Annotated in this window: 51 protein-coding genes (2 of these 51 cut by a window edge); 22 read left to right on the top strand and 29 right to left on the bottom strand. The window is 52.3% G+C overall.

Annotation, left to right across the window (positions count from 1 at the left end; genetic code table 11):
* The 3 genes from polB to rluA form a co-directional block, all read left to right on the top strand.
* Positions 1–2,103, top strand: partial view of a DNA polymerase II gene (gene polB / locus D9738_RS04155; RefSeq protein ID WP_130259621.1) — the 3' portion only. It extends 249 nt beyond the left edge of the window; 2,103 of the gene's 2,352 nt are visible here — the last part of the coding sequence; the start codon falls outside the window, past its left edge; its stop codon occupies positions 2,101–2,103.
* Positions 2,104–2,266: 163 nt separating this feature from the next.
* A complete protein-coding gene (gene rapA / locus D9738_RS04150) occupies positions 2,267–5,173 on the top strand; it encodes an RNA polymerase-associated protein RapA (RefSeq protein ID WP_001117011.1) in 2,907 nt (968 codons plus the stop codon).
* Positions 5,174–5,184: 11 nt separating this feature from the next.
* On the top strand, positions 5,185–5,844 hold the full coding sequence (gene rluA, locus D9738_RS04145; RefSeq protein ID WP_130259620.1) for a bifunctional tRNA pseudouridine(32) synthase/23S rRNA pseudouridine(746) synthase RluA: 660 nt from the start codon (positions 5,185–5,187) through the stop codon (positions 5,842–5,844).
* A 117-nt stretch (positions 5,845–5,961) separates the two neighbouring features.
* On the opposite strand, the gene djlA is transcribed toward rluA, so the two are convergent.
* Positions 5,962–6,777 carry a co-chaperone DjlA gene (gene djlA / locus D9738_RS04140; protein WP_130204881.1) on the bottom strand — a complete coding sequence of 272 codons (816 nt, stop codon included), beginning with the start codon at positions 6,775–6,777 and terminating at the stop codon, positions 5,962–5,964.
* A gap of 254 nt (positions 6,778–7,031) precedes the next feature.
* Between djlA and lptD the strand changes: the two genes are divergently transcribed.
* From lptD to apaH, 6 genes are read left to right on the top strand one after another with little or no spacing between them, the layout of a single operon-like run.
* The gene (lptD, locus tag D9738_RS04135) at positions 7,032–9,389 is read left to right on the top strand and encodes an LPS assembly protein LptD (RefSeq protein ID WP_130204879.1); all 2,358 of its coding nucleotides are present in this window, start codon (positions 7,032–7,034) and stop codon (positions 9,387–9,389) included.
* 52 nt (positions 9,390–9,441) lie between these two features.
* Positions 9,442–10,728, top strand: a complete 1,287-nt coding sequence (gene surA / locus D9738_RS04130) for a peptidylprolyl isomerase SurA (RefSeq protein ID WP_105289210.1) — start codon at positions 9,442–9,444, stop codon at positions 10,726–10,728.
* Complete coding sequence (gene pdxA / locus D9738_RS04125; protein ID WP_130259619.1) at positions 10,728–11,717, top strand: 4-hydroxythreonine-4-phosphate dehydrogenase PdxA; 990 nt, start codon at positions 10,728–10,730, stop codon at positions 11,715–11,717. The genes surA and pdxA overlap by 1 nt, the downstream gene beginning before the upstream one ends.
* Positions 11,714–12,535 (top strand): 16S rRNA (adenine(1518)-N(6)/adenine(1519)-N(6))-dimethyltransferase RsmA, encoded by an 822-nt coding sequence (rsmA, locus tag D9738_RS04120; protein ID WP_130204875.1) that lies wholly within the window; start codon positions 11,714–11,716, stop codon positions 12,533–12,535. Before pdxA ends, rsmA begins: the two co-directional genes overlap by 4 nt.
* Positions 12,536–12,537: 2 nt before the next feature.
* Positions 12,538–12,915, top strand: coding sequence for a Co2+/Mg2+ efflux protein ApaG (gene apaG, locus D9738_RS04115; RefSeq protein WP_130204873.1), 378 nt, complete (start codon positions 12,538–12,540; stop codon positions 12,913–12,915).
* A 6-nt stretch (positions 12,916–12,921) separates the two neighbouring features.
* Positions 12,922–13,764 carry a bis(5'-nucleosyl)-tetraphosphatase (symmetrical) ApaH gene (apaH, locus tag D9738_RS04110; protein ID WP_130204871.1) on the top strand — a complete coding sequence of 281 codons (843 nt, stop codon included), beginning with the start codon at positions 12,922–12,924 and terminating at the stop codon, positions 13,762–13,764.
* Between the two features lie 77 nt (positions 13,765–13,841).
* On the opposite strand, the gene folA is transcribed toward apaH, so the two are convergent.
* From folA to D9738_RS04070, 8 genes are all read right to left on the bottom strand, one after another.
* Complete coding sequence (folA, locus tag D9738_RS04105; RefSeq protein WP_130204869.1) at positions 13,842–14,321, bottom strand: type 3 dihydrofolate reductase; 480 nt, start codon at positions 14,319–14,321, stop codon at positions 13,842–13,844.
* A 190-nt stretch (positions 14,322–14,511) separates the two neighbouring features.
* Positions 14,512–16,374, bottom strand: coding sequence for a glutathione-regulated potassium-efflux system protein KefC (kefC, locus tag D9738_RS04100; protein ID WP_130259618.1), 1,863 nt, complete (start codon positions 16,372–16,374; stop codon positions 14,512–14,514).
* Entirely contained in the window at positions 16,367–16,897 is a 531-nt protein-coding gene (kefF, locus tag D9738_RS04095) for a glutathione-regulated potassium-efflux system oxidoreductase KefF (protein WP_000600725.1), read from the bottom strand. Before kefF ends, kefC begins: the two co-directional genes overlap by 8 nt.
* Before the next feature lie 110 nt (positions 16,898–17,007).
* Entirely contained in the window at positions 17,008–18,339 is a 1,332-nt protein-coding gene (locus tag D9738_RS04090) for an MFS transporter (protein ID WP_130204863.1), read from the bottom strand.
* A 58-nt stretch (positions 18,340–18,397) separates the two neighbouring features.
* Positions 18,398–18,685, bottom strand: coding sequence for a ferredoxin-like protein FixX (fixX, locus tag D9738_RS04085; RefSeq protein WP_000203747.1), 288 nt, complete (start codon positions 18,683–18,685; stop codon positions 18,398–18,400).
* On the bottom strand, positions 18,682–19,968 hold the full coding sequence (locus tag D9738_RS04080) for an FAD-dependent oxidoreductase (protein ID WP_130259617.1): 1,287 nt from the start codon (positions 19,966–19,968) through the stop codon (positions 18,682–18,684). Before D9738_RS04080 ends, fixX begins: the two co-directional genes overlap by 4 nt.
* Positions 19,969–20,018: 50 nt before the next feature.
* Positions 20,019–20,960 (bottom strand): electron transfer flavoprotein subunit alpha/FixB family protein, encoded by a 942-nt coding sequence (locus D9738_RS04075; protein WP_130259616.1) that lies wholly within the window; start codon positions 20,958–20,960, stop codon positions 20,019–20,021.
* 14 nt (positions 20,961–20,974) lie between these two features.
* Positions 20,975–21,745: an electron transfer flavoprotein FixA gene (locus D9738_RS04070; protein ID WP_130259615.1), complete on the bottom strand. Its 771-nt coding sequence runs from the start codon at positions 21,743–21,745 to the stop codon at positions 20,975–20,977.
* A 472-nt stretch (positions 21,746–22,217) separates the two neighbouring features.
* On the opposite strand from D9738_RS04070, the gene caiT reads away from it, so the two are divergent.
* The 6 genes from caiT (at position 22,218) to caiE (ending at position 29,368) form a co-directional block, all read left to right on the top strand.
* A complete protein-coding gene (gene caiT / locus D9738_RS04065) occupies positions 22,218–23,732 on the top strand; it encodes an L-carnitine/gamma-butyrobetaine antiporter (protein ID WP_130221654.1) in 1,515 nt (504 codons plus the stop codon).
* Positions 23,733–23,762: 30 nt separating this feature from the next.
* Positions 23,763–24,905: a crotonobetainyl-CoA dehydrogenase gene (gene caiA / locus D9738_RS04060; RefSeq protein ID WP_130217474.1), complete on the top strand. Its 1,143-nt coding sequence runs from the start codon at positions 23,763–23,765 to the stop codon at positions 24,903–24,905.
* A gap of 128 nt (positions 24,906–25,033) precedes the next feature.
* Positions 25,034–26,251, top strand: a complete 1,218-nt coding sequence (gene caiB, locus D9738_RS04055) for an L-carnitine CoA-transferase (RefSeq protein ID WP_130204851.1) — start codon at positions 25,034–25,036, stop codon at positions 26,249–26,251.
* A 72-nt stretch (positions 26,252–26,323) separates the two neighbouring features.
* Entirely contained in the window at positions 26,324–27,877 is a 1,554-nt protein-coding gene (gene caiC / locus D9738_RS04050) for a crotonobetaine/carnitine-CoA ligase (RefSeq protein WP_130259643.1), read from the top strand.
* Between the two features lie 109 nt (positions 27,878–27,986).
* Positions 27,987–28,772 carry a crotonobetainyl-CoA hydratase gene (gene caiD, locus D9738_RS04045; RefSeq protein ID WP_130259614.1) on the top strand — a complete coding sequence of 262 codons (786 nt, stop codon included), beginning with the start codon at positions 27,987–27,989 and terminating at the stop codon, positions 28,770–28,772.
* A gap of 5 nt (positions 28,773–28,777) precedes the next feature.
* Entirely contained in the window at positions 28,778–29,368 is a 591-nt protein-coding gene (gene caiE, locus D9738_RS04040) for a carnitine operon protein CaiE (RefSeq protein ID WP_130259613.1), read from the top strand.
* Positions 29,369–29,576: 208 nt separating this feature from the next.
* Here caiE and caiF read toward each other — a convergent pair whose 3' ends face one another.
* The 12 genes from caiF to D9738_RS03980 all read right to left on the bottom strand — a co-directional run bounded on the left by caiF (position 29,577) and on the right by D9738_RS03980 (position 43,454).
* Positions 29,577–29,972 (bottom strand): carnitine metabolism transcriptional regulator CaiF, encoded by a 396-nt coding sequence (gene caiF, locus D9738_RS04035; protein ID WP_130204845.1) that lies wholly within the window; start codon positions 29,970–29,972, stop codon positions 29,577–29,579.
* 259 nt (positions 29,973–30,231) lie between these two features.
* Positions 30,232–33,453: a carbamoyl-phosphate synthase large subunit gene (gene carB / locus D9738_RS04030; RefSeq protein ID WP_130259612.1), complete on the bottom strand. Its 3,222-nt coding sequence runs from the start codon at positions 33,451–33,453 to the stop codon at positions 30,232–30,234.
* A gap of 17 nt (positions 33,454–33,470) precedes the next feature.
* Complete coding sequence (gene carA, locus D9738_RS04025; protein WP_130259611.1) at positions 33,471–34,619, bottom strand: glutamine-hydrolyzing carbamoyl-phosphate synthase small subunit; 1,149 nt, start codon at positions 34,617–34,619, stop codon at positions 33,471–33,473.
* 455 nt (positions 34,620–35,074) lie between these two features.
* On the bottom strand, positions 35,075–35,896 hold the full coding sequence (gene dapB, locus D9738_RS04020) for a 4-hydroxy-tetrahydrodipicolinate reductase (protein WP_130259610.1): 822 nt from the start codon (positions 35,894–35,896) through the stop codon (positions 35,075–35,077).
* Between the two features lie 160 nt (positions 35,897–36,056).
* Positions 36,057–36,422 carry a DUF805 domain-containing protein gene (locus D9738_RS04015; RefSeq protein WP_130259609.1) on the bottom strand — a complete coding sequence of 122 codons (366 nt, stop codon included), beginning with the start codon at positions 36,420–36,422 and terminating at the stop codon, positions 36,057–36,059.
* Between the two features lie 22 nt (positions 36,423–36,444).
* Positions 36,445–37,359: a ribonucleoside hydrolase RihC gene (rihC, locus tag D9738_RS04010; protein ID WP_130259608.1), complete on the bottom strand. Its 915-nt coding sequence runs from the start codon at positions 37,357–37,359 to the stop codon at positions 36,445–36,447.
* 65 nt (positions 37,360–37,424) lie between these two features.
* Positions 37,425–38,375 carry a 4-hydroxy-3-methylbut-2-enyl diphosphate reductase gene (gene ispH / locus D9738_RS04005; RefSeq protein ID WP_130204835.1) on the bottom strand — a complete coding sequence of 317 codons (951 nt, stop codon included), beginning with the start codon at positions 38,373–38,375 and terminating at the stop codon, positions 37,425–37,427.
* A gap of 1 nt (position 38,376) precedes the next feature.
* Positions 38,377–38,826 carry an FKBP-type peptidyl-prolyl cis-trans isomerase gene (fkpB, locus tag D9738_RS04000; protein ID WP_130259607.1) on the bottom strand — a complete coding sequence of 150 codons (450 nt, stop codon included), beginning with the start codon at positions 38,824–38,826 and terminating at the stop codon, positions 38,377–38,379.
* Between the two features lie 107 nt (positions 38,827–38,933).
* Positions 38,934–39,428, bottom strand: a complete 495-nt coding sequence (gene lspA / locus D9738_RS03995) for a signal peptidase II (protein WP_000083385.1) — start codon at positions 39,426–39,428, stop codon at positions 38,934–38,936.
* Positions 39,428–42,244 carry an isoleucine--tRNA ligase gene (gene ileS / locus D9738_RS03990; protein WP_130259606.1) on the bottom strand — a complete coding sequence of 939 codons (2,817 nt, stop codon included), beginning with the start codon at positions 42,242–42,244 and terminating at the stop codon, positions 39,428–39,430. The genes lspA and ileS overlap by 1 nt, the downstream gene beginning before the upstream one ends.
* A gap of 42 nt (positions 42,245–42,286) precedes the next feature.
* Entirely contained in the window at positions 42,287–43,228 is a 942-nt protein-coding gene (gene ribF / locus D9738_RS03985; protein WP_130204831.1) for a bifunctional riboflavin kinase/FAD synthetase, read from the bottom strand.
* 7 nt (positions 43,229–43,235) lie between these two features.
* Complete coding sequence (locus D9738_RS03980; protein WP_064525381.1) at positions 43,236–43,454, bottom strand: DUF2575 family protein; 219 nt, start codon at positions 43,452–43,454, stop codon at positions 43,236–43,238.
* A gap of 102 nt (positions 43,455–43,556) precedes the next feature.
* Here D9738_RS03980 and rpsT point away from each other — a divergent pair, with 102 nt between their 5' ends.
* A complete protein-coding gene (gene rpsT / locus D9738_RS03975; protein ID WP_001274019.1) occupies positions 43,557–43,820 on the top strand; it encodes a 30S ribosomal protein S20 in 264 nt (87 codons plus the stop codon).
* Between the two features lie 96 nt (positions 43,821–43,916).
* Here rpsT and nhaR read toward each other — a convergent pair whose 3' ends face one another.
* Together nhaR and nhaA are read right to left on the bottom strand one after the other, a co-directional pair.
* Positions 43,917–44,822 carry a transcriptional activator NhaR gene (nhaR, locus tag D9738_RS03970; protein WP_130204829.1) on the bottom strand — a complete coding sequence of 302 codons (906 nt, stop codon included), beginning with the start codon at positions 44,820–44,822 and terminating at the stop codon, positions 43,917–43,919.
* 59 nt (positions 44,823–44,881) lie between these two features.
* The gene (gene nhaA, locus D9738_RS03965; RefSeq protein ID WP_130259605.1) at positions 44,882–46,048 is read right to left on the bottom strand and encodes a Na+/H+ antiporter NhaA; all 1,167 of its coding nucleotides are present in this window, start codon (positions 46,046–46,048) and stop codon (positions 44,882–44,884) included.
* Between the two features lie 584 nt (positions 46,049–46,632).
* On the opposite strand from nhaA, the gene mokC reads away from it, so the two are divergent.
* Complete coding sequence (mokC, locus tag D9738_RS03960) at positions 46,633–46,785, top strand: type I toxin-antitoxin system toxin MokC (protein ID WP_000809168.1); 153 nt, start codon at positions 46,633–46,635, stop codon at positions 46,783–46,785.
* A 104-nt stretch (positions 46,786–46,889) separates the two neighbouring features.
* Here mokC and dnaJ read toward each other — a convergent pair whose 3' ends face one another.
* Both dnaJ and dnaK read right to left on the bottom strand, forming a co-directional pair.
* Positions 46,890–48,020, bottom strand: coding sequence for a molecular chaperone DnaJ (dnaJ, locus tag D9738_RS03955; RefSeq protein ID WP_001118464.1), 1,131 nt, complete (start codon positions 48,018–48,020; stop codon positions 46,890–46,892).
* An 88-nt stretch (positions 48,021–48,108) separates the two neighbouring features.
* Complete coding sequence (gene dnaK, locus D9738_RS03950; RefSeq protein ID WP_000516137.1) at positions 48,109–50,025, bottom strand: molecular chaperone DnaK; 1,917 nt, start codon at positions 50,023–50,025, stop codon at positions 48,109–48,111.
* A 375-nt stretch (positions 50,026–50,400) separates the two neighbouring features.
* On the opposite strand from dnaK, the gene D9738_RS03945 reads away from it, so the two are divergent.
* The 3 genes from D9738_RS03945 to satP all read left to right on the top strand — a co-directional run bounded on the left by D9738_RS03945 (position 50,401) and on the right by satP (position 52,259).
* Positions 50,401–50,805, top strand: coding sequence for a DUF2541 family protein (locus D9738_RS03945; RefSeq protein ID WP_130259604.1), 405 nt, complete (start codon positions 50,401–50,403; stop codon positions 50,803–50,805).
* 25 nt (positions 50,806–50,830) lie between these two features.
* Positions 50,831–51,544 carry an acidic protein MsyB gene (msyB, locus tag D9738_RS03940; RefSeq protein WP_130259603.1) on the top strand — a complete coding sequence of 238 codons (714 nt, stop codon included), beginning with the start codon at positions 50,831–50,833 and terminating at the stop codon, positions 51,542–51,544.
* 148 nt (positions 51,545–51,692) lie between these two features.
* Positions 51,693–52,259: an acetate uptake transporter gene (satP, locus tag D9738_RS03935; protein WP_130259602.1), complete on the top strand. Its 567-nt coding sequence runs from the start codon at positions 51,693–51,695 to the stop codon at positions 52,257–52,259.
* A 204-nt stretch (positions 52,260–52,463) separates the two neighbouring features.
* On the opposite strand, the gene mog is transcribed toward satP, so the two are convergent.
* Positions 52,464–53,051 (bottom strand): molybdopterin adenylyltransferase, encoded by a 588-nt coding sequence (mog, locus tag D9738_RS03930; RefSeq protein ID WP_130204821.1) that lies wholly within the window; start codon positions 53,049–53,051, stop codon positions 52,464–52,466.
* Between the two features lie 114 nt (positions 53,052–53,165).
* Positions 53,166–54,119: a transaldolase gene (gene tal / locus D9738_RS03925; protein WP_000130187.1), complete on the bottom strand. Its 954-nt coding sequence runs from the start codon at positions 54,117–54,119 to the stop codon at positions 53,166–53,168.
* Positions 54,120–54,398: 279 nt separating this feature from the next.
* Here tal and D9738_RS03920 point away from each other — a divergent pair, with 279 nt between their 5' ends.
* A complete protein-coding gene (locus D9738_RS03920; protein WP_130259601.1) occupies positions 54,399–55,829 on the top strand; it encodes a sodium:alanine symporter family protein in 1,431 nt (476 codons plus the stop codon).
* A gap of 69 nt (positions 55,830–55,898) precedes the next feature.
* The gene (yaaA, locus tag D9738_RS03915) at positions 55,899–56,675 is read left to right on the top strand and encodes a peroxide stress protein YaaA (protein ID WP_130204817.1); all 777 of its coding nucleotides are present in this window, start codon (positions 55,899–55,901) and stop codon (positions 56,673–56,675) included.
* Positions 56,676–56,713: 38 nt separating this feature from the next.
* Here yaaA and D9738_RS03910 read toward each other — a convergent pair whose 3' ends face one another.
* Together D9738_RS03910 and thrC are read right to left on the bottom strand one after the other, a co-directional pair.
* The gene (locus D9738_RS03910) at positions 56,714–57,028 is read right to left on the bottom strand and encodes a DUF2502 domain-containing protein (RefSeq protein ID WP_130259600.1); all 315 of its coding nucleotides are present in this window, start codon (positions 57,026–57,028) and stop codon (positions 56,714–56,716) included.
* 205 nt (positions 57,029–57,233) lie between these two features.
* Positions 57,234–57,671 carry the 3' end of a threonine synthase gene (gene thrC / locus D9738_RS03905; RefSeq protein ID WP_130259599.1) on the bottom strand. The gene runs 849 nt beyond the window's last position, so the window shows 438 of its 1,287 coding nt (coding positions 850–1,287); the start codon falls outside the window, past its right edge; its stop codon occupies positions 57,234–57,236.

Genomic DNA, 57,671 nt, shown 5'->3' with positions numbered 1-57,671 from the left:
CGCGCCCATCGCCAGTTGATGAGTTACGAAAAGCGCCTGCGTGAAGGTGGCGTTACCGTCTACGAGGCCGATGTGCGCCCGCCAGAACGCTATCTGATGGAGCGCTTCATCACCGCTCCGGTGTGGGTTGAGGGAGATATGCGCAATGGCGCTATCGTTAATGCCCGTCTGAAACCGAATCCCGACTATCGTCCGCCACTCAAGTGGGTTTCTATTGATATTGAAACCACTCGCCACGGTGAGCTGTACTGCATCGGCCTGGAAGGTTGCGGGCAGCGCATCGTTTATATGCTGGGGCCAGAGAATGGCGATGCCTCCGCGCTCGATTTCGAACTGGAATACGTCGCCAGCCGCCCGCAGCTGCTGGAAAAACTTAACGCCTGGTTTGCAAATCACGCTCCCGATGTGCTCATCGGCTGGAACGTGGTGCAGTTCGATCTGCGAATGCTGCAAAAACATGCCGAGCGTTACCGTATTCCGCTGCGTCTGGGGCGCGATAACAGCGAGCTGGAGTGGCGCGAGCACGGCTTTAAAGACGGCGTCTTTTTCGCCCAGGCCAAAGGTCGGCTAATTATCGACGGTATCGAGGCGCTGAAATCCGCGTTCTGGAATTTCTCTTCATTCTCGCTGGAAACTGTCGCTCAGGAGCTATTAGGCGAAGGAAAATCTATCGATAACCCGTGGGATCGAATGGACGAAATTGACCGCCGTTTCGCCGAAGATAAACCCGCGCTGGCGACTTATAACCTGAAAGATTGCGAACTGGTGACGCAGATTTTCCATAAAACAGAAATCATGCCGTTTTTGCTCGAACGAGCAACGGTGAACGGCCTGCCGGTAGATCGGCACGGGGGATCGGTGGCGGCGTTTGGTCATCTCTATTTTCCCCGTATGCACCGCGCGGGTTATGTCGCGCCTAATCTCGGCGAAGTGCCGCCGCACGCCAGCCCTGGTGGCTACGTGATGGATTCGCGGCCAGGGCTTTATGATTCGGTGCTGGTACTGGACTACAAAAGCCTGTACCCGTCGATCATCCGCACCTTTCTGATTGATCCCGTCGGGCTGGTAGAAGGCATGGCGCAGCCTGATCCAGAGCACAGCACCGAAGGTTTTCTCGATGCCTGGTTCTCGCGGGAAAAACATTGCCTGCCGGAGATTGTGACTAACATCTGGCACGGGCGCGATGAAGCCAAACGTCAGGGCAACAAGCCGCTGTCGCAGGCGCTGAAGATCATTATGAATGCCTTTTATGGCGTGCTTGGCACCACTGCCTGCCGCTTCTTCGATCCGCGCCTGGCGTCGTCGATCACCATGCGTGGTCATCAGATCATGCGGCAAACCAAAGCATTGATTGAAGCGCAGGGCTACGACGTGATCTACGGCGATACCGACTCAACGTTTGTTTGGCTGAAAGGCGCACATTCGGAAGAAGAGGCGGCGAAAATCGGTCGCGCACTGGTGCAGCACGTTAACGCCTGGTGGGCGGAAACGCTGCAAAAACAACGGCTGACCAGCGCGCTGGAACTGGAGTATGAAACCCATTACTGCCGTTTTCTGATGCCGACCATTCGTGGAGCCGATACCGGCAGTAAAAAACGCTACGCCGGGCTGATTCAGGAGGGCGACAAACAGCGGATGGTATTTAAAGGGCTGGAAACCGTGCGTACTGACTGGACGCCGCTGGCCCAGCAGTTTCAGCAGGAACTGTACTTGCGCATCTTTCGCAACGAGCCATATCAGGAGTACGTGCGTGAAACTATCGACAAACTGATGGCGGGCGAACTGGATGCGCAACTGGTTTACCGTAAACGGCTTCGCCGTCCGCTGAGCGAATATCAGCGTAATGTACCGCCACATGTACGCGCTGCACGCCTTGCCGATGAAGAAAACCAAAAACGCGGTCGCCCCTTGCAATACCAGAACCGTGGCACCATTAAGTACGTATGGACCACCAACGGCCCGGAGCCGCTGGACTATCGACGTTCGCCGCTGGATTACGAACACTATCTGACCCGCCAGCTTCAACCTGTGGCGGAAGGAATACTCCCCTTTATTGAGGATAATTTTGCTACACTTATGACCGGGCAACTTGGGCTATTTTGAGCAAAAAAAGAGTTCGTCAGATACCATTTTGATGCGTGACGAATGCCTTGCCATCCAGTACCATAGCGCCCTTTCCATTCCTGGACCTGAATAACACCACTACCACATTAGCCTGGTAGCGGGTAGTTATTGCCTGCAATTAAAGATATAGAGCCAAACACATATGCCTTTTACACTTGGTCAACGCTGGATCAGCGATACAGAAAGCGAATTAGGACTTGGAACCGTTGTCGCGGTGGATGCGCGAACTGTCACATTACTTTTCCCATCTACTGGTGAAAACCGTCTGTACGCACGCAGTGATTCCCCCGTGACCCGCGTGATGTTCAACCCTGGTGATACCATTACCAGCCATGACGGCTGGCAGATGCAAGTCGAAGAAGTAAAAGAAGAAAATGGCTTGCTGACCTATATCGGTACTCGCCTGGATACTGAAGAGTCCGGCGTGGCCCTGCGTGAAGTTTTCCTTGATAGCAAACTGGTGTTCAGCAAACCGCAGGACCGTCTGTTTGCCGGGCAGATTGACCGTATGGACCGCTTTGCGCTGCGTTATCGCGCGCGTAAGTATTCCAGCGAACAGTTCCGTATGCCGTACAGCGGCCTGCGCGGTCAGCGTACCAGTCTGATCCCGCACCAGCTCAACATCGCTCATGATGTTGGTCGCCGCCACGCGCCGCGCGTTCTGCTGGCTGACGAAGTGGGTTTAGGGAAAACCATTGAAGCCGGGATGATCCTGCATCAGCAGTTGCTCTCTGGCGCTGCTGAACGTGTGCTGATTATCGTACCGGAAACTTTACAGCATCAGTGGCTGGTGGAAATGCTGCGCCGTTTCAACCTGCGCTTTGCGCTATTTGATGATGAGCGTTATGCCGAAGCTCAGCACGATGCTTACAACCCGTTCGACACCGAACAGCTGGTGATTTGCTCGCTGGATTTTGCCCGTCGTAGCAAACAGCGTCTGGAACACCTCTGTGAAGCCGAATGGGACCTGCTGGTGGTCGATGAAGCGCATCACCTGGTGTGGAGCGAAGACGCGCCGAGCCGCGAATATCAGGCTATTGAACAACTGGCAGAGCACGTGCCGGGCGTTCTGCTGCTGACCGCAACCCCGGAACAGCTGGGAATGGAAAGCCACTTCGCCCGTCTGCGTCTGCTGGACCCGAACCGTTTCCACGATTTCGCGCAGTTCGTTGAAGAGCAGAAAAATTATCGTCCGGTTGCAGACGCCGTTGCCATGCTGCTGGCAGGTAACAAACTGAGCAATGACGAACTGAACATGCTTGGCGAGATGATCGGCGAGCAGGATATCGAGCCGCTGTTGCAAGCGGCAAACAGCGACAGCGAAGATGCACAGAGCGCCCGTCAGGAACTGGTTTCGATGCTGATGGATCGCCACGGCACCAGCCGCGTGCTGTTCCGTAACACGCGTAACGGTGTGAAAGGCTTCCCGAAACGCGAGCTGCACACTATTAAGCTGCCGCTGCCGACGCAGTATCAGACGGCTATTAAAGTCTCCGGCATTATGGGCGCACGTAAAAGTGCAGAAGATCGCGCTCGCGATATGCTCTACCCGGAGCGTATTTATCAGGAATTTGAAGGTGATAACGCCACCTGGTGGAACTTCGATCCGCGCGTTGAGTGGCTGATGGGCTACCTGACCAGCCATCGCTCTCAGAAAGTGCTGGTGATCTGCGCCAAAGCGGCCACTGCGCTGCAACTGGAGCAGGTACTGCGCGAACGTGAAGGTATTCGCGCCGCGGTGTTCCACGAAGGCATGTCGATTATCGAACGTGACCGCGCTGCCGCCTGGTTTGCCGAAGAAGACACCGGCGCGCAGGTACTGCTGTGCTCGGAAATCGGTTCTGAAGGGCGTAACTTCCAGTTCGCCAGCCACATGGTAATGTTCGATCTGCCGTTCAACCCAGATCTGCTGGAGCAGCGTATTGGTCGTCTGGATCGTATCGGCCAGGCGCACGATATTCAGATCCATGTGCCTTATCTGGAAAAAACCGCTCAGTCAGTGCTGGTGCGCTGGTATCACGAAGGTCTGGATGCGTTCGAGCACACCTGCCCGACCGGACGCACTATTTACGATAGCGTATACAACGATCTGATTAACTATCTGGCTTCACCGGATCAAACCGAAGGCTTTGACGATCTGATCAAAAACTGCCGCGAGCAGCATGAAGCGCTGAAAGCACAGCTGGAACAGGGTCGTGACCGCCTGCTGGAAATCCATTCCAACGGTGGCGAAAAAGCCCAGGCACTGGCAGAAAGCATTGAAGAGCAGGATGACGATACTAACCTGATCGCCTTCGCCATGAACCTGTTCGATATCATCGGTATCAATCAGGACGATCGCGGCGACAACATGATCGTGCTGACGCCGTCCGATCATATGCTGGTGCCGGACTTCCCTGGTCTGTCGGAAGATGGCATCACCATCACCTTTGATCGTGAAGTGGCGCTGGCGCGTGAAGATGCGCAGTTTATTACCTGGGAGCATCCGCTGATCCGCAACGGTCTGGATCTGATCCTCTCTGGCGATACTGGTAGCAGCACGATTTCACTGTTGAAAAACAAAGCATTGCCGGTAGGTACACTGTTGGTAGAGCTGATTTACGTGGTTGAAGCCCAGGCGCCGAAGCAGTTGCAGCTTAACCGCTTCCTGCCGCCGACACCGGTACGTATGCTGCTGGATAAAAACGGCAACAACCTGGCAGCGCAGGTTGAGTTTGAAACCTTTAACCGTCAGCTTAACGCGGTTAACCGTCACACCGGCAGCAAACTGGTTAACGCCGTGCAGCAGGATGTTCACGCTATCCTTCAGCTGGGTGAAGCGCAGATCGAGAAATCTGCCCGTGCATTGATTGATGCGGCGCGTAACGAAGCCGACGAAAAACTGTCTGCCGAGCTGTCTCGTCTGGAAGCGCTGCGTGCGGTGAACCCGAACATTCGTGACGACGAACTGACCGCCATTGAAAGCAACCGTCAGCAGGTAATGGAAAGCCTGGATCAGGCAGGCTGGCGTCTGGATGCCCTGCGTTTGATCGTTGTGACGCATCAGTAACGGAGCCGAAAATGGGGATGGAAAACTACAATCCACCGCAGGAACCCTGGCTGGTTATCCTGTATCAGGATGACCACATTATGGTGGTCAACAAGCCGAGCGGTTTGTTGTCTGTACCGGGTCGTCTGGAAGAGCACAAAGACAGCGTGATGACGCGCATTCAGCGTGATTATCCGCAGGCAGAATCGGTGCATCGTCTGGATATGGCTACCAGCGGGGTGATTGTAGTGGCGCTGACCAAAGCCGCGGAGCGGGAATTAAAACGCCAGTTCCGCGAGCGCGAGCCGAAAAAGCAGTATGTGGCCCGCGTCTGGGGGCATCCATCCCCCGCAGAAGGTCTGGTGGATCTGCCGCTGATTTGCGACTGGCCAAACCGCCCGAAACAGAAAGTCTGTTACGAAACGGGTAAACCTGCGCAGACGGAGTATGAAGTGGTGGAGTATGCGGCGGATAACACGGCAAGAGTGGTGTTAAAGCCGATTACCGGGCGTTCACATCAATTGCGTGTGCATATGCTGGCGCTGGGTCATCCGATTCTCGGCGATCGTTTTTATGCTTCACCAGAAACGAGAGCAATGGCACCGCGTTTGTTGCTACATGCAGAGATGTTGACGATTACCCATCCGGCATATGGCAATAGTATGACGTTTAAAGCGCCAGCGGATTTTTAATCGTCACGCTGGCGAAGTTCGGTAGGCCGGAGAAGGCGCTCACGCCACATCCGGCAATTTTGCGCCGATTGCCTGATGCGACGCGGGCCGCGTCTTATCAGGCCTACACTTTGAAACTTATTTAAATCCTTTCTGCTGCTTAATCAGCTCATACGCCTGCTGAATTTCCTGTGCTTTCTGCTTCGCCATCTCCATCATCTCAGGCGGCAAACCTTTCGCCACCAGCTTATCTGGATGGTGTTCACTCATCAGCTTACGGTAGGCGCGTTTAATGGTGGTCGCCTCATCCGTTGGCTTCACGCCCAGCACATTACAGGCATCTTCCAGCGTCGGGCCACGCTGCGCTTGCTGCCAGTTACCACCGCCGGACTGCTGCTGATAACCGCCGCCAAACTGTGCACCGCCCTGCATCATGCGCAGAAACTGATCAAACTGGGCGCGGGAGATCCCTAATTCTTCAGCAATGACATACAGCACCGCTCGCTCATTTGGATGCAGCGAACCATCAGCAAACGCCGCCTGAATCTGGATCTCCAGAAACATACGAATTAAGTCAAAACGACCAAAGCAGACACTGCGGAACTGACGCATCTTTTCGCGCAGTGGGTAATTGTCTGATTTTCCCACCCGGAACGCATTTTGCGCCGCAGTACGGGAAGCACCATGCAGATTCATTCGCTCCATCAGCTGGCTGGCGATATGAATATCAGCCTCGGTAACGCGACCTTTGGATTTGGTTAAATGCCCCATCACTTCAAAAGTGGTGGCAAAAAACAGCGCCTGACGCTCGCGCTGGTTGGCGAACCACGCCATCTTGCGGCTACGGGCTTTATCAAACATATGGCCAATTAACAGGCCTAACACTACGCCCCAAAAGCCGCCGCCCATCAATAAGGCCACGGCCACGCCAATGATTTTTCCCCAATACTGCATATATTCCCCAAATGGACTTACGGAAACCAGCGCTATCTCCCACAATATAAAGGTGCTTTTACCGTTTTCCGGCTGCGGTCAATTGTGGGACATCGCCTATAATTTGCATTATCATACCTGTCATTCAATGCCGTGCCTAACACCACAGACGCTATACGGACAGGATTAACACTAGCGTAGAGATGACGAGTACGTTAGTCTCTGACCGTTTGTCACGCGCAACGTTACCGATGATGGAACAATAAAATCAACGTATGAAAAAACGTATCCCCACTCTCCTGGCCACCATGATTGCCACCGCCCTTTATAGTCAACAGGGACTGGCAGCCGACCTCGCCTCACAGTGCATGTTGGGCGTGCCAAGCTATGACCGTCCTCTGGTACAGGGCGATACCAATGACCTACCCGTGACGATTAATGCTGACCATGCAAAGGGGAACTACCCCGATGACGCCGTGTTTAGCGGCAGCGTGGATATCATGCAGGGTAACAGCCGTCTGCAGGCCGATGAAGTACAGCTTCATCAAAAAGAGGCGCCAGGACAACCGGAGCCGATACGTACCGTCGATGCGCTCGGTAATGTCCATTACGACGATAACCAGGTGATCCTCAAAGGGCCAAAAGGCTGGACGAATCTGAACACCAAAGACACCAACGTCTGGGAAGGTGATTATCAGATGGTGGGGCGTCAGGGGCGCGGTAAAGCAGACCTGATGAAACAGCGTGGCGAAAACCGCTACACCATCCTGGATAACGGTACTTTTACCTCCTGTCTGCCGGGTTCTGATACCTGGAGCGTGGTGGGTAGCGAAATTATTCATGACCGCGAAGAACAAGTCGCGGAGATCTGGAACGCCCGTTTTAAAGTGGGTCCGGTTCCGATCTTTTACAGCCCCTATTTACAGTTGCCGGTGGGTGACAAACGCCGTTCTGGTTTCTTGATCCCGAACGCCAAGTACACCACCACCAACTACTTTGAGTTCTACCTGCCGTATTACTGGAACATCGCGCCAAATATGGATGCCACCATCACGCCGCATTATATGCATCGTCGTGGCAACATTATGTGGGAAAACGAATTCCGTTATCTCACCCAGGCTGGCGCAGGCTTGATGGAACTCGACTATCTGCCTTCGGATAAAGTCTATGAAGATGAACATCCAGAAGATAGCAATTCACGCCGTTGGTTGTTCTACTGGCAACACTCCGGAGTGATGGACCAAGTTTGGCGCTTTAACATCGACTACACCAAAGTCAGCGACCCGACCTATTTCAATGATTTTGATAATAAATATGGTTCCAGTACCGATGGTTACGCCACGCAAAAATTCAGCGTGGGCTATGCGGTGCAGAACTTTGACGCCACGCTTTCGACGAAACAATTCCAGGTTTTTGATGATACCAGTGGCAACAGCTATGCCGCTGAACCACAGTTAGACGTCAACTACTACCATAACGATCTCGGCCCGTTTGATACCCGTATTTATGGTCAGGCAGTGCATTTTGTTAATACAAACAGCAATATGCCGGAGGCTACTCGCGTTCATCTGGAGCCGACGATCAACCTGCCGTTATCTAACACCTGGGGCAGTATCAATACCGAAGCGAAGCTGCTGGCTACCCATTATCAGCAGACCAATCTCGACTGGTATAACAGCAACCCACAAAACAATAAGTTGGCAGATTCTGTTAACCGCGTAATGCCGCAATTTAAAGTTGACGGCAAAATGGTCTTCGAACGTGATATGGAAATGCTGGCGCCGGGTTACACCCAGACGCTGGAGCCGCGCGCACAATACCTGTATGTGCCGTATCGCGATCAGAGCGACATCTATAACTATGACTCCTCATTGCTGCAATCCGACTACTCGGGCCTGTTCCGGGACCGGACTTATGGCGGTCTTGACCGTATTGCTTCCGCGAACCAGGTCACGACCGGTATCACAACTCGCGTATATGATGATGCAGCCGTTGAACGTTTTAATATTTCCGTTGGTCAAATCTACTATTTCACGGAGTCTCGCACCGGCGATGACAACATAACATGGGAGAATGACGACAAAACGGGCTCACTGGTATGGGCAGGCGATACCTACTGGCGCATCTCCGAACGCTGGGGATTGCGTGGCGGCATTCAGTACGATACTCGTCTGGATAACGTAGCCACCAGCAACACCAGCATTGAATACCGTCGGGATGAAGACCGTCTGGTACAGCTGAACTACCGCTACGCCAGCCCGGAATATATTCAGGCTACGCTGCCTAAATACTATTCCACTGCCGAGCAGTATAAGAATGGCATTTCGCAGGTGGGTGCAGTCGCTAGCTGGCCAATCGCCGATCGTTGGTCGATTGTCGGGGCGTACTACTACGACACCAACGCGAACAAGCAAGCCGACTCAATGTTAGGTGTGCAATACAGCTCCTGCTGCTATGCGATCCGCGTCGGTTATGAGCGTAAGCTGAACGGTTGGGATAACGATAAACAACATGCGATATATGACAACGCAATCGGCTTTAACATCGAACTTCGCGGCCTGAGTTCCAACTACGGTCTGGGTACGCAAGAGATGCTGCGTTCGAACATTCTGCCGTATCAAAACTCTTTGTGATTTGTTGATTTACCACGTAATCCGCAGTGCGGTTAATTGAAATGGAAAAAGTATGAAGAACTGGAAAACGCTGCTTCTCGGTATCGCCATGATTGCGAATACCAGTTTCGCTGCCCCCCAGGTAGTCGATAAAGTCGCAGCCGTCGTCAATAACGGCGTCGTGCTGGAAAGCGACGTTGATGGATTAATGCAGTCGGTAAAAATGAACGCTGCCCAGGCAAGGCAGCAACTTCCTGATGACGCTACGCTGCGCCACCAAATCATGGAACGTTTGATCATGGATCAAATCCTCCTGCAGATGGGGCAGAAAATGGGGGTTAAAATCTCCGATGAGCAGCTTGATCAGGCGATTGCCAACATTGCCAAACAGAACAACATGACGCTGGATCAGATGCGCAGCCGTCTGGCTTACGATGGTTTGAACTACAACACCTATCGTAATCAGATCCGCAAAGAGATGATTATCTCGGAAGTGCGCAACAACGAAGTGCGTCGTCGCATCACTATCCTGCCACAGGAAGTTGAAGCTCTGGCGCAGCAAGTCGGTAATCAAAATGATGCCAGCACTGAACTGAACTTAAGCCACATCCTGATCCCACTGCCGGAAAACCCGTCTTCTGAACAAGTGAATGAGGCGGAAACTCAGGCGCGTGCCATTGTCGATCAGGCACGTAACGGTGCAGACTTCGGCAAACTGGCTATCGCTCACTCTGCCGATCAGCAAGCGCTGAACGGCGGCCAAATGGGCTGGGGTCGCATTCAGGAGCTGCCGGGGATCTTCGCCCAGGCATTAAGCACCGCGAAGAAAGGCGACATTGTTGGCCCTATTCGTTCCGGCGTTGGCTTCCACATTCTGAAAGTTAACGACCTGCGCGGCGAAAGCAAAAATATCTCGGTGACCGAAGTTCATGCTCGCCATATTCTGCTGAAACCGTCGCCTATCATGACTGACGAACAGGCCCGCGTGAAACTGGAACAAATTGCTGCGGATATCAAGAGCGGTAAAACCACATTTGCTGCCGCAGCAAAAGAGTTCTCTCAGGATCCTGGCTCTGCAAATCAGGGCGGCGATCTCGGTTGGGCTACGCCAGATATTTTCGATCCAGCCTTCCGTGATGCGTTGACCCGCATGAATAAAGGTCAAATGAGTGCACCGGTTCACTCTTCATTCGGCTGGCATTTAATCGAACTGCTGGACACCCGTAACGTCGATAAAACCGATGCGGCGCAAAAAGATCGTGCATACCGCATGCTGATGAACCGTAAGTTCTCGGAAGAAGCAGCAAGCTGGATGCAGGAACAACGCGCCAGCGCTTATGTGAAAATTTTGAGCAACTAATGGTTAAACCCCAACGTGTTGTGATCACTCCCGGCGAACCCGCCGGGATTGGCCCGGACTTAGTTGTCCAGCTTGCACAACGAGAGTGGCCGGTAGAACTGGTTGTTTGTGCCGATGCCACTCTCCTTACCGACCGGGCAGCGATGCTCGGTTTGCCGCTTAACCTCCGCCCTTATTCCCCCAACTCCCCTGCGCAACCGCAAACTGCGGGAACGCTGACGCTACTTCCCATTGCACTACGTGTACCTGCCACAGCGGGACAATTAGCAGTTGAGAATGGGCATTATGTGGTGGAGACGCTGGCACGCGCGTGCGACGGTTGCCTTAACGGCGAATTTGCCGCGCTGATCACAGGTCCGGTGCATAAAGGCGTTATCAACGACGCAGGCATTCCGTTTAGCGGTCATACCGAGTTTTTCGAAGAGCGTTCGCAGGCGAAAAAAGTGGTGATGATGCTGGCAACCGAAGAACTTCGCGTGGCGCTGGCAACAACGCATTTACCGCTGCGCGATATTGCTGACGCCATCACCCCTGCGCTTCTGCACGAAGTGATTGCTATTTTGCATCACGATTTACGAACCAAATTTGGTATTGCCGAACCGCACATTCTGGTCTGTGGCCTGAATCCGCACGCGGGCGAAGGCGGTCATATGGGCACGGAAGAGATAGACACCATCATTCCCGTTCTCGACGAACTGCGGGCACAGGGGATGAAACTCAACGGGCCGTTGCCTGCCGATACCCTGTTTCAGCCGAAATATCTCGACAACGCCGACGCCGTGCTGGCGATGTACCACGATCAGGGTCTTCCCGTGCTAAAATACCAGGGCTTCGGGCGCGGTGTGAACATTACGCTGGGCCTGCCCTTTATTCGCACATCAGTGGACCACGGCACCGCGCTTGAACTGGCGGGACGTGGCAAAGCCGATGTCGGCAGTTTTATTACGGCGCTTAATCTCGCCATCAAAATGATTGTTAATACCCAATGAATAATCGAGTCCACCAGGGCCATTTAGCCCGTAAACGCTTCGGGCAAAACTTTCTCAACGATCAGTTCGTGATCGACAGTATTGTTTCTGCCATTAACCCGCAAAAGGGCCAGGCAATGGTCGAAATCGGCCCCGGTCTGGCAGCTTTAACCGAACCGGTTGGCGAACGACTGGACCAGCTGACAGTCATCGAACTTGACCGTGATCTGGCAGCGCGCCTGCAAACGCATCCGTTCTTAGGCCCGAAACTGACGATTTATCAGCAGGATGCGATGACCTTCAACTTCGGTGAACTGGCAGAGAAAATGGGCCAGCCGCTGCGTGTTTTCGGCAACCTGCCGTATAACATTTCCACGCCGTTAATGTTCCATCTGTTTAGCTATACTGATGCCATTGCCGACATGCACTTTATGTTGCAAAAAGAGGTGGTGAATCGTCTGGTTGCAGGACCGAACAGCAAGGCGTATGGTCGATTAAGCGTCATGGCGCAATACTATTGCAACGTGATCCCGGTGCTGGAAGTGCCGCCATCAGCCTTTACACCACCACCCAAAGTGGATTCCGCCGTCGTACGTCTGGTTCCGCACACGACGATGCCTTATCCGGTTAAAGATATTCGCGTGCTGAGTCGTATCACCACTGAAGCCTTTAACCAGCGTCGTAAAACCATTCGTAATAGCCTCGGCAACTTGTTTAGCGCCGATGTGTTAACGGGAATGGGGATCGACCCAGCGATGCGAGCGGAAAATATCTCTGTCGCGCAATATTGCCAGATGGCGAACTATCTGGCGGAGAATGCGCCTTTGCAGGAGAGTTAACGATGATCAATTCGCCCCGAGTGTGTATTCAGGTTCAAAGCGTCTATATTGAGGCACAATCTTCACCTGATAATGAACGTTACGTTTTTTCTTATACCGTAACCATACGCAACCTGGGGCGAGCGCCAGTGCAGTTGTTGGGGCGTTACTGGCTGATCACTAACGGTAATGGCCGTGAAACAGAAGTCCAGGGCGAAGGTGTGGTGGGCGTCCAACCGCATATCGCGCCTGGCGAAGAGTACCAGTATACCAGCGGCGCGATTATCGAAACGCCGCTGGGCACCATGCAGGGTCACTACGAAATGATTGATGAGAACGGCGTTCCCTTTATCATCGACATTCCCGTATTCCGACTCGCCGTTCCAATATTCATTCATTAAAAAATTATGGCGACATACCTTATTGGCGATGTTCATGGCTGTTACGATGAACTGATCGCATTGCTGCATAAAGTGGAATTTACCCCTGGGAAAGATACTCTCTGGCTGACGGGCGATCTGGTTGCGCGCGGTCCTGGTTCGCTTGATGTTCTGCGCTATGTGAAATCCTTAGGCGACAGCGTACGTCTGGTGCTGGGCAATCACGATCTGCATCTGCTGGCCGTGTTTTCAGGCATAAGCCGCAACAAACCAAAAGATCGTCTCACGCCGCTACTGGAAGCGCCTGATGCCGATGAACTGCTTAACTGGCTACGTCGTCAGCCTTTGTTGCAAATCGATGAAGAGAAAAAGCTGGTGATGGCCCACGCGGGGATCACGCCGCAGTGGGACTTACCGACCGCGAAAGAGTGCGCACGTGACGTAGAAGCGGTACTGTCAAGCGACTCTTACCCCTTCTTCCTCGATGCCATGTACGGCGATATGCCGAACAACTGGTCACCAGATTTGCGTGGTCTGGCGCGATTACGTTTTATCACCAACGCCTTTACCCGTATGCGCTTTTGCTTTCCAAACGGTCAACTGGATATGTACAGCAAAGAATCGCCGGAAGAAGCCCCTGCCCCGCTGAAACCGTGGTTTGCGATTCCTGGCCCTGTCGCTGAAGAGTACAGCATCGCCTTTGGTCACTGGGCATCGCTGGAAGGCAAAGGTACGCCGGAAGGTATTTACGCGCTGGATACCGGCTGCTGCTGGGGGGGTACATTAACCTGCCTGCGCTGGGAAGATAAACAGTATTTTGTCCAGCCGTCGAACCGGCATAAGGATTTGGGCGAAGCGGCGGCGTCTTAAACACAGCCTGATACAGGAAGGCCGGATAAGACGCGACCGACGTCGAATCCGGCACTAGCCGTAAATTCTATACAAAATTACCGCCGCTCCAGAATCTCAAAGCAATAGCTGTGAGAGTTCTGCGCATCAGCGTCGTGGAATTCGCTGAACACCGATTCCCAGTCATCCGGCTCATAATCCGGGAAATGGGTGTCGCCTTCCACTTCCGCGTCGATATGCGTCAAATACAGTTTTTGCGCTTTCGGCAGGAACTGCTCATAAACGCGACCGCCGCCAATCACCATAATTTCTGGAACATCACCACATGCCGCGATGGCTTCATCAACCGATTTCACCCACGTTACGCGATCGTCCGTACCCGGCTGGCTGCTGATGACAATATTTTTGCGTCCAGGTAGCGGGCGACCGATGGATTCCCAGGTATGGCGGCCCATAATCACAGGTTTATTTAAGGTGTTGCGTTTAAACCAGGCGAGATCGGCAGGCAGATTCCACGGCATGGCGTTTTCCATGCCAATAACGCGATCTACCGCTAGCGCCGCAATCAAACTGATCATTGAAATTTCCCGATAAAAAAAATTGTCGTCACTATACGTAAAGCGTAAACCTTCGTCGACTGGCGAGAGGATGATGTTGAGGAAAATTTTTATTTTGCTGGCGAGTCCATAATCTGTTCGTGGACTCGCCGCAATACAATGAAATAAAAACAAATAGTTAGCTGTAAAGCGTGATTTACGTCACTCTTTATTAGGATAAGGGTTTCGTTTCCGGTTCATCCGCCATATTACCGGTATGTTTCCCCTCTTCGGTTCCCTGCCAGCCATGCCGTTGGGTGAGTGACAGATGTTCCCGGTCCTCGGTGATGATCTCGCTTAACATCGCGCTGGTGCGTTTATAGACCGCCGCGCGGGCTTTGGTATCGTTTTCGCCCATTGCCATCTCTTCCACCATTTCAATATTAAAGCGGCGGAACACATCGGCGCGTTCTCGCGCTTCATACGGCCCCAGACCTAAACTTTCCAGTGCCAGACGCCCGGTTTTCAGCGCACCTTCAAAGGTTTCACGCTCCGGCTTTTCAACGCCTGCCTGACGCAAACGAATGTAGTGGTCGACATCACGGGCGCGGGCAATAATCTGCAAATGCGGGAAATGTTCTTTCACCATCTCCGTCAGTTGCAGGTTGGTTTGCGGATCATCAATAGCGTTAATCAGCACTTCCGCTTTCGCCGCTCCGGCAGATTCCAGTAAATCCATCCGCGTGGCGTCGCCGTAAAACACTTTCATGCCGAATTTACGCAGCGTTTCGATATGGTCCGGGTCGTGATCGAGCACCACCATTTTCACCCCGCTGGAGAGCAGTAAACGTCCGGTGATCTGCCCAAAACGACCGAATCCGGCAATGATTACCCGCGGCTGTTCTTCGTCGATCTCATCGGCTTCACGCGCCTCTTCAGTAGAAGATTGCTCAAGGCGATTGAGGATCACCAGCAGAATCGGCGTTGCCGCCATCGACAGCGCCACCGCAAGGGTCAGCGATTTCGCCCACTCCGCCTCCAGCACATTCGCCATTTGCGCTGCACCAAATACCACAAAGGCAAACTCACTGCCCTGCCCTAACAGCACCGCAAACCAGCGACGCTGTTTATTTGGCACCTGCAACGGTCGGGCAATCAGCCACAGCATGGCAATTTTGATGATGAGGAAACCAAGCAGCAAAATAACAATGCGCAACGGATTTTCAAGCAGCGTGCCAAAGTCTATCGACATGCCAACACCGATAAAAAACAGCCCCAGCAGCAAACCTTTAAACGGTTCGATATCGCTTTCCAGCGCATGACGATATTCCGAGCTTGCCAGCAGTACGCCCGCCAGAAACGCGCCCATCGCCATCGACAAGCCGACCTCTTCCAGCAGCAAACCAAAGCCAAACACGAGGAATAAAGCTACGGCGCTGAACACTTCCCGCAAGCCAGAGCGGGCAACAAAACGCAGCGCCGGACGCGTGACATAGCGCCCCAGCAGTACCACCAGCACCAGCGCGCCCGCCACTTTTAACGCCGACAGGGCAAATGCGCCCATCGTCGTTGAGGCACTGCTCGCCGCCAGTAGCGGGATCATCGCCACCAACGGGATCGCCGCGATATCCTGGAACAGCAGCACCGCAAAGGCACTGCGGCCCATCTGCGTCATCATCAGATTGCGTTCATTCATCGCCTGCATGGCAATCGCCGTTGATGAGAGCGCCAGCGTCATGCCGATCAGTTCCGCTACCTGCCAGCGCAGTCCAAGTAACATGCAGAACAGCCCCAGCAGGCCGCCACAAATCACCATCTGTAATGCGCCACCACCGAACACTGCCGCACGCAGCTTCCACAGCCTTTGTGGATCGAGTTCGAGGCCGATAATAAACAACATCAGCACCACGCCGATTTCAGCAAAGTGCAGAATAGATTCGGCATCGGTCACCAGTCGCAGCCCCCACGGGCCAATAATACAACCCGCGATCAGGTAGCCAAGTACCGATCCCAGACCAAGACGTACCGCAATGGGGACAATCAGCGCCGCCGAACCGAGATAAATCAGCGCCTGAATCAGCGTATGGCTATCCATGATGTGCCTCCTGCCATTCCAGCAGACGTTGCTTATAGTGACGCGCCTGCCCTTCGAGGGTTTCGTCGTCACAAATAAAGGTGCAGTGCATGGCAAACGGTGGCAGCCAGTTCAGCCCGCAGTAGATTGCCGTCGCCTGTAGCGGCTGCGACAGCACATCAAAGCCCGGATGCGCACCAATCTCAAAATGGCTTTCCCCGCCGCCGGTCGTCACCGCCCACAGCAAATGTTTGCCATGCAGCGCCGTGCCGCCATGACCGTAAGCCCAGCCGTGCGAGAAGACTTTATCGATCCAAAGTTTAAGGAGCGGTGGAATGCTGTACCACTGCATCGGGTGCTGCCAGACGATCAGATCGGCGCGAGACAGCGCCTCCTGCTCGGCGGCAATGTCGATATTGAAGTCAGGATAGAGTTGATAAAGAGAGCGAATTTCAACGCCTTCCAGCGTCCTTGCCTGTTCAAGCATCCGTTTATTCGCATGGGAATGATGCGGATACGGATGCGCATAAATTATGAGGATCATAGTTATTAGCCCGCGTGTTTACGCCTTTGTTTTCCCACAAAGTGTAGTCATATATTCACGCGGCTTATAGTCAATAATATTGATTCAGAAAAGAGAGAAATCTGAATAAATTACCCCGCTCGCTGCCTGCGAATCGTCATATTGCTGGTCTGCGCCAGTGACATTCCACGCGTTTCCGGGGCAAACGCTACGGAAATCAACAAGCCAAATAGCGAGATCCCCGCCCCCATCAGCATGGTGCTACTGATGCCGTAATTATTGATAAAGATTGGCAGCGCCCAGGTCGAAACAATGGTGCCAATACGGCTCAGAGACATAATCACGCCCACGGCTGAAGCACGAATATCCGTCGGGAAGAGTTCATTAGGATAGAGCCACTGCAAATTACCTGGCCCGCCAGAGAAAAAGGCATACACCGCAAAAGCCATTACTACCAGCCAGATCCCCATATCCGGGATCAGCCCCAAAACCGCCAGCGCCAGCGTCATCATGGCAAAGCTGCCAATCAACAATGGACGCCGTCCGGCAGTGTTTAACCACAGCATCGGCGGAATACAGCCGAGCATAAAGAACAGGCTAATCACCACATTCCCCAGCGCCGCGTTTTTGCCAACACCCAATCCCAACAAACCAACGATTTGCGGGCCAAAGGTGTAAATGGCGAACATTGGGATCACCTGGCAGGTCCAGATGGCGGCAACAAACAGAACAAAAGGAAAATGGCGGCGATTAAACAGATCGCGAAAACGGGTTTGCTGCGGCTGCTCTTCCTCGAAAGCCACCGGTTCGCCAAACAGTTTGATCATCATCTCTTCGCACTCTTTCACTCGCCCTTTGCGTAACAACCAGCGGGGAGATTCAGGCAGTTCGAATCGACCAATCAAAATCAACAAACAGGGGATCGCTGCGCTGCCCAGCATCCAGCGCCAGCCGCCTTCCACATCATAAAGCCAGTAGCCGACCAGATCGGCGCAGGTCGCGCCGACATACCACATGGCGGCGATAAAGCTGATGGAAAACGCCCGCTGACGGGTACTGGAGAACTCGGTGATCATTGAGGTGGCGATAGGATAATCCGCGCCGATAACAATGCCGATGAGTACCCGCATCACCAACAGTTCGACGGGGGATGAGACAAACATCGTCGCCACCGATATCACGCCGATGGCGATGATATCAATGAGGAACATTTTGCGCCGTCCGACTTTATCGGAAATATAGCCAAACAGCGATGTGCCAACGAACAGCCCGGCGAGCGTTCCCGCGCCCAGCAAGCCAATCCAGTCAGCGTCCAGTTTCAGCGCCGGCGTCAGTTGCTCCAGTGCCACGCCAATCATTACCAGTACATAACCATCCAGAAACGGCCCCCCGCTTCCCCACAGCAAAATGCGGCGGTGAATAGAGGAAAATTTAAGATCGTCAAAGTTTCTGGACGGTTGCATGGGTTATTCCTGTTTTTTTGCAATGAGAGTCAGTACGGCGTTACGTATCAAACCAACATCAGCCGTAACGAAACTCCACACCAAAGGTGCCGCGCGGGTATTCCCACTGTTCCAGCGCCGACCCCAGCCCCAGAATGCGGCAGGTGCCACACTCCAGACATCCGGCGTAATCAAAGCGCACACTGCCGTCATCCTGCTTCTTGTACAGACCTGCGGGGCACGCTTTCACCAGCAGCTCCAGCACCTGTTTATCGGCATCGGCCTTCACAACAATGTGCGGATGCTCTTCATCGACATTGAATTTATTGACGCCCAGTTTGACGTCCACATTGACGGGAGAAGTCATAAAACAGTCACTCCTTTCATGCCATCCTTGATCAGATTGATGAAGCCCACCTTCTTGCCGTGGCGGAGGATTTTCTTGCGCATCAGTTCCGGCGCGCTGCCGTCAATGGTGAACAGGTCACGCGCCACGCCCACCGCCAGTTCCGGGTAGCCGCTAAACATGCGTGGATTATCAAGGAACGCCGGTAGTTTCTGGTACATGCGCATATCGCGCAGCGGGCCACTCTCCAGATGCTGACGATATTCCGCCAGTTTCTGCTTACTAAAATCGTCGTTTTTCATCGCTGAAAGCACGGTTTTTGCTGCGGCTTCCCCGGCGGCAATCGCCAGATCCATACCGCGAATGGTAAAACCGAGGTTCATACACATTCCGGCGGCATCACCGGCAATCAATACGCCATCACCGACCAGCTCCGGCAGCATGTTGATGCCTGCTTCCGGCACTACGTGAGCGGAATATTCCACCAGCTTGCCGCCCGCGATCAGCGGTGCAACGGCCGGATGTTGTTTGAAATCTTCCAGCATTTGCGGCACCGATTTTTTTGCGTCATGCAGATGATGCAGACCACAAACCAGCCCCAAAGACAGGGTATTTTCATTGGTATAAAGGAAGCCACCGCCCATCAGGCCATCGGTGGGGGAACCCGCAAACAGGCAAGCCGCGCCCTGATTACCCTGCAACTGAAAACGGTCTTCGATAACCGACTTCGGTAACTCGATCAGTTCCTTCACGCCAACCGCCACATCCGTCGGTTTAACGCGTTTTGCAATCCCCAGCTTTTCGGCAAGGATGGAATTCACCCCATCAGCAAGGATCACTGTTTTCGCTTCAATCACATCGCCATCGGCTTCTACACCGACAACTTTGCCATCGCGCTGTACGAGGTTATCGACGCGAATCCCGGTAATTAACTGCGCGCCCGCGTCTTCGGCCTGCTCCATCAACCAGGCATCAAATTTACTGCGCAAAACGGAGTAAGAACGCTGGGATGGCGAGGTTTCATCACCATTGCAGTAGTCCATGGTCATCGCTGACTTTTCCGTCATAAACGCGAGTTTTTCATGGGTGATCAGGCGTTCTACGGGGGCGGATTCGGCGAAACCAGGAATAATGTGTTCCAGACTGTGGGCATAGAGACGCCCGCCAGTGACGTTCTTGGCACCCGCGGAATTGCCACGCTCGATAACTAACACTTGCGCCCCTTCGCGGGCGAGCACCAGTGCGGCAACCGAACCGGCAAGCCCAGCACCGACGATGATGGCGTCAAAGATATCTTCGGACATAAGAACTCCCTGTCAGCGGCTGGGCCGAAATGCAGCCCTGCCAGAGTGGATCAACGCGCTAAAGCTGCGGTCAGCGCTGGAAGGATCTTCACGGCGTCGCCAACAATGCCGTAATCCGCATACTGGAAGATCGGCGCATTTTTATCTTTATTGATGGCGAAAATGGTTTGCGACGCGTTAGCGCCAACCATGTGCTGGATCTGCCCGGAGATCCCCACCGCCAGATACAGTTCAGGTTTCAGCATCAGGTTGGAGATACCGACATAGCGTTCGTGCTCCATCCATTTTTCGTTTTCCGCCACCGGACGAGAACAGGCCAGCTCCGCACCTATCGCCTTGCAAAGCTGTTCTGCCAGCGCAATGTTCTCTTTGCTGCCAATGCCGCGACCGACGCTGACCACCAGACGGGCTTTGTCGAGATCGACGCTGTTGCTCTGGCGCGACTGGGTTGCCGTGCGGGTAATCGCCACAGCCGGAGCCTGCCACTCCACGGTGTGCGTTTCGCCAGTACGTGACGCGTCTGGCTGAGCCGCATCGAATGTGCCGCTGCTGATGGTCAGTACCGCATACGGCGTGGCAATGCGTTCTTCGCCAATTGCCAGGCCGCCGTAAACCATGTGTTTCACCGTCGCTTTACCGTCCTGTACGCTGACGGTGCTGGCATCGTTAGACACCGCCGCTTTAAGGCGATAACCCAGTTTTGCCGCCAGTAATTTGCCGCGACGGGTGTTTGGCAACAGAACCAGGCCGTCTGCGCCGTGCTGGCGAATAGTGTCAGCCATGACACTGGCGTAATCTTCGATCATCCGATCGTCCGGTTTGCCGTTTAATTTCCAGACATGATTAGCGCCGAGCTGGATTGCCTGTACGCCATCGGTATCATTGAGGACAAAGGTGTTGATTTGATTAGCTAAAGCCTGCGCACCGTTCATCAGTTCCGGCAGACGAGAAGGGGTATCGCTGAATACCCAGACTTGAGAAAACGTGTTCATAGCATCCCCTGTAATTAAATGACTTTGCGAAGATTTTCAGCAAATGCGGCGATCTGTTCTTCGCCGTCGCCTTCAATCACGATGCGCTGACGCTCGCGCTGTTTCGGCGCGGCAACCTGTTGTTCAGACCACGCAACCTCCGCGTTAAAACCGATATCCGCCGCCGACCATACCTGGACTGGCTTTTTCGCCGCGCCGAGAATGGATTTCATCGAAGGAATTTGTGGGGAGTTGATATCAGTGGAAACAGCAACAACCGCAGGCAGCGGAATGCTTAAGGTTTCTGTTTCATCTTCCAGTTCGCGCTCAACGGTGAGGGTATCTGCCGTCAGGGAAATAATTTTGCTGACACCGTTAACTGCCGGAATATTGAGGATTTCGCCCACCAGCAGACCAACCTGCTGGGCATAAAGGTCGGAAGAACCGTCGCCGCACAGGATCAGATCAAAGCCAGCTTTCTGTGCCGCGGCAGCCAGTGCAGTCGCCGTTTGTTGCGGCAGTGCCTGCTCGAACTGGTCATCAATCACCACAATCAGTTCATCCGGGCCGCGCGATAGCACATCTTTACGCCCTTTGGCGTTGGTCAGGGCTTTACCGCCCACACTTAAGGCCGTCACCTGCGCCTCTGCCGCCTGCTGTTTTAACTGGCAAGCCGCTTCAATAGCGTTCAAATCGTATTGGCTTATTTTCGCATCGGCTTTACTGAAGTCTAACGAACCATCAGCATTATTGACCGCAATATCCTGTTCATCAGGCACGCACTTATAGCAAGTAATAATCTTCATTGCATCTCCAGAAATCATGAAGGAAACGTCGTTCATATCGGTGGTGTTAATTACAGATATCACGTCCTTTAATTCGGGAATAAAACTTTAATCACCAATATTGAAAATGTCACACGCAGATAAATCCAACTTTCAATATTGTTAAGCTCCTCACCAATATTGAAAACATGGCGTAGCAAAGAGAAATTTTCAATATTGTTTTATGGATCACCAATATTGAAAGTCAGATGCTATTTTTTTACTCACAATCAAATCCATCATATTGATTAATAATGGATATTTACACAAAGACACTCTGTTTTTACCCGATAAAAAACTGTGATTTACATCACAGAATGCAGCCAATTGAATACCCATTATGAGTTAGCCATTAACGCGTCCACGAGGTTAATAATAATTATATTAAATGTTAACAAAAATAAAACAAACGGGAACGCAAAATAAATATTCGTTTTCACAGTGGAATTAACTCATGACAAAAGAAAAGAGTAAAACGGGAATAGAACCGAAGGTGTTCTTTCCGCCATTAATAATCGTTGGCATACTTTGTTGGCTTACCGTAAGGGATCTGGATGCGGCGAATGTCGTTATTAATGCTGTATTCAGTTACGTCACCAATGTATGGGGATGGGCATTTGAATGGTATATGGTGGTGATGCTTTTCGGTTGGTTCTGGCTGGTGTTTGGCCCGTATGCCAAAAAGCGTTTAGGTAACGAACCACCAGAATTTAGTACCGCCAGTTGGATCTTTATGATGTTCGCCTCCTGTACGTCAGCTGCCGTACTGTTCTGGGGATCGATTGAGATCTACTACTACATCTCCACGCCGCCGTTTGCTTTAGCGCCAAACTCCACTGGTGCGAAAGAGCTGGGGCTGGCCTACAGTTTGTTCCACTGGGGACCGCTACCGTGGGCCACTTACAGCTTCCTTTCCGTCGCCTTCGCGTACTTCTTCTTTGTCCGCAAAATGGATGTGATTCGCCCCAGCTCCACTCTGGTGCCGCTGGTCGGTGAAAAACATGCCAAAGGCTTGTTTGGCACTATCGTCGATAACTTCTATCTGGTGGCGCTGATCTTCGCAATGGGCACCAGTCTGGGTCTTGCCACGCCGCTGGTGACCGAGTGTATGCAGTACCTGTTTGGTATTCCGCATACCCTGCAACTGGACGCTATCATCATTACCTGCTGGATCATCCTCAACGCTATCTGCGTCGCCTGTGGTCTGCAAAAAGGGGTGAAAATCGCCAGCGATGTGCGCAGCTATCTGAGTTTCCTGATGCTTGGCTGGGTATTCATCGTCAGCGGTGCCAGCTTCATCATGAACTACTTCACCGACTCGGTGGGGATGTTGCTGATGTATCTGCCGCGCATGTTGTTCTATACCGATGCCGTTGGCAAAGGCGGCTTCCCGCAGGGCTGGACCGTGTTCTACTGGGCATGGTGGGTAATTTATGCCATCCAGATGAGTATCTTCCTCGCGCGTATTTCCCGTGGTCGTACCGTGCGTGAACTGTGCTTCGGTATGGTGATGGGGCTGACAGCATCCACCTGGATCCTGTGGACCGTACTCGGTAGTAACACTCTGCTGTTGATGGATAAAAATATCATCAACATTCCAAACCTGATCGAACAGTATGGTGTGGCGCGCGCCATCATCGAAACCTGGGCCGCTCTGCCGCTCAGCACTGCCACCATGTGGGGCTTCTTCATTCTCTGCTTTATTGCCACCGTTACCCTGATTAACGCCTGCTCTTACACCCTGGCGATGTCCACCTGCCGCGAAGTGCGCGACGGTGAAGAACCACCGCTGCTGGTGCGTATCGGCTGGTCAGTGTTGGTTGGTGTTATCGGCATTGTTCTGCTGGCGCTCGGCGGCCTGAAACCGATTCAAACCGCCATCATCGCCGGAGGATGCCCGCTGTTCTTCGTCAACATTATGGTGACGCTCTCCTTTATTAAAGACGCGAAACAGAACTGGAAAGATTAATTAACCCCCAAAATATCAAGAGGTTGAAAGATGGATTTTAATTTAAATGATGAGCAGGAACTGTTTGTCGCCGGTATCCGCGAACTGATGGCCAGCGAAAACTGGGAGGCCTATTTTGCCGAGTGCGACCGTGACAGCGTCTACCCGGAACGTTTTGTCAAAGCACTGGCGGATATGGATATCGACAGCCTGCTGATCCCGGAAGAGCACGGTGGTCTGGATGCGGGGTTTGTTACCCTCGCCGCCGTGTGGATGGAACTGGGTCGTTTGGGGGCGCCAACCTACGTGCTGTACCAGTTGCCAGGCGGGTTTAACACCATCCTGCGTGAAGGCACACAAGAGCAGATCGACAAGATTATGGCGTTTCGTGGTACCGGTAAGCAGATGTGGAACTCAGCGATTACCGAACCAGGAGCTGGCTCTGACGTGGGTAGCCTGAAAACGACTTATACCCGTAGAGATGGTAAGATTTATCTTAATGGTAGTAAGTGTTTTATTACCAGTAGCGCCTACACCCCGTACATCGTGGTGATGGCGCGCGACGGGGCTTCTCCGGACAAACCTGTCTACACCGAATGGTTTGTTGATATGAGCAAACCGGGCATCAAAGTGACCAAACTTGAGAAGCTCGGTCTGCGTATGGATAGCTGCTGTGAAATCACCTTTGACGATGTGGAACTGGACGAGAAAGACATGTTCGGTCGGGAAGGTAACGGCTTTAACCGCGTCAAAGAAGAGTTCGACCATGAACGTTTCCTGGTAGCCCTGACCAACTACGGTACGGCGATGTGCGCCTTTGAAGATGCGGCGCGCTACGCCAACCAGCGCGTGCAGTTTGGCGAGGCTATTGGTCGTTTCCAGTTGATTCAGGAAAAATTCGCCCACATGGCGATCAAATTAAACTCCATGAAAAACATGCTGTATGAAGCAGCGTGGAAAGCAGACAACGGCACCATCACCTCTGGTGATGCAGCGATGTGCAAATACTTCTGCGCTAATGCGGCATTTGAAGTGGTGGATAGCGCAATGCAGGTGCTGGGCGGTGTCGGGATTGCGGGCAACCACCGCATCAGCCGCTTCTGGCGTGATCTGCGTGTAGACCGCGTCTCCGGGGGATCTGACGAAATGCAGATCCTGACGCTGGGTCGTGCGGTGCTGAAGCAATACCGCTAAGTCCGTGCGCTGCCTGATGCGACGCGGCCGCGTCTTATCAGGCCTACGGGAGCACGAATGTCGGCCGGATAAGGCGTTTACGCCGCATCCGGCAGTCATGCGCTACACAAATTTTTCAGGAGCTAATAATGGATCATCTACCCATGCCGAAATTCGGGCCGCTGGCCGGATTGCGCGTTGTCTTCTCCGGTATCGAAATCGCCGGGCCGTTCGCCGGGCAAATGTTCGCAGAATGGGGGGCGGAAGTTATCTGGATCGAGAACGTCGCCTGGGCCGACACCATTCGCGTTCAACCTAACTACCCGCAGCTCTCCCGCCGCAATTTGCACGCGCTGTCGTTAAATATTTTCAAAGATGAAGGCCGCGAAGCGTTTCTGAAATTAATGGAAACCACCGATATCTTCATCGAAGCCAGTAAAGGTCCAGCCTTTGCCCGTCGTGGCATTACCGATGAAGTCCTGTGGCAGCACAACCCGAAACTGGTTATCGCTCACCTGTCCGGTTTTGGTCAGTACGGCACCGAGGAGTACACCAATCTTCCGGCCTATAACACCATCGCCCAGGCCTTCAGTGGTTACCTGATTCAGAACGGTGATGTTGACCAGCCAATGCCTGCCTTCCCGTATACCGCCGATTACTTCTCTGGCCTGACCGCCACCACGGCAGCGCTGGCAGCACTGCATAAAGTGCGTGAAACCGGTAAAGGCGAAAGTATCGACATTGCCATGTATGAAGTGATGCTGCGTATGGGCCAGTACTTCATGATGGATTACTTCAACGGCGGCGAAATGTGCCCGCGCATGACCAAAGGTAAAGATCCCTACTACGCCGGTTGCGGTCTGTACAAATGCGCCGACGGCTACATCGTGATGGAACTGGTGGGCATTACTCAGATTGCAGAATGCTTTAAAGATATCGGCCTCGCACATCTGCTCGGCACGCCGGAAATCCCGGAAGGCACCCAGCTTATCCATCGTATCGAATGCCCTTACGGACCACTGGTAGAAGAGAAACTCGATGCCTGGCTGGCGGCGCACACCATCGCGGAAGTTAAAGAACGCTTTGCTGAACTGAATATCGCCTGCGCCAAAGTGCTGACAGTACCGGAACTGGAAAGCAATCCACAGTATGTGGCTCGTGAATCAATCACCCAGTGGCAAACGATGGATGGTCGCACCTGCAAAGGGCCAAACGTGATGCCGAAATTCAAAAATAACCCAGGCCAAATCTGGCGCGGAATGCCATCACACGGTATGGACACGGCTGCCATTTTGAAAACTATCGGCTACAGCGAAAACGACATTCAGGAGTTGGTCAGCAAAGGTCTGGCCAAAGTTGAGGACTAAACGCGTGGCGCCAGTCGGCTTGCCTGACTAGCGCCCGCCCAATAACAAACGAACAAAATGGATAGAGGTGCAATGGATATCATTGGCGGACAACATCTACGTCAAATGTGGGACGATCTGGCGGACGTTTACGGTCATAAAACGGCGCTGATTTGTGAATCCAACGGCGGAGTCGTTAACCGGTATAGTTATCTTGAGTTAAATCAGGAGATTAACCGCACGGCAAACCTGTTTTATACGCTGGGGATTCGCAAAGGCGACAAGGTTGCTCTACATCTCGACAACTGCCCGGAATTTATCTTTTGCTGGTTCGGGCTGGCAAAAATTGGTGCGATTATGGTGCCGATTAACGCCCGCCTGTTGCGCGAGGAAAGCGCGTGGATCCTGCAAAATAGCCAGGCGTGCCTGCTGGTGACCAGTGCGCAATTCTATCCTATGTATCAACAGATTCAGCAGGAAGATGCCACTCAGTTGCGGCACATTTGCCTGACAGATGTGGCGCTTCCCGCTGATGATGGTGTGAGTTCGTTTACTCAACTGAAAAATCAACAACCTGCCACCTTGTGCTATGCACCGCCGCTAACGACCGACGATACGGCGGAAATTCTCTTTACCTCCGGTACCACTTCCCGACCGAAAGGGGTGGTGATTACCCATTACAACCTGCGCTTCGCTGGATATTACTCTGCCTGGCAGTGCGCACTGCGTGACGATGACGTCTACCTGACGGTAATGCCTGCGTTTCATATCGATTGCCAGTGTACTGCGGCGATGGCGGCGTTTTCTGCCGGAGCCACCTTTGTGCTGGTCGAGAAATACAGCGCCCGCGCCTTCTGGGGACAGGTACAGAAGTATCGCGCCACCGTTACCGAATGTATTCCGATGATGATCCGTACGTTGATGGTGCGACCGCCTTCAGCGAGCGATCAGCAACACCATCTGCGGGAAGTAATGTTTTATCTCAACCTGTCGGAGCAGGAAAAAGATGCGTTTTGTGAACGCTTCGGCGTTCGCTTGCTGACCTCTTATGGGATGACGGAAACCATTGTTGGCATTATCGGCGATCGCCCTGGCGATAAACGACGCTGGCCGTCGATTGGTCGGGCGGGGTTTTGCTACGAAGCGGAGATCCGCGACGATCACAATCGTCCGCTCCCGGCTGGTGAGATCGGCGAAATCTGCATTAAAGGCGTACCGGGAAAAACCATCTTCAAAGAGTACTTTCTCAACCCTGAGGCCACTGCGAAAGTGCTGGAAGCTGATGGCTGGCTGCATACTGGCGATACCGGATACTGCGACGAAGAGGGCTTTTTTTATTTCGTCGATCGTCGCTGCAATATGATCAAACGCGGTGGGGAGAATGTCTCTTGCGTAGAGCTGGAAAATATTATCGCCGCGCACCCGAAAATTCAGGACATCGTGGTTGTTGGTATTAAAGATTCGATTCGCGATGAAGCCATCAAAGCGTTTGTGGTGCTGAATGAAGGTGAAATATTGAGCGAAGAGGAATTCTTCAACTTCTGCGAACAGAATATGGCGAAATTTAAAGTGCCCTCTTATCTGGAGATCAGAAAAGATCTGCCACGTAATTGCTCGGGGAAAATAATCAGAAAGGCACTGAAATAAACACTACAGCAGGGTACTACTCTGTCTGGTAATAATCACGTTCAACAATAATATGCATTTTTTTGCAGGGCCGTTGTCGTCCCTGAAAAAGCAAAAATGGAGAAAAGGAATGAGTGAATCATTACATCTGACCCGCAACGGATCAATTCTGGAAATTACCCTAGATCGCCCAAAAGCGAATGCTATTGATGCGAAAACCAGCTTTGAAATGGGCGAAGTATTTCTAAATTTCCGTGACGATCCGCAATTACGTGTCGCCATTATTACCGGTGCCGGAGAGAAATTCTTTTCCGCAGGCTGGGATTTAAAAGCAGCAGCAGAAGGCGAAGCACCGGATGCTGACTTTGGTCCGGGTGGTTTTGCGGGCTTAACCGAAATTTTCAATCTGGATAAACCGGTCATCGCAGCCGTGAACGGCTACGCCTTTGGCGGCGGCTTTGAACTGGCGCTGGCGGCAGATTTTATTGTTTGTGCCGATAACGCCAGCTTCGCCCTGCCGGAAGCCAAACTGGGCATCGTTCCTGACAGCGGCGGTGTGCTGCGTCTGCCGAAGATCCTGCCGCCTGCCATCGTCAATGAAATGGTGATGACCGGCAGAAGAATGGGCGCAGAAGAGGCGCTGCGTTGGGGGATAGTCAACCGCGTAGTTAGCCAGACGGAACTGATGGATAACGCCCGCGAACTGGCGCAGCAACTGGTTGACAGCGCCCCGCTGGCGATTGCGGCGCTGAAAGAGATCTACCGCACCACCAGCGAAATGCCAGTAGAAGAAGCGTATCGCTATATTCGCAGCGGCGTGTTGAAACACTATCCATCGGTTCTGCATTCGGAAGATGCCCTTGAAGGGCCGCTGGCGTTTGCCGAGAAGCGCGATCCGGTGTGGAAAGGACGTTAACAACCGTGAGCTATTACGCCTTTGAAGGGTTAATTCCGCTGGTTCACCCGACGGCGTTTGTCCATCCCAGTGCAGTATTGATTGGCGATGTGATTGTGGGGGCTGGAGTCTACATCGGCCCCCTCGCTTCACTGCGTGGTGATTACGGGCGGTTGATCGTGCAAGCGGGAGCCAATATTCAGGATGGCTGCATTATGCATGGCTACTGCGACACTGACACCATCGTTGGAGAAAATGGCCATATCGGGCACGGCGCGATCCTGCATGGTTGTGTGATTGGTCGCGATGCATTGGTCGGGATGAACAGCGTGATTATGGATGGCGCGGTCATTGGCGAAGAGAGCATTGTTGCCGCCATGAGTTTTGTCAAAGCAGGCTTTAGCGGCGAGAAACGCCAGTTGTTGATGGGGACGCCAGCCCGCGCTGTACGCAGTGTGAGTGACGACGAGTTACACTGGAAGCGGTTGAATACCAAAGAATATCAGAATCTTGTCGGGCGTTGTCATGCATCGTTACATGAAACGCAGCCGTTGAGGCAAATGGAGGAAAATCGCCCCCGTTTGCAGGGGACGACGGATGTGACGCCGAAACGGTAACATCGTCAGATGCGGCATAAACGCCTTATCCAACCCGGCAGGAAAGCCCCCGTAGGCAGGATAAGATGCGCCAGCATCGCATCCGGCGATAGCTGTCGGATGCGGCATAAACGCCTTATCCAACCCTGCTGGAGAGCAACCGTAGGCCGGATAAGATGCGCCAGCATCGCATCCGGCGACCAGGTCGCACGGTATCAACGAAATGACATTAACGACGCATACTCTTTGACAACATCATCTGCCACTTCTGCTCGCGGTTAAGTTCCGTGAGCGGAACGGCAGGAATACGCGGAGTCTTTCTTACGCCGACTAATTTATCCCGGCTGTTATTGCGCAGGCGCGCGTAAATTTGCTCATCGATATCGACCACTTTTACCAGTCGCTGGCACTGGCATCCCCGCCCTTCCAGCTTATTAGGGATCATCTTAACTTCGCAGCTTATTTCTGCGACTTCCGACAGAATATAAGTCAGGGTATTAACCGCCTTGCTGTGTTCAATATCGAAATGAATAGAGATCTCTCTTGCTATCACCCACCGGTTTTCAGCCATCATCCATTCGGCGATTAACAAATAGAGTGGTTTTTCAACACATCCTTCACACATACGAACTCCAGTTTCACAAATTAAAAGACTGGCTATGACTCGTTTTGCAGCAATTAAACAAGGCCATATTAAAATTGTGGATATATCGATAGTATGCAACCTAACGAAGGATTAGTGTGAGCAAAATCCTGCTTACGCCATCAAAAATATGAATTCCAACAAAGTTTTGTCTTACAGATAAAAAAACGGTCCTCTTTCGAGAACCGTATTAGTTATTCGATCAAATTGGCGAATAAAACATATCCGCCATCACACGCTATTATTTGATCTGTGCGTGCATTTCCTGCACCGAAATAACTTTTTCGGTCGCATCGGCATTCAGCGCCATCGCGGTGGCGAAACCGCCGTTCAGGGTGGTGTCGTAATGCACTTTATATTGCAGCGCACTGCGACGGATCACGCGGGAGTCTTCAATCGCGCGACGACCTGAGGTGGTGTTGATGATGTAGGTGTATTCGCCATTCTTGATACGGTCCTGAATGTGCGGACGACCTTCATGCACCTTGTTTACCAGACGCGGATTAATGCCCGCTTCGCCCAGCACAATCGCCGTGCCGTGGGTTGCATCCAGCTCGAAGCCCTGTTTCAGCAGTTTTGCCGCCAGGTCCACCACGCGTTCTTTGTCGCCTTCACGCACGGAGAGCAGCGCACGGCCCTGTTTCTTCATGGTGGAGTTACTGCCCAGCTGCGCTTTGGCAAATGCTTCAGCGAAGGTGCGACCCACGCCCATCACTTCCCCGGTGGAGCGCATTTCTGGCCCTAACAGCGGGTCAACGCCCGGGAATTTGTTGAACGGCAGCACCACTTCTTTCACCGAGTAGTACGGCGGGATGACTTCTTTAGTCACGCCCTGCTCAGCCAGCGATTTGCCTGCCATCACACGCGCCGCCACTTTTGCCAGCGGCACGCCGGTGGCTTTGGAGACGAACGGAACGGTACGCGCCGCACGCGGGTTAACTTCAATCAGGTAGACTTCGTTGTTTTTCACCGCAAACTGCACGTTCATCAGGCCGCGCACCTGCAATTCGAAGGCCAGTTTCTGCACCTGTTGGCGCATCACATCCTGAATTTCCTGACTTAAGGTGTAGGCTGGCAGAGAACATGCGGAGTCACCGGAGTGCACGCCCGCCTGCTCAATATGCTCCATGATGCCGCCAATCAGCACCATTTCGCCATCGCAGATGGCGTCCACGTCAACTTCTACCGCGTCATCAAGGAAGTGATCCAGCAACACTGGCGCATCGTTAGACACGCTGACCGCCGTCTGGAAGTAGCGACGCAGGTCAGCTTCGTCGTAGACGATTTCCATCGCCCGACCGCCGAGAACGTAAGACGGGCGCACCACCAGCGGGTAGCCAATCTCTTTTGCCTTCTCAACCGCCATTTCAATAGCGGTAACGGTGGCGTTCGCCGGTTGTTTCAGTTTCAGACGGTCAACCGCATGCTGGAAGCGTTCACGGTCTTCCGCACGGTCGATAGCATCCGGGCTGGTACCGATAACCGGGACGCCAGCGGCTTCCAGCGCACGTGCCAGTTTCAGCGGGGTCTGACCGCCGTACTGGACGATAACGCCTTTCGGCTTCTCAATACGCACAATTTCCAGCACATCTTCCAGAGTTACCGGCTCGAAGTAGAGGCGGTCGGAAGTATCGTAGTCGGTGGAGACGGTTTCCGGGTTACAGTTCACCATAATGGTTTCGTAACCGTCTTCACGCAGCGCCAGCGAGGCGTGTACGCAGCAGTAGTCGAATTCGATACCCTGACCGATACGGTTCGGGCCACCGCCGAGCACCATGATTTTTTCACGGTCGGTAGACGGATTCGCTTCGCACTCTTCTTCATAAGTGGAGTACATATAAGCGGTGTCGGTGGCAAATTCTGCCGCACAGGTATCCACGCGCTTGTAAACCGGATGCAGGTCATACTGGTCACGCAGCTTACGGATTTCTGCTTCACGCACGCCCGCGAGTTTTGCCAGACGCGCATCGGCAAAGCCTTTGCGTTTCAACTGGCGCAGGAAGTCAGCGTTCAGGCCAGTGATGCCCACTTCTGCCACTTTCTCTTCCAGACGCACCAGCTCTTCAATCTGTACCAGGAACCAGCGGTCAATGTTGGTCAGGTTGAAGACGCCGTCCACAGACAGGCCCGCACGGAAAGCATCGGCGATGTACCAGATACGCTCTGCGCCTGCGTCTTTCAGTTCGCGACGGATTTTGGTTAACGCTTCCGGGTCATCCAGGCTCACTTTCGGGTCGAAGCCAGTTGCGCCCACTTCCAGGCCGCGCAGCGCTTTTTGCAGGGACTCCTGCTGCGTGCGACCAATCGCCATCACTTCGCCAACCGATTTCATCTGAGTGGTCAGACGGTCGTTCGCACCAGCGAATTTCTCGAAGTTGAAGCGAGGAATTTTAGTAACCACATAGTCGATGGACGGCTCAAAGGAGGCCGGAGTACGTCCGCCGGTGATGTCGTTCATTAGCTCGTCGAGGGTGTAACCCACCGCCAGTTTCGCCGCCACTTTAGCAATCGGGAAGCCGGTCGCTTTCGACGCCAGCGCCGAAGAACGCGACACGCGCGGGTTCATTTCGATAACAATCAGGCGACCGTTTTTCGGGTTCACCGCAAACTGGACGTTGGAACCACCGGTTTCAACGCCGATTTCACGCAGCACCGCCATCGAGGCGTTACGCATGATTTGATATTCTTTGTCAGTCAGCGTTTGGGCTGGCGCGACAGTGATGGAGTCACCGGTGTGGATGCCCATTGCATCGAAGTTTTCGATAGAGCAGACGATGATGCAGTTGTCGTTTTTATCACGCACCACTTCCATCTCGTACTCTTTCCAGCCGATCAGCGACTCATCAATCAGCAACTCTTTGGTTGGGGAGAGATCCAGACCGCGGGCGCAGATTTCTTCAAACTCTTCGCGGTTATAAGCGATACCGCCACCACTACCGCCCATTGTGAAGGATGGGCGAATAATGCACGGGAAGCCCACGTCAGCGGCAACCGCCAGCGCTTCTTCCATCGTGTGTGCAATACCGGAACGCGCAGTTTCCAGACCGATTTTCTTCATCGCTACGTCGAAACGGCGGCGGTCTTCTGCTTTATCAATCGCATCGGCGGTAGCACCAATCATGGTGACACCGAACTCTTCCAGCACACCCTGACGCTCCAGCTCCAGCGCGCAGTTCAACGCCGTCTGACCGCCCATCGTTGGCAGCACTGCGTCCGGGCGCTCTTTTTCAATAATCTTGCGTACCACTTCCCAGTGAATCGGCTCGATGTAGGTCGCATCAGCCATTTCCGGGTCGGTCATGATGGTCGCCGGGTTGGAGTTCACCAGAATAACGCGGTAACCCTCTTCGCGCAGGGCTTTACATGCTTGCGCGCCAGAGTAGTCAAACTCACACGCCTGACCGATAACAATCGGGCCCGCACCCAGAATCAGGATACTTTTTATATCTGTACGTTTTGGCATGACTCTTTTACTCCTGATTACTTAGCGGTTTTACGGTACTGCTCAATTAACTCGATAAAGTGGTCGAACAACGGCGCTGCGTCGTGCGGACCAGGGCTGGCTTCAGGGTGACCCTGGAAGCTGAACGCCGGTTTATCGGTGCGATGAATCCCCTGTAACGTACCGTCGAACAGGGATTTATGTGTAACACGCAGGTTTGCAGGTAATGTTGCTTCATCCACCGCAAAACCGTGGTTCTGGGCGGTGATCATCACCACGTTTTTCTCAACATCTTTCACCGGATGGTTGCCGCCGTGGTGACCAAATTTCATTTTGACAGTCTTCGCACCGCTCGCCAGCGCCAGCAGCTGATGGCCGAGGCAGATGCCGAATACCGGGACGTCGGTTTCGAGGAATTTCTGGATGGCAGTAATAGCGTAATCGCACGGGGCCGGGTCGCCAGGACCGTTGGAGAGGAAGATGCCGTCTGGATTCATTTTCAGCACATCTTCCGCAGAAGTTTGCGCCGGAACGATGGTCAGGCGACAACCTCTGTCCACCAGCATCCGCAGGATGTTGCGCTTGGCACCAAAATCATAAGCCACAACATGGAACGGCAGCTCGTCTTCTTTTTTCGCTTCTGGCAGGCCGCCGGTCAGCGTCCAGCTCCCTTGTGTCCAGCTATAGGCTTCTGCGGTGGTCACTTCTTTTGCCAGATCCATGCCGTTCAGACCTGGGAACGCGCGGGCTTTTTCTAATGCCAGCGCCGCATCCGGGTTATCGCCCGCGATAATGCAGCCATTCTGCGCGCCTTTCTCGCGCAGTAAACGCGTCAGCTTACGGGTATCGATATCGGCAATCGCCACGATGTTATGGCGTTTCAGGTAAGAAGAGAGGTCTTCGGTGTTGCGGAAGTTGCTGGCAATCAGCGGCAGGTCGCGAATCACCAGACCTTGCGCATGTACCTGAGAAGATTCTTCATCGGCGTCATTAGTGCCGACATTGCCAATATGGGGATAAGTAAGAGTAACGATTTGACGAGAATAGGAAGGATCAGTGAGGATTTCTTGATAACCGGTCATTGAAGTATTGAAAACGACTTCCCCAACCGCCGAACCTGTTGCCCCTATGGCCCGACCGTGAAACTGGGTTCCGTCTTCCAGAACCAATAGCGCTGACTTAATCAAAACACCCTCCAGAGAATATTCACTCACTTTATTTGCATATTAATTCACAATGATGACGCAAATCAATGCAAATCTGCTTACCGACGAATTTCTGGCAAACGGCGGCATTCTGGAGATATGGGCGCTAAAAGTCAACTCAATCGCGGTATTTATTATATGATTTTATGCGTCATGCATATTTTTATGGCATTAAGCGACAAAAAGATCACCTAACGTAGTCAGGAAAACGCTTGCACAGCGAGAAGAATGTAAAAACAAAATTCACTCGGAAAAAAGTGGACCAGATGGTCAAAATTTACATTAAAACAACAAAAATCACAGACAAAACTTTATATTTTTAGCAATTTGTATCAACAATTAAGAAAAAACCACAAAATAAAAGGGCTAAAAATTAAAGCCCTTTACAATCAATAAATTAGATATGTTACTTTTGCATCAATACAAATGTTTTGTGGTTATAATCTATTGAGATCCAGCACATCTCGCATATCAAAAAGACCATTTTCCTTGCCATTTAGCCACAATGCCGATCTTACCGCACCGTTAGCAAATGTCATGCGGCTGGACGCCTTATGGGTAATCTCCAGACGTTCGCCGATATCGGCGAACATGGCGGTATGTTCACCCACGATGTCACCCGCTCGTACAGTGGCAAAACCAATGGTGCCAGGAACACGTTCACCGGTATGGCCTTCACGACTGTAGACCGCGCAATCTTTCAGGTCTTTATCAAGAGCGTGGGCAATCGCCTCCCCCATCGCCAGCGCAGTGCCTGACGGCGCATCGACTTTATGTCTATGATGTGCTTCGATAATTTCAATATCGGTGTAGTCACCCATTACCTGAGTGGCTTTCTCCAGCAGCTTAAGCATGACGTTAACGCCAACGCTAAAATTAGCGGCAAAGACAATCGCAATATCTGTGGCAGCGTCACGAATCGCTTGTTTGCCAGCGTCATCAAAACCCGTTGTACCAATCACCATCCCTTTGCCATGCTGGCGACAAAAAGCGAGATGGTTCAGCGTACCTTCCGGACGGGTAAAATCGATAAACACATCAAAATCATCTTTTACCGCGTCGAGGCTGCTTTGCACGGTAACGCCTGTTTTTCCGACTCCGGCCAGTTCACCAGCGTCGCTGCCCAGTAAAGAAGATCCTTCGCGCTCCAGCGCCGCGCCCAGCTGCACGCCTTCTAATGCCAGCGCCGCCTGAATCAACTGGCGGCCCATACGCCCCCCGGCTCCCGCGATGGCAACGCGGATGTTTGCATTATGCATAGCTATTCTCTTTTGTTAATTTGCATAGACCGTTTTCAGAGTAACCAGCGCATCGCTACGCCGCCAGCCAAAAACGCTGATAATTAGAAATTAATGATAAACAGGGAGGGATATCAGTGAAAGGCATGACGCAGAAAGTGATGCGTCATACCATCTGTCATTATGCCTGGTCTTGTGACTTTGACGGCAGGCAGCAAAGTATAAGCAGAATTACGCCCGTAATAGGGATCAACACGACAATAATGACCCACCACCCTGGATATCCGATATCGTGCATCCTTCTGACGGCTAGCGCCATCGCCGGTACGGCAAAAATCAACGTTAAAATAAATGACGCGGGCAGCGCAAAAAAAATGAAAACACCATAGTCATTGTTCATTGTTTCCGCAAACCACCAGCATAAAAGCGGTAGCAGACAGATAACGACACTACCGATCATAAACGACCAGAACTCAAAACGGGTGGCGACACCTTCATAATTAAAGATGTTTTTCCACCCTTCCAAATACGCTTCTCCATACGTCATAGAACACTTCCTTGTTTTCTGATTAGTTCGCCAGGGCCAGCACTTCCGCCACCCACTGCTGAAAGCCTTTCACATCCAGATCCAGCGCCACCTGCACGTTTGCAGGTTTACTCAGGCAACCGTCGATATCAACAACCGTAGTACCTGAGGTAAATTCGCCCTGCGTTTCCACTGCCACAAAACACGGCTTGAGAGTGAATAAGTCCGGGCGCACCAGCCAGGCGATGGCGCAGAGATCGTGCATACGCAGGCCGCTTTGCATACTGCCGCTACGGTAGTGACTAAACAAGGCGTGCAGCATTTTTCCGGTACGATTCAACTCCGGCAATGTAGCAAGATAATCAGGAGATAACACCGCCTGATTGGTGACATCCAGACCGCACATGACGATTTCGATGCCGCTACGGAAGACGCACGCAGCCGCTTCTGGATCGGCAGCGATATTAAACTCGGCGTTTGGTGTGCAGTTGCCGCGTCCGGCAGAACCCCCCATGATCACCAGACGGCGAATATGCGGTTTGCATTCCGGGCATTGTGAAAGTAACAGCGCAATATTGGTTAACGGGCCGATGGCTACCAGAGTAACAGGCTCAGGCGCACGCAGCAGGGCATCCCGAATAGCCAGAAATGCGGGTTTGTCCAGTGGGCTTCTGTTGTGCTCGACAAAGTCGTAGCCAGCCATTCCCGATTCACCGTGCACAGATGCTGCATTACGCGGTGCGCGTACCAGCGGCACGGCAGCTCCCTGGGCAAGCGGAATCTCCGCATTCCAGAAATGCAGCAGTTGCAGGGCGTTGCGGGTAGTTTTCTCAACCGAGACATTACCTGCGACGGTGGTCATCAGTTGCAGGTCGAGCTCGGGGGCAAAAATCGCGGCGGCAATGGCGACGGCATCGTCAATGCCGGGGTCTGTATCGAGGAAAATAGGTAAACGCATGTTTTCTCCATAAAAAATGCCGGTAACAAGACCGGCATTTTCGCATAACTTAGGCTGCTAATGACTTAATCAACTTCACGAATATCGACACGCAACTCTTTCGGCACTTCGAAAACGATATTTTCTTCGCGGCCTTCCAGCGGAATGGCTTCGCCACCGCCAAGCTGCTGTAAACGTGCGACTACGTTCTGTACCAGAATATCCGGAGCCGATGCGCCAGCAGTCACACCGACGCATTTCACCTCTTTTACCCACTCTTCCTGGATATCTGTCGCATCGTCAATCAAAAACGCCCGTTTGCCCATGCGCTGGGCCAGTTCCGCCAGACGGTTGGAGTTGGAGGAGTTTTTCGATCCGACCACCAGCACCACTTCTGCCTGCTCTGCCAGGGCGCGTACCGCTTCCTGACGGTTGGTGGTGGCGTAGCAGATATCATCTTTGCGCGGCCCGACAATTTTCGGGAAGCGTTTACGCAGTGCGTCGATGACATCAGACGTGTCATCCACCGATAGCGTGGTCTGGGTCATAAAGGAGAGTTTCTCTTCGTTTTTGACCGTCAGTTTCCACACGTCGTCCGGCGACTCGACCAGATACATTCCCCCTTCCGGGTTACTGTACTGGCCCATCGTACCTTCCACTTCCGGATGCCCGGCGTGGCCGATGAGAATCGACTCTTCGCCACGACGGCTGGCGCGCGCGACTTCCATATGCACTTTGGTCACCAGCGGACAGGTCGCGTCAAATACCGTCAAATCGCGACTTTTCGCTTCGTTGCGGACTGCCTGAGAAACACCGTGTGCGGAAAAAATCAGGATCGCGCCGTCCGGCACTTCGCTGATCTGCTCAATAAAGATAGCCCCACGCTCGCGCAGGCTATCGACCACGTAGCGGTTATGTACCACTTCGTGACGGACATAAATCGGTGCGCCGTAAATGGCCAGCGCGTTTTCAACAATGCTGATAGCGCGGTCTACCCCGGCACAAAAACCACGCGGGTTGGCCAACAGGATCTGCATGTTACGCCTCCAGTGCCGGATCGATTTCCAGCACTTCAATATCAAAATGAACGGTCTGCCCGGCCAGCGGATGGTTGAAATCAACGGTAATGGAGTCGCCGTTAATTTCGCGGATCACGCCAGGCATCTCACTGCCATCCATTGCGGTAAAAAGCATGATTGCGCCAATTTCTGGCTCGCCTGCATCCATAAACTCACGGCGGGAGAAGTACTGAATCAGGTCCGGTGACGGCACGCCAAACGCCGCATCTGGCTCCAGCGAGAAGGTGGTTTTATCGCCCACTTTCAGCCCCTGAAGGTGTTGCTCCAGACCTTCGGAAAGAGAAGCATCACCCAGGCGGAACAGCGCCGGTTTACCGTTGTTGCGGGTAGACTCGGCGGTAGTGCCATCGTCGAGTTTTAGCGTGAAATGCACCAGGACGGCGCTATTGCTCTGTACAGATTCAGACATGCAGGTTTGCTCTTATATTTTGAGGATTTTTGCCGGATGCGGCCTACGATTACGCAGCAATCTGTAGGCCGGATAAGATGCGTCAGCATCGCATCCGGCAGGGTTTATTATTGTTTTTTCGCTTTAGAAGGCAAAAAACCTTCCAGCACAATCAGTGCCGCACCGACACAGATTGCAGTATCGGCAAGGTTGAAGGTGGCGAAGTGCCAGTCGCCGACGTAGAAGTCGATCATATCGACAACGAAGCCATGCCACAGGCGGTCGAACAGATTGCCCAGCGCGCCGCCAATAATCAGCGCGTAAGCGATATTGTTTAGCTTTTGCGTGGCCTTCGAGCGATACATCATCACAACCAGGGTAACGCTAATACCAATCGCAATACCGGCAAAGAACCAACGCTGCCAGCCGCCGCTATCGGCAAGGAAACTAAACGCCGCGCCATAGTTACGCGCATAATGCAGATTAAGCGACGGGAACAGCGGGACCGTATCCCCCAGAGCAAAGTTCTGGAGGATCAGGTATTTGCTGCCCAGATCGATAATCAGCACGACTACCACCAGCCACAGCCAGCGTAGCCCTGTTGAACAGATCGATTGACTCATCAGGCAAACTTACGTTTTTCACCGTCACCGGCGACGTTGCTGACACAGCGGCCGCAGATTTCTGCGTGTTCCGCCACCTTGCCGACATCCTGGGTGTAGTGCCAGCAGCGTGGACACTTCTCACCTTCGGCTTTACTCAACGCGACTTTCAGCCCTTTGAGTACTTCGCTCTGCTGAGCATCAGCAGGTGCGTCGTTATAGTCTGCAACGGTAGCGCCGGAGGTCAACAGGACAAATCGTAATTCATCGCCCAGCGCAGTCAGTTTCGCCGCCAGTTCCGGTTCAGCATACAGCGTCACTGCCGCTTCCAGCGAGCCGCCCACTTTCTTGTCGGCACGCGCTTGCTCAATGACTTTGTTCACTTCGCCACGCACTTTCAGCAGCTCGTCCCAGAACGCATCGTTCATCGCTTCGCTGTCTGCCAGACCAAACAGGCCTTCGTACCACTCGCCGGTGAAGACGTATTTTTCACGCTCGCCCGGCAGGTAGCCCCACACTTCATCAGCGGTGAAGGAGAGGATAGGTGCCATCCAGCGAACCAGCGCTTCTGCGATGTGATACAGCGCAGTCTGGCAGCTACGACGCGCCACACTGTCCGCTTTCGCGGTGTACTGACGATCTTTGATGATGTCGAGGTAGAAGGATCCCATCTCAACGGAACAGAAGCGCATCAGACGCTGTACTACTTCGTGGAAATCGTATGCTTCGTACGCCTTGAGGATGTCTTCCTGTGCCGCTTTCGCACAACCGACGGCCCATCTGTCCAGTACCACCATCTCTTCCGGTTTCACCATATCTTTTGCCGGATCGAAACCGTTCAGGTTTGCCAGCAGGAAGCGCGCGGTGTTACGGATACGACGATAGCTGTCGGCAGCACGTTTCAGGATCTCGTCAGAAACGGCCATTTCACCGGTGTAGTCAGTTGATGCCACCCACAGACGCAGAATATCCGCGCCCAGTTTGTTCATCACATCCTGCGGCGAAACGGTGTTGCCGATGGATTTGGACATCTTGCGACCCTGACCATCCACGGTAAAGCCGTGGGTCAGCACCTGACGATACGGCGCTTTGCCCTTCATCGCGGTAGAGATCATCAGAGAGGACATGAACCAGCCGCGGTGTTGGTCAGAACCTTCCAGATACATATCCGCTGCGTGACCAGCAAATTCAGGACGCACGTCAACAACAGAAGAGTGGGTAGATCCTGAATCAAACCATACGTCCAGCGTATCCGGCACTTTCACATACTGGTCAGCTTCGTCGCCGAGGATCTCTTTCGCATCGAGATCCCACCACGCCTGGATGCCGTCAACTTCAACGCGTTTTGCCACTTCTTCTATCAGTTCAAGGGTACGCGGATGCAGCTCTTCCGTGTCTTTATGCACGAACAGTGACATCGGTACGCCCCAGGTGCGCTGACGGGAGATACACCAGTCAGGACGGTTAGCGACCATCGACTCGATACGCGCCTGGCCCCAATCCGGGATCCACTGCACGCCTTTGATCTCTTTCAGCGACTGCGCGCGCAAACCTTCTTTGTCCATGCTGACGAACCACTGCGGTGTCGCGCGGAAGATGATCGGCGTTTTGTGACGCCAGCAGCACGGATAGCTGTGCTGCATTTTCTCAACGTGCAGCAGCGCGCCTTTTTCCTGCAGCAGCGCAACGACGATGTCGTTCGCTTTGAAGACATTCACGCCATCCAGCGTCGGGTAAGTACCCGGCAGATAAGTGCCGTCCGGGCCAACCGGGTTAGCGGTTTCCAGACCGTATTTCTGGCCAATCACATAGTCGTCCGGACCGTGGCCAGGCGCGGTGTGAACGGCACCGGTACCAGCATCCAGGGTAACGTGATCGCCGAGGATTGCCGGAACGTCGAAGCCCATAAACGGATGGGTAAAGCGCAGCAGTTCAAGCTCCGCACCTTTTACCGTGCCGAGAATGGTGTAATCGGTCACGCCGATACGCTGCATTACGCTTTCAACCAGATCTTTCGCCAGAATAACGGCCTGACCGTCGATCTGCACCAGCGCATAGTCGAAATCCGGTGCAATAGAGATTGCGCGGTTTGCAGGCAGAGTCCACGGCGTAGTGGTCCAGATTACCAGCGAGATTGGGCCGTTAACGTTGCTGACGCCAAATTTTGCTTTCAGCGCATCCTGATCGACCGCCTGGAAAGCAACGTCGATGGACGGAGAAGTTTTGTCGTAATACTCAACTTCCGCTTCTGCCAGTGCAGAACGGCAGTCAACGCACCAGTGCACCGGCTTCGCGCCTTTGTGCAGGTGACCGTTGCCGATGATTTTGCCCAGCGCGCGGATGATATTGGCTTCAGTTTTGAAGTCCATGGTCAGGTACGGGTGCGACCAGTCGCCCAGCACGCCCAGACGGATAAAGTCTTTGCGCTGACCGTCAACCTGGGTCGCAGCGTATTCGCGGCACTTGGCGCGGAACTCGGCAGCAGTGAATTTCTCACCCGGCTTACCGTATTCTTGCTCTACTTTCAGCTCGATCGGCAGACCGTGGCAGTCCCAGCCAGGCACATACGGCGAGTCATAACCGGAAAGCCCTTTGGACTTCACGATAATGTCTTTCAGAATCTTGTTAACCGAGTGACCAATATGAATGCTGCCATTCGCATAAGGAGGGCCATCATGCAGAATGAAGGTTTTTTTGCCTTTTTTAGCCGCACGAATGATGCCGTACAGGTCATCATCAGTCCAACGCGCCAGCATTCCCGGTTCGCGTTTGGCGAGATCGCCACGCATCGGGAACCCTGTTTCCGGCAAATTCAGGGTTGATTTATAGTCACTCATCAGATTCTCGGTTCCGTATTTCGGTTTGATTACATAACAGGCTTAAGCCGGTTTTGTTAGCCCAAAAAATTCGCGGGCGGTTAATTCATCACGCGCAATCTGCGCTTTCAGTTCGTCCAGCGACGCAAATCGCTGCTCATTGCGTATTTTTTTACGCAGCACTACTTGTATATGGCGACCGTAAAGGTCCATTGCAACATCTAACAAATGCACTTCCAGCTGCTGGCGAATACCGGCAACCGTTGGACGTGTTCCGATGTTTGCCACGCCGGGTAACGGCTTTTCGCCGAGGCCCAGCACTTCCACCGCATAAACCCCTTTCACCGGGGAAACCTGACGGCGTAGCGGTACATTCGCCGTCGGGAAACCTATCGTGCGCCCTAATTCATCACCGTGGACCACACGCCCGGAGATGGCAAACGGGTGCCCCAGTAAACTTTCTGCCAGAGCCAGATTATCGTCTGCAAGTGCCTGACGCACAGCGGTGCTGCTGATACGCACGCCACCTTCGCAAAAAGTTTGCGTACTGGTAATGTCAAAGCCGTATTCCACGCCAGCTTTCTGTAATAACAAGAAATCGCCTTCACGACCAGCGCCAAAGCGGAAATCATCACCCACGGCGAGGAATTTTACCCGCAAATGCTTCACCAGTAGATCGCTGATGAAGTTTTGCGCAGTCAGCGCCGCAAAGCGCCTGTCGAAACGCACGCACAGCACGTAATCTACGCCACACTCTGCAAGGTAACGCAGTTTTTCCCGCAGTCGGGTCAGTCTTGCCGGGGCTTTATCGGTAGCAAACAGTTCCAGTGGTTGAGGTTCAAAAAGCATCACCATCACCGGTAAGTTTCGCCTGCGCCCTTCTTCCTGCAAGCCCTGCAACAGCGCGCGATGACCGCGATGCACGCCGTCGAAATTACCAATAGTCAGCACACACCCTTCTTGCGGGGCCTGGCTGAGATTATGTATGCCGCGTATCAGCTTCATGTCTGGCTCAAAACAGTGAAAATCGTCCGAGTATACCTTGTACAGCGGTCAAGGTTAACCGGCGATTGAGTACCGAAATCAGAAAGAAGTGGCTTTTCATTGCCATGGCGCAAATCACGGGCAGAAACTCACGGCCTGATGCAATTTTTATCGCGGAAAAGCTGTATTCACACCCCGCAAGCTGGTAGAATCCTGCGCCATCACTACGTAACGAGCGCCGGCACATTAACGGCGCTTATTTGCACAAATCCATTGACAAAAGAAGGCTAAAAGGGCATATTCCTCGGCCTTTGAATTGTCCATATAGAACACATTTGGGAGTTGGACCTTGGCTAATATCAAATCAGCTAAGAAGCGCGCCATTCAGTCTGAAAAGGCTCGTAAGCACAACGCAAGCCGTCGCTCTATGATGCGTACTTTCATCAAGAAAGTATACGCAGCTATCGAAGCTGGCGACAAAGCTGCTGCACTGAAAGCATTTAACGAAATGCAACCGATCGTGGACCGTCAGGCTGCTAAAGGTCTGATCCACAAAAACAAAGCTGCACGTCATAAGGCTAACCTGACTGCACAGATCAACAAACTGGCTTAATCGCCTTTTGTTGTCAGCTTTGTAAAAAAGCCCGCGCAAGCGGGTTTTTTTATGCCCATCTGCAGGCCAAAACTGCAGCCTGCAGAGTACAAATGGTTATTTTGAAGCTGAAGTAAACAACGCAGAGTAATCTGTGTTGCAAATACGCTGTACCGCAGGATGTTGAATCATCCTTTCGGCGAAAATCGCGTGGTACTCTTCCATCACGTTCTCAACGCGGCCTATCTCCATAACCGAGTCATCGTTATAGAAATCATTAGCGTAAAGCGAAGGTGCAACGAAAATAGCGTTATGCGTCGCTCCAAAAGCTTTCATCAACGCCGCATCATCAAACTCCCCCAGAATTTCAACGTTTAAGCCCTGAGAGTTAAACCAGTTTAATAGCTTGCGTCCCAACATTGAGCGACGCCCCGGAATAAGTAAGCGACGCTCTTCCAGACAGGCAGGAAACGGCTTTTCTGGCAGCGGGTTAGTGCACCAGAAACTGACACCACACTCGCCAATTTTTATGGAAAACAGCCCTTCCTGCTGGGTGGAGTCTATCGGGCAGTCAGAGATGATCATATCCAGCTTATGCTGACTCAGTTGCTCCAACAGCATCTCGTGCGTCGATTCAAAACAGCGTAAATGGATCTGCTCGTCTTCCACCACTGCGGCATTCAATACACTACTGACCAGGCGTTTGGAAAGAGCATCTGCCACGCCAACATCAAACAACAAATTGGACTCTTTGCGATAGTTCACAATGTCCAGCATTTCCTGGCTCAAGGTGAACATTTTATCGGCGTAGCGATAGACCAGTTCCCCCAGTTCGCTGGGTTCCAGACCACGTCCTTTACGCTTAAATAATTTCCCTTGCAGGCGCTCTTCCAGCGCCCGGATCTGCCCGGTAATGGTTTGTGGTGTTAAATAAAGCGCCTCCGCTGCGCCAACCACAGAACCTTCTTTGTAGACATGCCAGAAGTAATACAAGTGGTTGTAATTGATATGAGACATGCTCATTTCTCTCCCTGATAAGAATGAAAAGGGAGCCATTTATGGCTCCCCGGTACATCGTCCTGTCAAACTGATGGACGTAAACGAATGCGTAACCAGCTATATCCAATTACCGCCGAAGAGATTGAGCCAACCAGAATGCCCAATTTCGCCCAGTTAATCAGTTCTGGATCTACGCTACCAAAAGCCAGGCTGGCGATAAAGATAGACATAGTAAAACCGATACCGCACAAGATCCCAACCGCCATAATTTGCTGATAAGTGGTTCCCTCTGGCAAATGAGCCAGTTTCAAACGCAGCGCCAACCAGCAGAACAAACTAATACCCAACGGCTTGCCAATCAGCAAACCGGCGATGATCCCTAATGGCAAGATGGAGGTCAGGCCATCCAACGTCACGCCTTGCAGAGAAACGCCGGCATTGGCAAAAGCAAACAGCGGCAAAATCAGATAAGCCACCCACGGATGCAGAACATGCTCCAGGCGCTTCGCCGGAGAACGGCCATGCTTCTCTTTCAATGGAATAAAGAAACCGACAATGACACCTGCCAGCGTTGCGTGGACACCTGATTTCAACACTGCGGTCCACAGCACCACGCCGACCAGAATATAAACTCCCGTGCGGCGCACACCACAAATGTTCAGCACCACGAGCACCGCAATTGCTACAGCTGCAACGCCAAGAGAGGTCATCGACAAATCATTAGTGTAAAACAAGGCAATGATTATGATGGCCCCAAGATCATCGATAATAGCCAGCGCCATCAAAAAGATCTTCAGCGCCAACGGTACACGACTTCCCAATAACGCCAGAACCCCGAGCGCAAAAGCGATGTCAGTTGCCGCCGGGATCGCCCACCCTTCACGAGTAACAGGATCGGCATAGTTAAAGGCCAGATAAAGCAATGCCGGGACAATCATCCCGCCGATTGCGGCAATAACCGGAAACGCAGCCTGGCGCAAGCTGGCCAGCGATCCTTGCATCAGCTCGCGTTTAACTTCCAGACCAACCAACAGGAAAAATACCGCCATTAACGCGTCATTTATCCATAACAGCATGTTTTTATTGATTTCAAGAGAACCAACCCGGAGCTGAACCGGCGTCTCAAGAAAGTCGTGATACCATCCACTGGTTGCGCCGCTGTTGGCCATAATCATCGCCAGAACAGCGGCAATGATGAGAATAATGCCTCCCGAGGCATCACTGCTAAAGAATCGATGCAGATGTTTCACTTTTTATTTCTCTTTCAGGTGAATAGATCGTTTTTACTATTTTACTCTGCACGAATCATCGTTAAAATCAGATTATAGTGTAGGAATAATTCGTTTTTTACGATCTATAAAGAAGATTAAGTCACCAGCAGAGGAAGTGTTTTTGGCGCTCGAAAGCGGTGGCTGATGACCTCAAGCCCTGATAATCATAGCTTAAGGTCTGGATTTCTGAGGGATTAATTCGGAAAAGTAATAATTAATTTGTTGTAAGTCGGCGTCGTTTGTTAGGACAATATTTCAAAAATAATCCAGCTTGTCGTCAATAATTGCGATAAAGAGATAAATTAAAGTTAAATAATTAAATCCTTAAAAAATTACGCCATAAAAATGCGAGGCGTCTTCAGGATTAGAATCGATAAAACAGAGTGGGTTAAAGAGAGCGGTATAATAGCGGCGGGTGCTTGAGGCTATCTGTCTCAGGCATTAGCTGGATGGCAGATAGAGAAAAGCCCCGAGTGATATTTTACCATCAACCCGAGGCCCCCTATATGCTGAACACATGTAGAGTGCCTCTTACTGACCGTAAGGTCAAGGAGAAGAGAGCAATGAAGCAGCATAAGGCGATGATTGTCGCCCTGATCGTCATCTGTATCACCGCCGTAGTGGCGGCGCTGGTAACGAGAAAAGACCTCTGTGAGGTTCACATCCGAACTGGCCAGACGGAGGTTGCTGTTTTCACGGCTTACGAATCCGAGTAAGAGCAACGGCGGGGAGTTATCCCCGCCACTTTACAGGTGCTCGCATATCTTCAACGCACCCTGGTTTTTACCCAGGCCTGCCCACGGGCAGGCTTTTGGGGAGGTTAGCGAGTCAGGTCGTCGAAAAACTTCTTCACGCCATCAAAGAAACTCTTCGAACGCGGACTGTTGTGCTCGCCGGTTGGGCCACCGAAGCTTTCCTGCAGCTCTTGCAGTAGTTGTTTCTGCTTCTCGTTCAGACCTACCGGTGTTTCGACCACTACGCGGCACAGCAAGTCACCTTGCGCACCGCCGCGGACAGACTTGACGCCTTTACCGCGCATACGGAACAGCTTACCGGTCTGGGTTTCGCCAGGCACTTTCAGTTTGACGCGACCATCGAGGGTCGGCACTTCGATTTCACCGCCCAGCGCCGCCATAGCGAAGTTGATCGGGACTTCGCAATACAGGTTGTTGCCTTCACGCTCGAAAATCGGGTGCTGTTTAACCTGAACCTGAACGTACAGATCGCCTGCCGGTGCGCCGTGTTCGCCCGCTTCACCTTCGCCCGCAAGACGGATGCGGTCCCCGGTATCCACCCCTGCCGGGATTTTAACGGACAGCGTTTTGCTGCGCTCAACACGACCATGACCATGACATTTGTTGCACGGATCTTTGATCAGCGTACCGCGGCCCTGACAGTGTGGACAGGTCTGTTGTACGGCGAAGAAGCCCTGGCGCATCTGCACCTGACCAGAACCATGACAGGTCGGACAGGTTTGCGGCTGTGTACCTGGTTTTGCACCGCTACCGTGGCAAACGTCACACTCTTCCAGAGTCGGAATGCGGATCTCTTTGGTCACGCCACGTACAGCTTCTTCGAGGGTGAGCTCCATGTTATAGCGTAAATCAGCACCACGCGCCGCACGTTGACGACCACGTCCGCCGCCAAAAATATCGCCGAAAACGTCACCAAAAATATCGCTGAAGTCTGCGCCGCCGCCAAAACCGCCGCCGCCCATGCCGCCTTGCTCAAACGCCGCATGGCCATACTGATCGTATGCCGCACGTTTTTGCGAGTCGGTCAGAACTTCATAAGCTTCCTTGATCTCTTTAAATTTCGCTTCGGCCTCTTTGTCACCCTGGTTACGGTCCGGGTGGTATTTCATGGCCAGGCGTTTGTAGGCCTTTTTGATTTCACGCTCTTCCGCTGTTTTGGAAACGCCTAAAATCTCGTAATAATCTTGCTTAGCCATCTTTTTTGATTTGCCCCTAGATGAATGCACGGGCGGAGAGGAAATTCCCCTTCGCCCGTGTCAGTATAATTACCCGTTTATAGGGCGATTATTTTTTGTCTTTGACTTCTTCAAATTCAGCGTCGACAACATCGTCATCTTTCGCGTTGTTTGCAGAAGTATCAGCACCGGCAGTCTGCTGCTGGGCATGTTGTTGCTGGGCGATTTCCATCAGTTTCTGGGAAACCTGTGCCAGCTCCTGCATTTTCGCTTCGATAGCGGCTTTGTCTTCACCTTTCAGAGCAGTTTCCAGTGCAGTCAGCGCAGACTCGATAGCAGTTTTGTCGTCAGCCGGCAGTTTGTCGCCTGCTTCTTCAACCTGCTTACGGGTGCTGTGCAGCAGATGGTCGCCCTGGTTGCGGGTCTGTACCAGCTCTTCAAACTTACGGTCAGCTTCGGCGTTCGCTTCTGCGTCGCGTACCATTTTCTGGATTTCATCTTCGTTCAGACCAGAAGAAGCCTTGATGGTGATCTTCTGCTCTTTACCGCTGTTTTTATCTTTCGCGGAAACGTGCAGGATACCGTCAGCATCGATATCGAAGGTAACTTCGATCTGCGGCATACCGCGCGGTGCCGGGTTGATACCATCCAGGTTGAACTGACCCAGAGATTTGTTATCAGCCGCACGTTTACGTTCACCCTGCAGCACGTGAATGGTTACCGCAGACTGGTTGTCTTCAGCGGTAGAGAACACCTGGCTGTGCTTGGTCGGGATAGTGGTGTTTTTCGCGATCAGCGTCGTCATCACACCGCCCATGGTTTCGATACCCAGAGACAGCGGGGTAACGTCCAGCAGCAGTACGTCTTTTACGTCACCAGTCAGAACACCACCCTGAACAGCAGCACCGATAGCTACAGCTTCGTCCGGGTTAACGTCTTTACGCGGCTCTTTACCAAAGAATTCAGCCACTTTCTTCTGAACCATTGGCATACGAGTCTGACCACCAACGAGGATCACGTCGTCGATATCAGATACGGACAGGCCAGCGTCCTGCAGTGCAACTTTCAGCGGCTCGATGGAACGGTTTACCAGGTCTTCAACCAGGCTTTCCAGTTTCGCACGAGTCACTTTGATGTTCATGTGTTTCGGACCGGTCGCGTCTGCAGTGATGTACGGCAGGTTAACGTCGGTCTGCTGAGCGGAAGACAGCTCGATTTTCGCTTTTTCTGCCGCTTCTTTCAGACGCTGCATTGCCAGCGGGTCGTTGCGCAGGTCAATGCCCTGATCTTTCTTGAATTCTTCAACCAGGTAGTTGATCAGGCGGCTATCAAAGTCTTCACCACCCAGGTGGGTATCACCGTTGGTAGCCAGAACTTCGAAGGTTTTTTCGCCGTCAACTTCGTCGATTTCGATAATGGAAATATCAAAAGTACCACCACCCAAGTCATAAACCGCGATAGTACGGTTACCAGTACCTTTGTCCAGACCGTAAGCCAGCGCAGCTGCGGTCGGTTCGTTGATGATACGTTTTACTTCCAGACCAGCGATACGGCCTGCATCTTTGGTTGCCTGACGCTGAGCATCGTTAAAGTATGCCGGTACGGTGATAACAGCTTCAGTTACCGGTTCGCCCAGGTAATCTTCCGCGGTTTTCTTCATTTTTTTCAGCACTTCAGCAGAAATCTGCGGCGGTGCCATTTTCTGGCCTTTAACTTCGACCCATGCGTCGCCGTTATCAGCAGCAATAATTTTGAACGGCATGATGGAAACATCACGCTGAACTTCTTCGTCCTGGAAGCGGCGGCCAATCAGGCGTTTAATCGCAAACAGGGTGTTTTGCGGGTTCGTCACTGCCTGACGTTTAGCCGGCTGACCAACCAGAGTTTCACCATCCTGGGTATAGGCAATGATAGAAGGCGTGGTGCGATCGCCTTCGGCGTTCTCCAGCACACGAGGAGTGGTGCCATCCATAATCGCTACACAAGAGTTGGTAGTACCCAGGTCGATACCAATAATTTTACCCATCTAAACGTCTCCACTATATATTCGGTCATCATGTGGTATGAGTCTGTAATAGGGGCGAAACGTCTGGTTTCAACTGCCCAATTTCATTTTTTTGCAGACTCACTCACTGCGGTTGACTACTAAATGGGGTCGTAACCCACGTCATCAAGGGGGAGATGCAAAAATTTTTTGTGCTTTTGCGCAGAAATTTCGTGATATGCCGTAAGAAGACATGAAACAGACGGCAATTTCATTCATATAAAGAATGAATCCAACACAAGAGATTCACCAAAAAATTGTAATAAAAAGAAAAGATTACATACCTGAATCTTCTTTTCGCCAGCAGTAAACTAGTGGCTATTCATCCCCTACTGCTCCCCCGCTAAGAGAATCTTTATGAAATCCGTTTTTACGATTTCCGCCAGCCTGGTACTTAGCCTTATGCTGTGCTGCACGGCGCAAGCTAACGACCATAAAATCCTCGGCGTCATTGCGATGCCGCGTAACGAAACCAACGATCTGGCACTGAAACTCCCCGTTTGCCGCATCGTAAAACGTATCCAACTCACCGCCGACCACGGCGATTTACAGTTGAGCGGCGCGTCGGTTTATTTCAAAGCCGCCCGTAGCGCCAGTCAAAGCCTGAATGTTCCCGCCGAAATTAAAGAAGGGCAAACCACCAGCTGGATCAACATTAACAGCGATAACGACAACAAACGCTGCGTGTCAAAAATCACCTTTTCCGGTCATACAGTGAACTCGTCCGATATGGCCACGCTGAAAATTATCGGCGACGATTAACGCTTGAACAGAGAAGCTACAATAAATGAATGTTAATTACCTGAATGATTCAGATCTGGATTTTCTCCAGCATTGTAGTGAGGAGCAACTGACCAATTTCGCCCGTTTGCTCACTCATAACGAAAAAGGCAAAACTCGCCTCTCCAGCGTTCTGATGCGTAATGAACTGTTCAAATCGATGGAAGGGCATCCCGAGCAACATCGCCGCAACTGGCAGCTAATTGCCGGAGAATTACAGCATTTTGGCGGCGATAGTATCGCTAACAAACTTCGCGGACACGGTAAACTGTACCGGGCCATTTTGCTCGACGTCTCAAAACGGCTGAAGCTAAAAGCCGATAAAGAGATGTCTACGTTTGAAATTGAGCAACAATTACTGGAACAATTTCTGCGTAATACCTGGAAGAAAATGGACGAGGAACATAAGCAGGAATTTCTCAAGGCGGTCGATGCCAGAGTCAACGAGCTGGAAGAGCTATTACCGCTGCTGATGAAAGACAAATTATTGGCAAAAGGCGTGTCGCATCTGCTTTCCAGCCAGCTTACCCGCATTTTACGTACTCACGCAGCAATGAGCGTTCTCGGGCATGACCTACTACGTGGTGCGGGGCTTGGTGGCCCGGTGGGCGCGGCATTAAACGGAGTTAAAGCCGTCAGCGGTAGCGCCTATCGCGTTACTATTCCGGCGGTCCTGCAAATTGCCTGCCTGCGTCGAATTGTCAGCGCCACTCAGGCCTAATCCCTCACATCGGGGAAAATTTTCATTTTCCCCTCAAAAGATCATGGACACTACTCCATTGGCTGATTATTATGCCGCGCCCTGAAAACACTACAGTTATTCAGGGAAATTATTTCACCATTCATTCAATGATGATTTTTGAGGAATTATGGGCAACACTAAGTTGGCTAATCCGGCACCGCTGGGCCTGATGGGCTTCGGCATGACCACCATTCTACTTAACCTGCACAACGTGGGTTATTTCGCTCTGGACGGTATTATTCTCGCTATGGGCATCTTCTACGGCGGTATCGCGCAAATTTTTGCCGGTCTGCTGGAGTATAAAAAAGGCAACACTTTCGGTTTAACTGCCTTCACCTCTTACGGTTCTTTCTGGCTGACGCTGGTTGCGATTCTGCTGATGCCGAAACTGGGCCTGACCGATGCGCCAAATGCGCAGTTCCTTGGTGTCTACCTGGGTCTGTGGGGCGTGTTTACGCTGTTTATGTTCTTCGGCACGCTGAAAGGCGCACGCGTTCTGCAATTCGTATTCTTCAGCCTGACCGTGCTGTTTGCGCTGCTGGCTGTGGGTAACATTGCCGGTAACGCCGCGATCATCCACTTCGCCGGCTGGATTGGTCTGATCTGCGGTGCCAGCGCAATTTATCTGGCAATGGGTGAAGTGCTGAACGAACAGTTTGGCCGTACCGTTCTGCCGATTGGTGAGTCTCACTAATTGCTTGATATCCCCCGCTCGGGGGATATCAGTTTGTTGACAACGTGCGCTTTATTCATGCCGGATGCGGCGTGAACGCCTTACCTGGTCTACAAAATCGTGCAAATTCAATATATTGCAGGAAACTCGTAGGCCTGATAAGCGTAGCGCATCAGGCAGTTTTGCGTTTGTCATCAGTCTCATCCCCCGCCTGGGGGGATTTTTTTATTCGCTAACTTCGCGTCTTGCACTCTTCGGTCTGAATGCTGCCACCACTTCCGGTGCCGTTTCAACGTATGGTCCTTCCAGCAACTGAATGCAGTACGGTACGCTGGCGAAAATGCCATGTACCACGACCTTACCCTCGGCATCCTTCACGCCTTCCAGTGTCTCTTTGATGGACTTCGGCTGACCGGGTAAGTTAAGGATCAGTGCCTGCTTACGAATCACCCCCACCTGGCGCGAAAGGATCGCAGTTGGCACAAAATGCAGGCTTATCTGGCGCATCTGTTCACCAAAGCCTGGCATCTCGCGGTCCGCTACTGCCAGCGTCGCATCGGGCGTTACGTCACGGCGCGCCGGGCCAGTACCGCCGGTTGTCAGCACCAGATGGCAACTCATTTCATCCACCAGCTCACACAACGTTTGCTCAATGATCGCCTGCTCATCGGGGATTAAGCGAGTTTCCAGTTCAAACGGCGTGGTTAGCGCCGATGTCAGCCATTCTTCCAGCGCAGGGATGCCTTTATCCTGATAAACGCCGCTGGACGCGCGATCAGAGATGGAAACTAAGCCGATACGTAAAGTATTCATCAAGATTTTTCCGTTTAAACAGTCTCGTTAAACAGAATGATACACTGCGAAGGGAGTGACAGACAGGCTTCAGAAGAGGTAGCGTGACCGACTTCCCGGTCACGCTAAGAATGATTACAGCAGATCGCCGATCATTTTTTCCAGTTTTTCCTGGTCAACAGCAAACTTACGGATACCTTCCGCCAGTTTATCAACTGCCATTGGGTCCTGGTTGTGCTGCCACAGGAACTCAGACTCGGTGATACGCGCCGGACGCGCTTTCACTTCACCAGTGTAAGACAGTTTACGTTCGATAGCCCCTTCGCTCTCAGCCAGCTCTTTCAACAGTGCCGGTGCGATGGTCAGACGGTCGCAGCCTGCCAGTTCCAGAATTTCGCCGATGTTACGGAAGCTTGCGCCCATAACCACGGTTTCATAACCGTGTTCTTTGTAGTACTGGTAGATTTCAGATACAGAAACGACACCCGGATCTTCTGCCGGAGCGTACTCTTTCTTATCGGTATTGGCTTTGTACCAGTCAAGAATACGGCCAACAAACGGAGAAATCAGGAACACGCCCGCTTCCGCACAAGCACGTGCCTGAGCGAAGGAGAACAGCAGAGTCAGGTTACAGTTGATACCTTCTTTTTCCAGCTGTTCTGCAGCACGGATACCCTGCCAGGTAGAAGCCAGTTTGATCAGAATACGATCGTTGCTAATACCTGCATCGTTGTAGAGCTTAATCAGGCGTTTTGCTTTCGCAATTGACGCTTCGGTGTCATAGGAAAGACGCGCATCAACTTCAGTTGAGATACGGCCCGGAACCAGTTTCAGGATTTCCAGACCAATATTTACTGCCAGTTTGTCGGTCGCGTCCACGATCTGCTGCGCGCGATCGTTGCTCTGCTGTTTCGCCCAGGCGACAGCATCATCAATCAACTTACGGTATTCCGGAATTTGCGCTGCGTTAAGAATGAGAGAAGGGTTGGTTGTGGCATCCTGCGGTTGATACAGCTTCATTGCCGCGATGTCCCCAGTGTCGGCCACTACGGTGGTGTACTGACGAAGGGAGGTCAATTTGTCCGTCATGATAGTATTTCTCTTTAAACAGCTTGTTAGGGGGATGTAACCGGTCTGCCCTGATGATATCACGACGTAACGACAGCGCAACCGCAGACAAAAGGGTTATCACCAGGCAAGACTGTTTCGGATTTCTGACATGGCGTTGATATCACCCGCCATTTTTAAACAAAACCTCATGTATGCTACGCAGACGTTATCAACCAATGCACATCGTATATAATTCTTAATCAATTGGTAACGTTTACACAGGAATGTAACCGCGCGCCGGCGACAAGAGGGATACGAATGCCTGATTTTTTCTCTTTTATTAACAACGTACTATGGGGATCAGTGATGATCTACCTGCTCTTCGGCGCAGGCTGTTGGTTCACTTTTCGTTCTGGGTTCGTTCAATTTCGCTATATTCGTCAGTTTGGCAAAAGTCTTAAAAATAGCATTCATCCGCAACGAGGCGGTTTAACTTCTTTTCAATCATTGTGTACCAGTCTCGCCGCGCGCGTCGGCAGCGGCAACCTGGCAGGCGTTGCGCTGGCTATCACCGCCGGTGGACCGGGTGCCGTTTTCTGGATGTGGGTTGCCGCGTTTATTGGCATGGCGACCTCTTTTGCTGAATGTTCCCTTGCCCAGCTTTATAAAGAACGTGACGTCAATGGGCAGTTTCGCGGCGGACCGGCATGGTATATGGCGCGTGGGTTAGGGATGCGCTGGATGGGCGTTCTGTTCGCCGTCTTTTTGCTCATCGCCTACGGACTGATTTTCAGCGGTGTTCAGGCAAATGCTGTCGCTCGCGCGATGAGTTTTGCATTTGATTTCCCTCCGTTAGTAACGGGTGTCATTCTCGCCATTTTTACCTTGTTGGCGATAACTCACGGCATTCATGGCGTCGCCCGGTTAATGCAATGGTTTGCCCCTATTATGGCGTTAATCTGGGTACTCGCCAGCCTGGTCATTTGCGCAATGAATATCGGGCAACTTCCACACGTTATTTGGTCTATTTTTGAAAGCGCCTTTGGCTGGCAGGAAGCGGCAGGCGGCGCGGCGGGTTATACCCTGAGTCAGGCGATTACTAACGGCTTTCAGCGCAGTATGTTTTCCAATGAGGCAGGGATGGGATCAACACCGAACGCAGCGGCGGCGGCGGCATCATGGCCACCGCATCCGGCAGCGCAAGGTATTGTCCAGATGATCGGCATCTTTATCGACACGATGGTGATTTGTACGGCAAGCGCCATGCTGATATTGCTGGCTGGTAACGGCACCACCTATTTGCCACTGGAAGGTATCCAACTCATTCAGAAAGCGATGCGTGTATTAATGGGTTCCTGGGGGGCAGAATTTGTCACGATAGTAGTGATTCTATTTGCCTTCAGCTCGATCGTCGCCAACTACATTTATGCCGAAAATAATCTCTTCTTTTTACGGCTGAACAACCGGAAAGCTATCTGGAGTCTGCGTATCTGTATCTTTGTTACAGTCATTAGCGGCACCCTACTGAGCCTTCCGATGATGTGGCAACTGGCCGATATTATTATGGCCTGCATGGCAATCACCAATTTGACCGCGATTTTGCTGCTTTCCCCTGTGGTGCATATCATTGCCAGCGATTATCTGCGCCAGCGTAAACTCGGCGTACGTCCGGTGTTTGATCCGCTGCGCTACCCGGATATCAGTCAGCAACTGTCCCCTGACGCGTGGGATGATTTGTCGCAGGAGTAATCACAACTATCGATCAACTCATCCACTTTTTTTGCTACAGTCGCAGTAAATTTCCTGCAAGGACTGGATATGTTGATTCTGATTTCACCTGCTAAAACACTTGATTATCAAAGCCCTTTGGCCACCACACGCTACACGCTGCCGGAGCTGTTAGACAACTCCCAACAGCTTATCCATGAAGCGCGAAAACTAACGGCACCGCAGATTGGCAAACTGATGAAAATCAGTGACAAGCTGGCCGATCTCAACGCTACCCGCTTTCATGACTGGCAGCCAGATTTCACGCCAGAGAATGCCCGGCAGGCAATTCTGGCATTTAAAGGCGATGTCTATACCGGCTTGCAAGCCGAAACCTTTAGTGAAGAAGATTTTGCTTTTGCCCAGCAGCATTTACGTATGCTTTCCGGTTTGTACGGCGTACTGCGCCCGCTCGATTTAATGCAGCCATACCGTCTGGAGATGGGGATCCGTCTTGAGAATGCGCGGGGTAAAGACCTGTACCAGTTCTGGGGGGATGTGATCACCAACAAGCTAAACGAAGCGCTCGAAGCACAAGGAGATCAGGTGGTGATTAACCTGGCGTCAGATGAGTATTTTAAATCAGTGAAACCGAAGAAATTAAATGCCGAGATAATCAAGCCGGTATTCCTCGATGAGAAGAACGGCAAGTTTAAGGTCATCAGCTTCCATGCTAAAAAAGCGCGTGGCCTGATGAGTCGGTTTATCATTAAAAATCGCCTGACCAAGCCAGAGCAACTGACAGGTTTTAACAGTGAAGGTTACTTCTTCGATGAAGCCTCTTCCAGCAATGGCGAACTGGTGTTTAAACGCTACGAACTGCGTTAAGTTTGTGGTAAATGCCGGAGGTCATCCGGCATTTATATTTAGCGGTGATGTCTGCCAGGCCCCGGATAATGATCATCCCGGTGATCATGACGATGATCGTCACGATGATCGCGATGATTATTATAGTGCGGCTGCAGTCCGTATGGGTGCCAGCGATTGCCTCGCCATTCATAATTTCTGTGCCACCAGTCGTGGTCACGCCAGTAACCGCCATCCCAGTAGAAACCGCGATAATCACGATCGCCAATCTGTAACTTTACTGATGGCACCAGCATTATTTCCTCAGCCTGCGCTGCCAAAGGAGCAACCAGAATCAGGGAAAATGCGAGTAAGAGAGATTGCATCTTTTTCACAGGTGACTCCTTATTATCATTGCCAGTTATGGGCCGATATAAGGAGCTTACGGTAAAAGAATCCTCGTTGTCATTATCCAATCTAAGTCACCGCATTTATTGAAAATTTCTCCTTTTTTTCTGTCGATTTTTCTCATATTTTCTCCACAAAAAAGCCGAGCTGTGTAAACACAAGCCCGGCTATTTTTTCGGAATTTAATAGATATTAATTATGATTCATCATGAGTTTGCGCAGCGCAGCAAAATCGGCAGGCAAACTATGTGAAAGTAAGGGTAAATCAGCACGTTCTGCCAGCTCTTTTGGCAGTTCCAGCGTTTCACCAAGAATCACTTCCACGCTCTCTTTAAACTTCGCCGGGTGCGCGGTGCCGAGGAACAGACCATATTCTCCCGGATGAAGCTGGTCACGCAGCGCACGGTAAGCCACGGCAGCATGCGGTTCCGAGGTATAGCCCAGTGCTTTTAACTCACGCATTGTCTGTCGGGTGGTTTCATCATCCACCGCCGCATAACCCAGCTCCTTCAGTTGCCAGATTTTACGGCGGAACAACTCTTCCACTCGCGGCCAGTTGTTTGGCTGGCTGACATCCATCGCATTGGATAATGTCGCCTGGGTAGCTTTAGGCACCCAGTGCCCGTCGTG

Source organism: Escherichia sp. E10V5 (assembly GCF_004212315.1).
Taxonomy (GTDB): Bacteria; Pseudomonadota; Gammaproteobacteria; order Enterobacterales; family Enterobacteriaceae; genus Escherichia.
This window is presented reverse-complemented; position numbering and strand designations above follow the sequence as displayed.

Bases quoted from the DNA above. Each gene is read 5' to 3' on its own strand.
- rapA (WP_001117011.1), top strand. From the start codon at position 2,267: ATGCCTTTTACACTTGGTCAACGCTGGATCAGCGATACAGAAAGCGAA.
- rluA (WP_130259620.1), top strand. From the start codon at position 5,185: ATGGGGATGGAAAACTACAATCCACCGCAGGAACCCTGGCTGGTTATC.
- djlA (WP_130204881.1), bottom strand. From the start codon at position 6,777: ATGCAGTATTGGGGAAAAATCATTGGCGTGGCCGTGGCCTTATTGATG.
- lptD (WP_130204879.1), top strand. From the start codon at position 7,032: ATGAAAAAACGTATCCCCACTCTCCTGGCCACCATGATTGCCACCGCC.
- surA (WP_105289210.1), top strand. From the start codon at position 9,442: ATGAAGAACTGGAAAACGCTGCTTCTCGGTATCGCCATGATTGCGAAT.
- pdxA (WP_130259619.1), top strand. From the start codon at position 10,728: ATGGTTAAACCCCAACGTGTTGTGATCACTCCCGGCGAACCCGCCGGG.
- rsmA (WP_130204875.1), top strand. From the start codon at position 11,714: ATGAATAATCGAGTCCACCAGGGCCATTTAGCCCGTAAACGCTTCGGG.
- apaG (WP_130204873.1), top strand. From the start codon at position 12,538: ATGATCAATTCGCCCCGAGTGTGTATTCAGGTTCAAAGCGTCTATATT.
- apaH (WP_130204871.1), top strand. From the start codon at position 12,922: ATGGCGACATACCTTATTGGCGATGTTCATGGCTGTTACGATGAACTG.
- folA (WP_130204869.1), bottom strand. From the start codon at position 14,321: ATGATCAGTTTGATTGCGGCGCTAGCGGTAGATCGCGTTATTGGCATG.
- kefC (WP_130259618.1), bottom strand. From the start codon at position 16,374: ATGGATAGCCATACGCTGATTCAGGCGCTGATTTATCTCGGTTCGGCG.
- kefF (WP_000600725.1), bottom strand. From the start codon at position 16,897: ATGATCCTCATAATTTATGCGCATCCGTATCCGCATCATTCCCATGCG.
- D9738_RS04090 (WP_130204863.1), bottom strand. From the start codon at position 18,339: ATGCAACCGTCCAGAAACTTTGACGATCTTAAATTTTCCTCTATTCAC.
- fixX (WP_000203747.1), bottom strand. From the start codon at position 18,685: ATGACTTCTCCCGTCAATGTGGACGTCAAACTGGGCGTCAATAAATTC.
- D9738_RS04080 (WP_130259617.1), bottom strand. From the start codon at position 19,968: ATGTCCGAAGATATCTTTGACGCCATCATCGTCGGTGCTGGGCTTGCC.
- D9738_RS04075 (WP_130259616.1), bottom strand. From the start codon at position 20,960: ATGAACACGTTTTCTCAAGTCTGGGTATTCAGCGATACCCCTTCTCGT.
- D9738_RS04070 (WP_130259615.1), bottom strand. From the start codon at position 21,745: ATGAAGATTATTACTTGCTATAAGTGCGTGCCTGATGAACAGGATATT.
- caiT (WP_130221654.1), top strand. From the start codon at position 22,218: ATGACAAAAGAAAAGAGTAAAACGGGAATAGAACCGAAGGTGTTCTTT.
- caiA (WP_130217474.1), top strand. From the start codon at position 23,763: ATGGATTTTAATTTAAATGATGAGCAGGAACTGTTTGTCGCCGGTATC.
- caiB (WP_130204851.1), top strand. From the start codon at position 25,034: ATGGATCATCTACCCATGCCGAAATTCGGGCCGCTGGCCGGATTGCGC.
- caiC (WP_130259643.1), top strand. From the start codon at position 26,324: ATGGATATCATTGGCGGACAACATCTACGTCAAATGTGGGACGATCTG.
- caiD (WP_130259614.1), top strand. From the start codon at position 27,987: ATGAGTGAATCATTACATCTGACCCGCAACGGATCAATTCTGGAAATT.
- caiF (WP_130204845.1), bottom strand. From the start codon at position 29,972: ATGTGTGAAGGATGTGTTGAAAAACCACTCTATTTGTTAATCGCCGAA.
- carB (WP_130259612.1), bottom strand. From the start codon at position 33,453: ATGCCAAAACGTACAGATATAAAAAGTATCCTGATTCTGGGTGCGGGC.
- dapB (WP_130259610.1), bottom strand. From the start codon at position 35,896: ATGCATAATGCAAACATCCGCGTTGCCATCGCGGGAGCCGGGGGGCGT.
- D9738_RS04015 (WP_130259609.1), bottom strand. From the start codon at position 36,422: ATGACGTATGGAGAAGCGTATTTGGAAGGGTGGAAAAACATCTTTAAT.
- rihC (WP_130259608.1), bottom strand. From the start codon at position 37,359: ATGCGTTTACCTATTTTCCTCGATACAGACCCCGGCATTGACGATGCC.
- ispH (WP_130204835.1), bottom strand. From the start codon at position 38,375: ATGCAGATCCTGTTGGCCAACCCGCGTGGTTTTTGTGCCGGGGTAGAC.
- fkpB (WP_130259607.1), bottom strand. From the start codon at position 38,826: ATGTCTGAATCTGTACAGAGCAATAGCGCCGTCCTGGTGCATTTCACG.
- lspA (WP_000083385.1), bottom strand. From the start codon at position 39,428: ATGAGTCAATCGATCTGTTCAACAGGGCTACGCTGGCTGTGGCTGGTG.
- ileS (WP_130259606.1), bottom strand. From the start codon at position 42,244: ATGAGTGACTATAAATCAACCCTGAATTTGCCGGAAACAGGGTTCCCG.
- ribF (WP_130204831.1), bottom strand. From the start codon at position 43,228: ATGAAGCTGATACGCGGCATACATAATCTCAGCCAGGCCCCGCAAGAA.
- D9738_RS03980 (WP_064525381.1), bottom strand. From the start codon at position 43,454: ATGTGCCGGCGCTCGTTACGTAGTGATGGCGCAGGATTCTACCAGCTT.
- nhaR (WP_130204829.1), bottom strand. From the start codon at position 44,822: ATGAGCATGTCTCATATCAATTACAACCACTTGTATTACTTCTGGCAT.
- mokC (WP_000809168.1), top strand. From the start codon at position 46,633: ATGAAGCAGCATAAGGCGATGATTGTCGCCCTGATCGTCATCTGTATC.
- dnaJ (WP_001118464.1), bottom strand. From the start codon at position 48,020: ATGGCTAAGCAAGATTATTACGAGATTTTAGGCGTTTCCAAAACAGCG.
- dnaK (WP_000516137.1), bottom strand. From the start codon at position 50,025: ATGGGTAAAATTATTGGTATCGACCTGGGTACTACCAACTCTTGTGTA.
- D9738_RS03945 (WP_130259604.1), top strand. From the start codon at position 50,401: ATGAAATCCGTTTTTACGATTTCCGCCAGCCTGGTACTTAGCCTTATG.
- msyB (WP_130259603.1), top strand. From the start codon at position 50,831: ATGAATGTTAATTACCTGAATGATTCAGATCTGGATTTTCTCCAGCAT.
- satP (WP_130259602.1), top strand. From the start codon at position 51,693: ATGGGCAACACTAAGTTGGCTAATCCGGCACCGCTGGGCCTGATGGGC.
- mog (WP_130204821.1), bottom strand. From the start codon at position 53,051: ATGAATACTTTACGTATCGGCTTAGTTTCCATCTCTGATCGCGCGTCC.
- tal (WP_000130187.1), bottom strand. From the start codon at position 54,119: ATGACGGACAAATTGACCTCCCTTCGTCAGTACACCACCGTAGTGGCC.
- D9738_RS03920 (WP_130259601.1), top strand. From the start codon at position 54,399: ATGCCTGATTTTTTCTCTTTTATTAACAACGTACTATGGGGATCAGTG.
- yaaA (WP_130204817.1), top strand. From the start codon at position 55,899: ATGTTGATTCTGATTTCACCTGCTAAAACACTTGATTATCAAAGCCCT.